Below are 41,795 nucleotides of genomic sequence, written 5' to 3' on the forward strand. Positions count from 1 at the left end.
CCTGCCGCAATTACAGCCGGGCTTATTTGCGGCACCTGCAGCGTAGCCATGAAATATTGGGGGCGCGCCTGAATACCCAACATAACCTCCATTACTATCAGGAGCTCATGGCGGGGCTGCGCGAGGCCATTATTCAGGGCCGCCTGGAGGCCTTCCGAAAGGAATTTTATCAACGTCGTACCGCGAGTTCCCTCATTGACGCCTAAAGGCTACAATGAGCGCCCTCAAACCTGATCAGGAGTGGATAATGAGTTTTTCACCAATTGCCAATGCCTATGCCGGAACTGCAGCCGGTGGTGGTTCAGACTCTGGACTGATCATGATTGTCTATATTCTGGTCTTCGGGGCCATTATCTATTTTATGATGATTCGTCCGCAGATGCGAAAATCCAAGGAACAGCGCCAGCTCATGGCTTCCATCTCCAAGGGGGATGAAGTGGTTACCGTTGGCGGCCTCGCCGGACGCGTCATGCAACTGGGCGATGAATACTTACATATTGAAGTCGCTGAAGGGGTTACCGTAAAAGTTCAAAAGGCGGCGGTCACCTTGTTGCTTCCCAAAGGGACTCTGAAAAAACTTTAAGGCCTGTTCATGACCCGTTATCCGTGGTGGAAGTACCTGATCATTCTCCTGGTTGTCATACCTGCGCTGCTTTATGCACTGCCCAATTTTTACGGTTGGCATGCTGCCGTGGAAGTCCGCGCCCCGATCGGAACGATCATTCCGCCCGTAACGACCCTGCAAGGCTGGCTCCAGGACGCCAAAATTCCGGTGCGCAGCGTCCGTAGTGATGCCCAGGGCAGCACATTCTTTTTCCCCGACGATAATGCTCAGGGACTGGCCGAAACTTTGTTGCAAAATAAGCTTCCTGCCAACGCCCAGGTGATTTTGTCGCAAATGTCCGCCGAACCCGACTGGCTGAAATCCTTGGGGGGTAAGCCCGTAAACCTCGGACTGGATTTGCGCGGCGGCGTCTATTTGCTCTTGCGCGTGGATACCGACGCGGTCATCAAGCACGCTTTGGAACAGGATAGTGGTAACCTGCGCACTTTTCTGCGCCATAAAGATCTGCAATATCTGGCCGTGAATACTACCGGGCCCGATGCTCTGGCCATCGAAATGGCCAGTCCGGCTTTGGCTGTGGAAGCGCAAAAAGTGATTGCCCGGCAATACCCCGATTATGCCGTCACCGTACAACCCAAGGGCATCATCGACGTCACCATCACGCCCGACGCCGCCAAAAAAATGAAAGACGATGCCTTGCAGCAGGCCATTGTGGTAATTCGTAACCGTATTGATGAACTGGGCGTCTCCGAGCCGGTGATTCAGCGCCAGGGCGTTGAGCATATTGCCGTGCAGCTTCCCGGTGTTCAGGATACTCAGCGCGCCAAATCCATCATTGGTTCTACGGCCCAGTTGGAATTCAAGATGGTGGATGATCAGGCCAACATGGCGGATGCCCTCAAGGGTCAACTACCGCCGGGGACCGCCCTGTATTATGGTCTGCATAATTCTCCCTATGTGTTGTATACCGATACGGTGCTGACCGGTCGTTACCTCAGCAATGCCAGTGCTGGCGTGGACAACAATAATGGCGAATCCATTATTAACGTCAGCTTCAATAATGCCGGTACCCGGATTTTTGGCGATCTGACCAGCAAAAATGTCGGCAAGCGCATGGCCATTCTGCTCGATAACAAGGTGGTCACGGCACCGGTGATTCGTGAAGCCATCACGGGCGGCAGAGCCCAGATTACCGGATTTGCCAATCTCAAAGCGGCCAGCAATGCCGCCATTGAACTGCGAGCCGGTGCCTTACCTGCGCCGGTTCACATTTCCGAAGAGCGCACGGTTGGCCCGACCCTGGGGCAGGATTCCATTCATGATGGCGTCATGGCGGTGCTGTTCGGCATGATATTCGTAGTGGCTTTCATGACCATTTACTATCGGGCGTTTGGTCTGATTGCGGATATGGCCATTCTGGTCAATATTCTCGCCATTCTGGCCGTGCTTTCCCTGATGGGCGGTACCCTGACCCTGCCGGGTATTGCGGGAATTGTTCTGAAAATTGGTCTTGCCGTCGATGCAAACGTGCTGGTGTTTGAACGAATCCGCGAAGAACTGCGTCACGGCATGAGTGTCCGTGCGGCCATTGATGCCGGGTTCAAAAAGGCCTTCGCCACCATTGTGGACTCCAATATTACGGTGTTGATTGCCGCGCTGGTGCTCTTCCAGTTTGGTACTGGTGCCATCAAGGGGTTTGCCCTGGTGCTGACTATCGGGGTCATTACCTCCATGTTTACTGCGACCATGATGAGTCGCGGTATTATCGAACGCGTCCTCGGTAAGCGGCGCATTCAAAAACTGTATATCTGAGGCCGCATCATGGAATTATTCAAAGCCCGTACCCATGTGGATTTCATGTCGAGGCGCTGGATATTCCTCGGAATATCCGCCTTGCTGATTGTTGCCTCAGTAGCCGTATTTTTCGTGCGTGGATTAAACTACAGCATTGATTTTACTGGCGGTACTTTGGTGGAGTTGGCCTTCAGCAAAACCCCGGATTTAGGCGCGGTACGCGGTACCCTGACCACCGCCGGTTTTCATAATGTGGTGGTGCAAACCTTTGGCGGAGACCGTGATCTGTTGATTCGTCTGCGTACCCAGCCGGGCGAAAGCAGCGCCGTCGGTACTAAAATTCTTCAGGTTTTCCAGAAAAATCAGGCGGCTTATCCTGACGTGCAATTACGTCGCACCGAATACGTGGGCCCGGAAGTCGGCAAGGAACTGCGCAATAAAGGCATCATGGCCCTGATTATTGTTACTCTGGGTATTTTGATTTATGTCGGGTTTCGTTTTGAATGGCGTTTTGCGGTGGGTGGCGTATTAGCCATGCTCCATGACCCCATTCTGGTCGTAGGATTTTTTGCCATCACCCAGGAAGAATTCTCGCTGACAGTCATTGCGGCTTTGTTGGTGATTATGGGCTACTCGCTGAATGATACCGTGGTGGTGTTTGACCGGATGCGTGAAGATCTTCGCGCCTCCCGAAGTGGTGACGTCGCGCAGATTTTTAACGTGGCTATTAATGAAACCCTGTCCAGAACCGTTATCACCAGCTTCATTACCTTCATGGTGGCCCTCTCCCTGTTTTTGTTCGGGGGACCGGTGATTCATGGTTTTGCCACCGCCCTGGTCATTGGCGTTGTGGTCGGTACTTATTCCTCCATTTTCGTGGCCAGTCCTATTGCCCTATGGCTGGGACTGAAGCGTGAGCATGTTCTCAAGCGTCAGTTCATCAGCTCCAAAGACCGTAATGATGGAGCGCGCCTGTAAGCCAGGCCGAACGTCCCGGCAAGCAGTGGCTGAAACCGTTTATACAAAGACTTGCCGAATACTGCACGAAAGCTTAATGTATGCCTCCACGGAGAGGTACCGAAGTGGCCATAACGGCGCCGACTCGAAATCGGATGGGGGTTAATAGCCCCACGTGGGTTCGAATCCCACCCTCTCCGCCAAAATAATAATATAACAATATGATTTATAATAAAATATATTTTTTAGAGTTAATTTATCTTACCTGTGATCTTACCCAGTCAAAACTCTTTTTCATACATTTCTCCTAACTTTAGTCAGCTTCCAGCCGGACAGGTGTTTGGTCCATACAGGCATTGAGAGGGCCAATAACAACTTAGACGCCCAAAAGCATCGGTTGAAGAGATAGGCGAACTCATCCAGGTGTTCCAGATGGTGTTTGTGTCAAACAGCGCTGGTGATTGACCGGTTTTCAGTAGAAATCAGCGTTTGGATGGTTCGGTCAAAATCTCATGAATGGATTCAGCAACTACCAACGTCGGACTCACCCCATCCAAAACGGAATAATTCATCCTTAACGGCACCACCTCTCTAAACCGATCTGAACCGCGACAAAGACGCAAGGACGTACCCCCATGGAAAACCAGATTTTTCAGTAGCCCCTCAGAATCGAGTGCGTTAAATAGCTCGTAATGCAGTAGCTCTTTTTCGACGACCGGACGCATGGCATCCAGCCCTCGTCCCGCCATGGCCATATCGACATATCGATTAAAATCCTTGTGTTTCATTCCGTATCATCCCGTTCTTCCGGGTCAATCATGTCGATATTTCTACCAACCCGGTACAGATCCTGAACAGCAGCCCGCTTTTTTGCGATTCGTAAAGGCCGATCTTCTACCACCATGGTGCGTTCCAGAACTTCCGGGATACTGCGTTTCGTGTGCGTAAATTCGATGGTTCCAAACGGCGTATCATGCAAACCGCTTGCGCCTGTCGTCATGACGGTCAGACGACTTACAGGGATCTGGGAAATAACCCCATATTCAGAGAGCATGCTTTCCAATGATACATAACTAAGTTTCCCTGGTCGTAAAGCCCGGGCAACCGACTCAATGATCCGTCCTCCGTTCCGCATTAACGCGGGCGCGTAAACATAGACCCCCCGTGCAGCCTTGATCAGCAACTGATCCTTGATCATGCGCTGCAAAGATTTTTCCATACCCTTGTCCGTTTCATTTGGAAACATTTTCTCCATGTCTCTCCGCGTAAACACAAAGAGATTGCGGCGTTCCATATCGGACAAAGTGCGCATTAAATCCATCCGGTTCATTGGTCAGTAAAAACCCCCTTATTATGTAGGGTTTAAGTTTACATAACCGAGGATGACACCACAACCAGGTTATGGGGTCTGAAGTCCAATGGAATGAAAACATACGCTAAGTCATATACGATTAAGCAGCATGAAAATAATGTAGACAATTCAAATTGATAGTTCGTTATTTTTCAGCGTGATCCCACTTGGATTATCTCCATGCAGGGCGCATTGGATCATTCACGACAACTAAAGCAGCCGTCGGGGCTAGACGAATGGCCTTGGCGTATGTTTTCGTTCCATTGGACTTCAGACCCCTAACACCGCTCAATCGTTGAGTCTCGGTCTTTGCTGAGTTGTCGCCCACCTCGGGCCGTTCACCTGGGCATTCCCAGATGAATCAAAATGGCCGTTTCGATGGCTGTCATATCCGCCTTGCTCAATCGCCCCACCAGATTTTTCAGACGACTTTTGTCTGCGGCCATGATCTGATCGGCCATCGCTTTGCCGGGCTTACCGGACAGCGTAATGAACGCTTCCCCCGGATATTGGCGGCCAGTATTGCTGGTGAGTGGCACCACGACCACGCGTGCCAGATGCCGGTTGGCCGCATCATTACTGACGATGACGGCGGGTCGAGTCTTACGGATCTCGCTTCCTACCGACGGATCAAACTCCACCCACCAGACTTCACCGCGCTTCATCGGTCATGTCCGCCAGCAGGGCGCTGCACCATGCCTGCGCTTCCGTCTCGCGCTCCTGGTCGGCGGCCATCGCTTGATAGCCGTCATCCAGGGCGGTATCGAGCACATGCGGCCGGAGCAGGTCTTCGATAAACTGACTCATGTGCCGCCTGCCAACCGTCCGATACAGGCCGTCGTACACGGCTTCATCCAGGGAGATAGTCATTTTCTTGTGCATGGGGGCCTCATTATACGTCAAACATAATACTACTATAGCACAGTCAGCGTTATCCGCCGTACAGGCAGCTTAGAAGGCCTGGCACCCATCCCGTGGACGTCATCAAGCAGGCCATCCATTGAATTATCTATTTTTATCTATACAGAAAATAAAACAGGATAAGTGTAACCATGGATCCTTGGCACTATCCCCGCACAGATTTGGCGGATCAATACCTGAAAACACTGGGTATCGGGCTCATCAAGAGCTTAGCAGCCAGTCGGTTTTAACTTCGGACCACTGCCAGATTTCGCCCCGAATTTTTTGAAATCGCTCATTTTGAGTCGGTTTTGGCCATTGTTGCCCTGTTTTTTGCGGTTTATCTGCATTTTTCTGCCCTACAGACGCAATACGGCCATGCGTTTTATGTTCCACGCCAGGCAGACCAGACTCCATTCTCCTTGCACCTGACGTAGGCCGCGCAAGGAGAACTGCCGGAATCCCATCACGGATTTGATAATACCTAAGACTGGTTCTACCGTTTGTTTGCGCAGACGGTAAACGCTTCGACCTGCCTAAGTCTTCAGGCGATGCATCATCGCCTGCATCTGGGTCGCATTTTCAGGGAGGGCTTCCGGTTCCGGGCGCCGCGCGTAGTCGTCCCAGTCGCCGCCCGCACCGCCTTGAAGTTGGCGTAATCCAGCGTGTTTTTGCTGACAAAACCAGTCCGAACTGGGGCCCTCCGCCGAGAAGCAGGAGCAGGACGGGTTTTGATCATACCCAGCCAGTCGAAGCCATGCCCCATCAAAAAAATGACTCAAGCTGCTGGAAGTCCCTGTTTGTTCGGTCCCCATGCGTCTGGTGTCGTTCACCGTATGATCTGGACAGGAAAATCCACATGGAGACTTCCCCACACTCGGTCAGCCGTCAGCACGGGAAGGTGTAGGCGTTGCCCCAGCGCCAGGCATGCCCGATCACCCAGGGATAATCCCAATGCCTTGGTGTCGATCCATAATCTGCCACTGACTTCCGCATCGTCGGCGTTGAACGGCAATACTTGCATCCCCAGGGACTCCAAATCACCGCGCAAACCCTCTACGCGCACATTGCGGGCCACACATTTCTGTACGACTTCCGCCCAGTTGACACTGGAAATCACCGCATCAGGCACATGAGGGCGCACAGACTCCCCGCCAGGCTCGTTATGAAGTAATGCGAGCAATGCAGAGGCGTCCAGTACACATTGATGGGATAAACCTTGCGATGGATCATTTTTCGATGCAGTCACACCTGACTTTCCTTCTTGGCCATCTCCCGACGTTCAGCGATGAGTTCATCTGCAAGGTGAACCGTGGATGGGACAGGAGAAAAACGCCCTTCAATGCGCGCCCAGATGGCATCCGGCTTTTCCAGTATCAGCCGGTTGTTCTCTATACGGGCTACCATGGTGGTTCCTGGAGTCAAACCCAGATCTTTTCGCAAGACGGCAGGAATAACGAGACGTCCTTGCAGGCCTAATATCACTTCGACATGTTCATGAGATGGTGTCATGGAAAAATTATGGCACAAGCACATTGAGTATGCCACACAATACAGGAGTGGCCATGTATCACATCTCATGGTGGTCCTGTGGGGCGGCGCAACCCTTCGGGCGCGGCTATGACGCTACTCCGCATCGCAGCCAAGCACCCGGACGTGATCAAAACCGGGCTGGCAGCAGAGAGCAAGTCACTGATGCCTGATTTATTACACCGCCTCCCATGGATTGATGACGTTCAGCCCGGCAGCCTCAAAAGGGGTGGTGTCACGGGTGGCGACGGCAAAGCTGTTGGCAAGGGCGACGGCTGCAATGAAGGCATCGGCCGTTTCGATGGCCAAGCTGGCAGCGCGGGACTTGGCCAGCAGCTCGGCATAGGCTTTCGTGCAAGCCATCTCGAACGACAGCACCCGATTGGCGAACATCGGCAGCAGGCGCTTTTCCAGGTTCTCATGCAGGCTGACCCGTCGCTTGCCAGCCGGCATCAGCGCGACACCCGCACGCAGCTCGGCTACCGTGATTGCGGACAGGTAGAGCGTTTCCACAGCGCTTGCGCGTCGAGCCAGTCAATGACACAAGCATTAGGCTCCTGGCGCTGCGTCTCCGAAATCACGTTCGTATCGAGCAGGATCAAGTGAGACCTTATCTGGGTGCTTTCACGTACGCGTTTTTTCCTTGTAGCGATAGACCCAGGCGCGGCTGCCACCATCGCTATGAAACCCTTCGGGCAGGATATCTACCTGCCGAACGATGAGTTTTCCAATGGTCGTCGTCATCGTGTTATCCTCCGATAAATTGATACTTCGCCAAACGCTTCTGTCTTACCGTTTTCTTACCCGATGACATGGCTAATGGCGAATTTCGTCGGACTTTAGTGGATAGATATTTTGATAACATGATGAATATTAATATTATTATGAATAATATTGAACGTTGGTGGACATAGGCTTGGACTTTGCCCTCTCCGTCAATTTTATATGGTTTCAGATGTTCCAGCATTGGAGCACTGATTGTTGTCTGTGCCAAAATTCCGCATGCATTATCCAGTCCTAAAACATCTTTCTCCTGCGTATTTTACGCTGGTGATGGGTACGGGCGTTATTTCCATTTCGGCAGGGCTGTTGCACTTAATGCTCCTCGCAAGCCTTTTACTCGGGCTTAATATCGCCTTCTACAGCATTTTATGGATCATGAATATTGGCCGTGTTTTACGCTATCCTTCGGAGATTTTCGCCGATTTTGTTAACGTCCAAAAAGGCTCCGGTTTTCTGACAATGGTGGCTGGCAGTGCGGTTCTCGGTAGTCAACTGGTTATTCTTAAAGACCAAACGATTCCTGCGGTTTTTTTGTTGGGATGGGCTGCAATTCTTTACTTGACGCTGAACTACGGCCTGCTCACCCGATTCATGATTCAAAAACATAAACCTGGACTGATAGATGGCATTTCGGGCGGCTGGCTCTTGCATATCATCGCTCCACAATCTATTGCCATTTTGATTTTACTGTTGGATATGCACTGCTCTTTCATGCCCAGGGCGGAATTTGATTTCATCGCACTCAGTCTCTGGCTATTGGGGGGAATGTTATATATCTGGGTTATGGTGCTGATATTTTATCGAATGATTTTTTTGGATTTTTTACCCGAGCATCTTCATTCTTCGTATTGGAGCAATATGGGCGCCATGGCTATTTCCACCTTGGCAGGATCGTTGCTGGTGGTTAATGGGGAGTCGGCGCCCTATCTGCATCCATTTTTGCCTTTTATAAAGGGATTCACCCTGTTTTACTGGGCAGGTGGAAGCTGGTGGATTCCGTTGCTGATCATTCTAGGGTTCTGGCGTTATGTCCTTAGAAAGTTTCCCCTCCGTTATGATGATTCCTACTGGGCCATGGTATTTCCGTTAGGAATGTACAGTCTTGCAACGCTCCACATGGCCCATAGCTTAGATCTGCCTTTTTTGTTTCCGCTGGCCCATGCTTCTTTTTTCCTGGCGCTGACCGCTTGGTGCCTCAGCTTTTTGGCGATGCTTTATGGTTTCGTGCCAATCAGTTACAAAAAAGTACTGCACCGTAATGGTGATTAAGCGGATTCAAATCCTGCCGATTTGAGTCGTCAATATTGATCGCAGATCGGGGTTCTGATACCTTCGCGACTTGTGAGTGCAAAAGTGGTATTGCACTTTTCGTCTGTTCTCGTCCTTGTGTGGACAATTTCAGGTTTTCTATGGCGACAACAATCGGTCCCCTCGCAGTGGTAGCTGGTGAACCCCGTCAGGCCCGGAAGGGAGCAGCGGCAGCCGGCGATCCAGGTGCCGGGGTGTGGCTGATTCGCGTCGCCTCCCAATTTTGTGTTTTCCCATGACGGGATATTTAGCGCTTGCCCGGCGTTGGCGGCCCCAGCATTTTGAAGATTTTGTTGGCCAGGAAGCCGTTGTGGCCGCTTTACGTCATGCCCTGGACTCTGGCCGAATCCACCATGCATTTTTGTTTACCGGAACACGAGGCGTAGGTAAAACCACTTTGGCGAGGTTGCTTGCCAAATGTTTGAACTGCGAAAAAGGTATCAGCAGCCAACCCTGCGGAGCCTGCAGCGCCTGTCTGAGTATCAGCGCCGGAAATTTTGTCGATTTGCTGGAAGTGGATGCTGCCAGCCGCACGCGCGTGGATGAAACCCGTGAACTTCTAGATAACGTCCAATATGCTCCGGTCGCTGGGCGCTATAAAATCTACCTCATTGATGAAGTGCACATGCTGTCCACCCATAGTTTCAATGCCCTGCTGAAAACCCTTGAAGAACCGCCTGAACACGTCAAGTTTTTGCTGGCAACTACCGATCCTCAGAAGCTTCCCGTCACCGTTTTATCCCGCTGTTTGCAGTTCAACTTACGCAGGCTGGAAATCGGTCAGATTCAGGGTCGTCTGCAGCAGATCATGCTCGCAGAGAAAATTTCCGCAGAAGATGCCGCACTGCACATATTGTCCAAAGCCGCCGATGGCAGTTTGCGCGACGCTCTCAGTCTTCTGGATCAGGCCATTGTCCATGGTGGTGGCGAAGTGCGTCGCGAGGGTGTGCTCAGCATGCTGGGACGCAGTGGCGACGATACCGTTATGCTGATGATTGCAGCGCTTATTGCCCAAGATGCGCAACGCGTATTTGCGCTGGTCAACGAACACCTTGCGCGGGGGCTCGATGCCGCCGGGTTACTGGACCTGATCATTGAGGGGGTTCATCGACTGAGTCTTGCTCAGTTTGTGCCAGGTGTTGCAGAAGGAGATGACGCAGAACGGATCAGCCAGCTACGAGATAAAATTAATCCACTGGTTTTGCAGTCCTGGTACGCCCTGTTGCTGTCAGCGCGCCGGGACTTTCAGCTGTATCCAGATCAACGCATGGCGCTGGAAATGGCGTTTTTGCGGGTGCTCAGTTTCTCTACGGGGAGTATTCCCCCAGCGGCGGTGTCGCCCGAACCCGAAAAAAAGCCCGGTTCAATCCCTCAAACCTCTACAGAAACTGCGATCACAGCCGTTGAAACTGTTCAATCCGTCCTGCCAGAACTGATTCCAGAATCAGGCACATTTTCGGATATGGTCCGTGAATCGGCTCCGGAAGTTCACAGCGAAAATGTCTTCATACCGCCGCAAGCGGGTAATATGAGCCTTTCCTGGCAGGAACTGATTGCCGCATTGTCAATTTCACCGCTGCTGCAAGAGCAGTTGCGTCACGGTCAGACCTTGCAGTGTGATGCGCAAAAGGTGGATCTGCTTATGGAACCTCGCTATCTGCCCTTTATTATCAAGGATAAATCACGAATTCTGAAAGCGCTCAGTGACCACTTTGGTCAGACGCCGCAACTTGGTATTGGTGAATTAACCGAGGCAAGCGGCGTACGCAGTGTATATGCTGAAGCAGAATCTCAGGCCTCTGCGCAACAGGAAGAAGCACAGGTCAGGGTGGCCAATGATCCTCTGATCAAACAATTTACGGAAATACTGGGTACTCAGGTAGAATCCATTACCTTGATGACTTTAACGAATCAACAGGGAGGTAGTCGATGATGAAAGGTGGTTTGGGAAATATCATGAAACAGGCGCAGCAACTCCAGGATCGCCTGCAAAAAACCCAGGAAGAACTGGCCCATATTGAAGTCCAGGGGCATGCCGGCGGTAATCTGGTAGAGGTCACCATGACCTGTCGCCACGATGTGCGCAAGGTGCGTATTGATCCCTCGTTGCTGGCAGATAATGATCAGGAAATGCTCGAAGACCTGGTGGCTGCAGCTATTAATGATGCCGTACGCAATGCCGAAAAAGTCAGCGCCGAGCGTATGTCCGAAGTGACGGGCGGGATGAGCATTCCGGGCATGAATCTGCCTTTCTGATATGGCCGATGTTCCGAGTATGGAGGCTTTGGAGGCGCTGTTAAGGCGCCTTCCCGGTATTGGGCCGCGTTCTGCGCAGCGCATCTGCTACGACCTGTTGGTGCGCAAACGTAGTCTACTCCCCCAATTGGCCGCTGCATTTGAACGCGCACATGGTGCCGTGCGTTTTTGTGAGCGCTGCAATAATCTCAGCGAAGCCCCTTTGTGTGGCGTTTGTCGGGGCGCGCATCGGGACCATTCACAACTGTGCATTGTGGAATCACCCGCCGATTTACGCGCCATTGAAGATACGGGCGTGTTCAGCGGGGATTTTTTTGTGTTGATGGGCCATTTGTCGCCTCTGGACGGCATTGGTCCGGAGGCTTTGCATCTTGATCGTCTCAGCGCGCGCTTGGCAGAAACGGGCCTGCAGGAAGTGATATTTGCCACCAACCCCACTTTGGAAGGTGAGGCCACCGCCCAGTTTTTGGCAGAACTGGTACCTGCAGGTGTTACCATCAGTCGTATTGCCCACGGTGTTCCGGTGGGCGGTGAGTTGGAATATGTAGATCGTGGCACACTCGGACGGGCGATGCATGGACGCCGCCTGCTGGATGAATAGTTAAAACAAAACATTTGAGAGAGGAAGAAGTCGAATGCTGGCTACGGGAGAGACGCCTCCGGGCGGTAATGTATTTTTTTTACTGATGGGTGCCATTCTGGTTTTTGCGATGCATGGCGGCTTTGCCTTTCTGGAGTTGGGAACCGTGCGTCGTCGCAGTCAGGTCAATGCGTTGGTCAAAATCCTCAGTGACTTTGGCATTTCGACCATTGTGTACTTTTTTATCGGTTATCATATTGCTTACGGCATCAGTTTTTTTGGAAATGTGCAAACCCTGACCGCCGGCGATCATGGTTTCGAAATGGTGCGCTTTTTCTTCCTGCTGACCTTTGCGGCAGCCGTACCCGCCATCATTTCCGGGGGTATTGCCGAGCGCGCCCGTTTTTACCCACAATTGCTGGCTACGGCTTTTCTGGTGGGTCTGGTTTATCCCTTTTATGAAGGCATCGTCTGGGATAACAATTATGGCATTCAGGCCTGGTTTACGCAGACATTTGGTGCGCCTTTTCATGATTTTGCCGGTTCGGTAGTAGTTCATGCCATGGGTGGCTGGATGGCCCTGATGGCAGTGTGGTTATTGGGACCGCGCCGGGGGCGTTATGGTAAGGATGGTACGGTGCATGCCATGCCGCCTTCCAATATTCCTTTTCTGGCCTTGGGCTCCTGGATTCTGATCATCGGCTGGTTTGGTTTTAATGTGATGAGCGCCCAGCAATTGGCTCAGGTTCAGGGTTTGGTGGCCCTGAATTCACTCATGGCCCTGGTGGGTGGAATGCTCGCCGCTCTGGCCGTTGGCAAGGGCGACCCGGGTTTTGTGCATAATGGGGCATTGGCAGGGCTGGTGGCTATTTGTGCCGGATCGGATGTGGTCCAGCCCATCGGGGCTCTGGCCATTGGTGCCATAGCCGGGATTATTTTTGTGTATTTATTTACCTTTGTACAACATCGACTGCGCCTGGACGACGTTCTCGGGGTCTGGCCTTTGCATGGCGTTTGCGGTGTCTGGGGCGGCTTGGCCGTGGGAATTTTCGGCCTGAAAATGCTGGGCGGTGCTGGGGGCGTCAGTTTCTGGTCGCAGCTCCTCGGCACTGGTTTGGGCGTTTTGATTGCGCTGGCAGGTAGTGGAGTGGTTTACGGCACCATCAAGGCTTTCATTGGGATTCGCCTGGATGCCGAGGCGGAATATGCCGGTCCCGATTTGAGTATTCACCATGTCAGCGCGTATCCTGAGGAGGATATTGAGAGGGCCTGAACGTGGATGATGACTTTGTTGCATTGACTCGGGAGAGTCTGCCGAAACTGACGAAAAGATCTCCTGATGCACATAAAGGTCGTTTTGGTCATGTTTTTGTACTGGGTGGCGCACCAGGAATGGGCGGAGCACTGGCTTTGGCTGCTGCGGCTGCCTACCGGGTTGGGGCAGGGCTGGTGACAGCCGTGGGTCATCCTTCCGCAGTTCCTTATCTGGCTTCCGCGCTTCCAGAAGCGACCTGGTGGGACTGGCCTCCAAGTTTTTCTGCTTTACCGGACAATGCGGTACTCGCCGTGGGGCCTGGTCTGGGGCAGGGGCTGGCAGCGCATGATATGCTGACTGAGGTTGGCAGTTTGCGCATTCCACAGGTTTGGGATGCGGATGCCCTCAATATTCTCGCGCGTTTTGGTGCGCCGTTGCTCAGTGCGAGGGCTGTGCGGCTGTTTACCCCGCATCCAGGTGAGGCGGCCCGACTGCTGGCAATGCAGCTTCCTGACGTTCAGCTGGACCGGATAGGGGTAATACGGGCCTTGCAATCCCGCTATGGCGGGCATTGGGTTTTGAAGGGGCAGCACAGTCTTATGCTGGGTGAAACAGCGCGCTGTTATTGTCCCTGGGGCAATCCGGGAATGGCCACTGGCGGCAGCGGCGATGTATTGACCGGGGTGCTGGCGGGATTATTGGCCCAAGGCCTGCCTGCTGCTGACGCCCTGATTTTAGGGGTTGCCATTCATGCCCTCGCCGGAGATCGTGCTGCCCGACGTTTGGGAGAAGAAAGTCTGCTGGCCAGCAATATTCTCGAAGAACTACCTTTTGTTATCCAGGAGTTGAATGCCACCCATGTCTGAAACCGAAATGCTGAAAGCCTGGGATCGCCGATATTTTTGGCATCCCTTCACCCAGATGCAATGTTATGGTGACGATGATCCCTGGATTATCGAGAGGGCGGAAGGCCATTATTTGTATGATGTGGATGGCGCGCGTTGCCTGGATGCGGTCGCGAGCCTCTGGTGTAATGTCCATGGTCATCGCCATCCGCGCCTTGATGCTGCCCTTCTGGAGCAGTTGGGAAAGGTTGCACATACCACAGCCCTGGGCGCCAGCAATCCACCGGCTATCCGTCTCGCCAAAAAGCTGGTTGAGTGCACCCCGGAATCCCTGCAACATTGTTTTTTCAGTGAAGATGGTTCCGAGGCGGTAGAAGTGGCTATTAAAATGGCTGCGCAGTACTGGGCCAACATCGGGTGTCCGGAAAAGCATCTTTTTTTGACCCTCGACAATGCTTATCACGGCGATACGGTGGGGGCTGTTTCAGTGGGTGGATTTCCGCTGTTTCACGAAGTCTATGGTAATTTGCTGTTCCCGACGCGCCGGCTGCCCAGCCCCTATGTGCTGCAATGGGAGCAATCCCAGGGCGATGCTGCACAGGCTACCGGGCTCTGGCTGAATACTCTGGAAGCCGTTTTACGGGCAGAAAAAGACCATATTGCTGCTCTGATTCTGGAAGGCGGCGTGCAGGGTGCAGCCGGGATATTGCCTTTTCCACCCGGGATCTTGTCGGGTGCACAAAAGCTCTGTAATACCCATGAGGTTCTGCTTATTGTTGACGAAGTGGCCACTGGCTTTGGTCGCAGCGGCCAATTATTCTCCTGCCAAAAAGAACAGGTCGAACCTGACTTGCTGGCGCTCGGCAAAGGACTGAGCGGCGGTTATTTACCCATTGCTGCAACGCTGACTTCAGAAGCAATCTATCAGGCTTTTCTGGCACCCTTTGGCGAAGCCAAACAGTTTTATTACGGGCACACTTTTACGGCTAACCCTTTGGCTTGTGCAGTGGCTCTGGAAAATCTGAACATTTTTTCTGAAGGCCATTTGTTGTCCGAAATCCCGAATAAAATCGAAAAACTGCGCGACGGTCTGGAAGTATTTCACCATCAACCCTGGGCAGGTAATCTCCGGCAATTTGGCTTGATGGCGGCCATACCCTTGCGTGACCCGGCTACCGGAACGGCTTACCCTTACGGCGAACGTGTCGAATACATGGTCTGCAAGCGTGCCCGGGAAATGGGTGTTTATAGTCGCCCCTTAGGTGATCTGCTCACTATTGTGCCCCCTCTGTCGGTGACAGAGCAGGAAATAGACACTATTCTCCAGACATTATTTGACGCCATGGCGGAAGGAAGAACCCAATGACAACGGCCCAGGAAATCATGACGCGTGCTGCCAGCACGGTACAGGAAGATGATTCAGTCAAAAATGTCGGCAAAATCTTGCTGCAGACAGGGCATCACAGCATTCCCGTGGTCAATGCCTCCGGGCATCTGGTTGGCATGATCGGCGAGCGCGACCTGATTGATGCCAACCGCGAGGTGCATTTGCCCACCATGTTGACCATTCTTGATGGATTGATTCCGTTGGGCGGTATGCATGAATACGAAGAAGAATTGCGTAAGGTTACGGCGGTTACTGCCGGCCAGTTGGCCAGTACCAAGGTTGTGACCGCAAGACCCGATGAAAATGCCGATGCGGTCGCCGAAAAACTCTTACGTAAGGAAGTCCATGCCTTGCCTGTTGTGGATGCCGATGGAAAGCTGTTGGGTATTATCACCCGCTCCGATATTCTCCAGCATCTGTTAAAACCCTGAGTTTGCGGATGGATTGGCACTTTCCCAGTGCAGATGTTTGCCAGTCTTGGGGGGCGGCCTTGGCGCAAACATTACCCGCATCGGCGGTCATTTATCTGGAAGGCGACCTGGGAGTCGGCAAAACGACGCTGGCCCAGGGTATTTTGCGGGCACTGGGCGTGACCCAATCCATCAAAAGTCCTACCTATACGTTGCTCGAAACCTATGAAACAAAATCCGGACTGGCACATCATCTGGATTTATATCGTTTGAATGATCCAGAAGAGCTGGAATACATCGGTATACGTGATTATCTGGGGACACCTGCCCTATGGCTGGTCGAATGGCCCGAAAAAGGCAAGGGGCATCTGCCAAATGCTGATCTCACGCTGCTTTTGCATATTCTCCCTGATGCCCGCCATCATTTGTCAGCAACGCCACAGCATGCGCGTGCCGAAGCCTGGGTTCAGGCTTTACCTGTTGCTCTGGCGCGCATGACATGAACAAGCCAGTGACCGGTCCCGCACGCGTGCGCCGCCTGGACGCTACCCTCGCCAATCAAATTGCAGCGGGGGAGGTGGTGGAAAGACCCGCCTCGATCCTCAAAGAATTGCTGGAAAATAGTCTGGATGCACAGGCTACCCGGATTACCATTCAATTACAGGGTGGTGGTATGGATTTGCTGAGTGTGGAAGACAATGGCACCGGCATGTTACCCGAAGATCTACCACTGGCGCTGGAGCGTCATGCCACCAGTAAGGTGTCATGCTGGGAGGATTTGCAGGCTATCCAGACCATGGGCTTTCGGGGTGAAGCACTGCCAGCTATTGCCTCGGTGGCGCGGATGGAAATTCTGAGCAGAACCCACGACGCGGGGCAGGGTGCCCGGCTCCAGGTGCATGGTGGTGATGTCCTGGCCTCGGAACCTGCTGCCCGCGCTCCAGGAACGACGGTGCAGGTTGCCGACCTGTTTTATAATGTTCCGGCGCGCCGGAAATTTCTGCGTTCGGCCGCCGCCGAGTTGACCCGTATTCAGAAGGTACTCCGGCAGATAGCCCTGGCCAATTTTCCGATAGCTTTCGAACTGCTGCAAAATCGTCGCAGCCTGGTGCAGTACCCTGCGGCCGCCGATGCTGAAGCCCGTTCTGCAAGAGTCGCAAGCATCTTGGGCGAAGGTTTTTTGGCGAATGCGCTGTACCTCGAGCAAAGTGATCAGATTATGTCGCTGCGGGGCTGGCTGGGCTTGCCTACCTATAATCGTGCCCGGGGCGACGAGCAATACTTTTTCGTCAATGGTCGTCCGGTGCGTGATCCGGTGCTGACCCATGCCTTGCGCGCTGCCTATCAGGATGTATTGTTTCAGGATCGCCACCCGTTGTTTGTTTTATATCTGGATATACCTGCCGGGCAAGTGGATGTAAATGTGCATCCAGCCAAGGCTGAAGTCCGTTTTCGGGATAGTCGCGCGGTACATGATTTCCTTTTTCATACCCTGCGTCGGATTATTGCCGAGCAGGGCGGAGATAAACCGCAAATATCCGTTCCGGTACAGCCAGCAATGCGCCCCCTCGGCCTTACTGCGGATCATTCCGGTGCTGCTGGTGGTATTCGTCCGACTTCTGGTCCGTCTTCTGGCTATGTACCCTCCTTCCAACAGGACTTGAGTGGTGTCGCCGAGGCCCGGACAGCGGCTTATTGGGAGCAGATGGTTGCGGCCGGTACGTCACGTTCAGTAGAAAATGATGTCGGGCAATCTCCACAGGAGCAATCTCTGGCGCCGGAATATCCACTGGGGCAAGCCGTAGCGCAAATTCATGCCCGCTTTATTGTGGCGCAAAATCAGGAAGGCATGATTCTGGTGGATCAACATGCGGCGCATGAGCGCATCCTTTACGAAAAGATGAAAAAAGACTGCCAACTGGATGATAAACAACAATTTGTGATTCCAGAATACGTGCATGTTACCGCTGCACAAATGGCCTGCTTTGAAGATCAGCAGGAGGCATTGCGCGCCGCAGGACTGGATATCAGCGTAGCCGGGCCGGGCACGTTGGCTATTCATGGTGCTTTGCGTTCATTGGATGCGCGCAATTTTGCGCAACTGGTTGCGGAGCTTCTGGATATGGAAAAACCGTGGGGGCAGGGCGACGTGGAAGGTCATCCGGTATTGGCTGAAATGGCCTGTCGGGCGGCCATCAAGACCAGTCGGCGTCTGAACCTCGATGAAATGAACAGTCTCCTGCGCCAGCTGGAGGCGACGCCACGGTTTGGACAGTGTAATCACGGTCGGCCTACGGTTGTGCAATTTTCTCTGGCGGATCTTGACCGCCTGTTTTTGCGTGGCCGATGATTCCCGCCCTGTTCCTGATGGGGCCTACGGCGAGTGGCAAAACAGAACTGGCCATGCATATTGCCAACCAGTTGCCGGTAGATATTATCAGCGTCGATTCTCTGCTGGTTTATCGTCATTTTGATATTGGCAGCGCCAAGCCAGATTGCGCACTAAGGCAGCAATATCCCCATGCTCTGGTGGATATTCGTGAACCGGATGAACCCTATTCCGCCGGACTTTTTCGGGAAGATGCCCTGGCTTGCATCACCCGGGCACGCGCCCGGGAACGCATCCCCCTGCTGGTAGGGGGTACTGGCCTGTACTTTCGGGCGCTGGAACGTGGTATTGACGAGCTGCCCCCTGCCGATCCGCAGATACGCGGAAAACTACTGGAAGAAGCCGCGCAAGAAGGCTGGCCTGCATTACATTTGCGTCTGACTGCTCTTGATCCGCACACGGCTGCAGGCATTCAGCCCCATGACCAGCAACGTATTCAGCGTGCGCTGGAAATTATTCAGCAAACCGGGGCACCGTTAAGTCAATCGCGGCAGTGGCAGGGCGCTTTCCCCGGACCACTGCTGAAAATTCTGTTACGTCCGGCTCGCGCCTGGTTGCATAACCGTATTCAGCAACGACTGGATTTGATGCTCCAGGAGGGCTTCCTGGAAGAAGTGGCGGCTTTACAGCAACGCCACTACGCCCCCGATCTTCCCGCCATGCGGGCAGTGGGTTACCGCCAATATTTTGCCTGCCTGAATGGCGAGTTTACCGTGGCAGAGGCTTATGCGGCAGCTCTGGCGGCAACGCGTCAGCTGGCCAAGCGCCAGGACACCTGGTTTAAAAGAGAATCTGCGAATCTGGTGCTGGATCCGGCAGAGGATCAAGCACGGAAGTCTTTGCCGGACTGGATCAGACAGCAAATGCTGTAATACACTTTCACTTTGGTCTATCGGCTCTGCCGACAATTACCGGTTCCTGGCCAAGCTCCAAAATCTTCTACGGGAGAACATGATTGAAATCCTGGCATTTACTGGGTTGCTTGCTGCCAGCGCTCATGCTGGCTGGCTGTGCACCGCCCATGCCTCATCTGGCAAAGCCTACCCAATTGCAGGATTTACAGCTTGGCAGTGACTTGACACATAAAAAATCAGTTGGATCCGCTGTTGCGGACTGGTGGCGTCCTTTACTCAACCAGCCAGAGCAAAACATCATGCAACTGGCTCTTGAAAAAAATCCAGACATGCTTGCCGCGAAAGCCAGAATAGCCTTGGCTCTATCTGCGTTACGCGAAGCAGGAGCACAGCGCGAACCACAGCTCCAGGGCACCGGCCAGATTGGAGTAAGTCGTTGGACCAAAAATCAATTTTATTTGCCCCCCTATGCCGGAGAAACTTCCTGGAACAATTCTTTAAAGCTGGATTTTTCTTTTCATCTTGATCTTTGGGGCAAGGAGCAAGAGCAGGTTAAGGAAGCGCGCTTGCGCTTGCAAGCAGCCGAACAACAACAGCGTGCCGCCAGGTTAATTCTGGAGAATGCCGTGTTGCAACAGCTTCTCGCAATAAACGCCAGTGCAGTCATTCTGCAGCGTTTAGAGGCCGAGCATCACCTCTTGCAGCGGCTTGAAAAAATTGAAAAGGAAAGACAGCAGCATGGCCTCAGTGATTCCTTGCTCAGCCTGGCAAGTGTCGCACGTCTTACGGGTTTGGAGCAGGAAATAGCCGCACAAAAGGCCAAATACGACAGCAATCGTCAGGCATTGGCAACACTGTGCGGTGTGGGTGTCCAACTCCCCTTGGTGCTGCGTCATTACCAGCCCAATCTGTTGCAGACCCATTGGCAGCAACCCGGTACGGTTCCGGCTGAATGGATTGCCGAACGGCCAGATATTGCTGCTCAGTTGATAACCATCAAGGCGGCCGCTGCAGCGGTGCATATTGCCCGCGATGCCTACTATCCCAATATCAATCTGGTGGCTTTTGCGGGTGGTTTGGCAGCGGCCGGCGGCTTGTTCACTTTTTTGCACCCGGGCTCCTTACAAGCGGGTGTGGGGCCAGCCATCAGTTTACCATTGTTTACCGGAGGGCGACTGCGGGGCCACTTTGACGCCAGTCAGGCGAAATATCAGCTCGCCCGCGCGGCATACCAAAAAAGCTTGTTAGATGCCTTGCAGCAAGTCGCCTTCAGTCTGAGGCAATTGCGGTCTGCGAGTCAGGAGCGATCCATATTACAGCAGCGCGCAGCGGCCTTGTCGCGCAGCGCGGCGTTACAACAACAAAGATATCAGGCGGGTCTCAGTAATGCCCTGCCGGTCATAGCGGCGCAACTGCCGATCATCGACAATCAGATGCAGCAAATTCGCCTCGATACTTATGCCCGGCAAAATCTCATCAAGCTCTATGCCGCTCTGGGGGGAAGGGTGATTCCAAAAACCTGGACGGGACCCTATTCACCATCATGAGTACCCTGAATCTTGCCAGTCGCCAATATTGGCAGAGTTTCTACCAGCATGATCTGCAAACCTGGATTTTTTGGGTCAAAACAGCCGCTGCAGCGCTGATTGGTCTTTGGTTGGCTTATAGATTCCAGCTGGACTCTCCCGATACGGTCGTTATCACCGTGTTTATTGTGATGCAGTCGCGTAACGGGATGGTTCTGGCCAAGAGCTTTTACCGGGCGATTGGTACGATTGCAGGCAGTATTGTCGCCTTGCTGCTGGTAGCGACATTTCCGGATGAACGACTGGGATTTCTTGCCGGTTTGGCCCTTTGGGTTGGATTTTGCACTGCTGGAGCGCGTTATTTTCGTAATTTTCAGGCCTATGCTTTTGTACTAGCTGGCTATACGGCTGCTCTGGTCGGGCTGCCTGCGGCATTGGATCCTGAACATGCCTTTTATATCGGCGTTGCGCGCCTGAGTGATGTGATGCTTGGGATTATTGTGGCCTCGGTCATGAGCGCCATTGTATTTCCTCAAGCGCTCGAAGATCTGCTGCAGCAGACGGCGCAAGCGCGCCTGCAGCATTTTTTGCGCAATACCTTGCGCGTACTGCAGGGAGGTGTCCCTAGAGCTGACTGGATTGCGCTGCATCTTGAAGCTATTCAGGAGATTTTGCAGTTGGATAGTTATCGTTCCGGGGCGCTGTTTGAGAGTAGTCGTGGACGCCGTAAAAATATGCGCGTTCGGCAAATGATTGCCGATATGATGTTTGCTTCGGGTTCGCTGCATTTGCTCAATAGTCATATTCGCAGATTGCAACGCGATACCCTCGCGCCGGTGCGTATCAAAACCGAAAATTTGCTAGATTCAGTGCGTCAGGATTTTCAGGAGATACAACAACAAATCCAGAATAGTGAGCTTGCCAGAGCAGAAAACCAGCTACAGATTCTACAAAACAGAATTCAGCGGCAATTGGGCGAACTGCGAGTCGCCTTGGAGGATGATCTGAATGCAGATCAACGCCTTGCGCTCGATAGTCTGATTCTGTTACTGACCCGCTTTCTGGCCGAACTCCGGCGCTATATGGTCAGTTATGGGCAATTGATTTGTCCCGAGGCAATCAAAGCGGTCCCTCCCTTACCGCTGGCGATTGCCCGGGTACAAGAGAAACATTGGCATGCCTCTTTTGATCGTCCGCCTACAGAAATAGCTCAGCCCTTGAGCGCGGCCTTGCGCAGCATGGTTGTTGTTGCGGTGGTTTCGCTTTTCTGGCTAAACACGGCGTGGCCTTCTGGTCCGGAAGCCGTCATTATTGCCGTAGTCCTCAGCGCGTTATTTTCCACCTTTCCAAATCCACTGGCTTCGGTGCGCCAAATGGGATTCGGCGTACTCACAGCTTTCCTCGCAGCTCTCCTGTTCAGTTTGGAGCTTTTACCCCGAATATCCGGTTTTCCCATGCTTGCCCTTGCGCTGTTGCCGTTTTTGTTAATCTCTCCATGGTTATTGACGCGTACCCGGTGGTCAGGAACAGCGGCTGGCTTTGGTATATTTTTTCCCCTGTTTGCCATTCCAGGAGAGGGGCAGGAAATATCCTATGCCGCATTGCTGAATAATGGGACCGCACAATTACTGGCAGTATTTATCGTGGGTATTGCTTTTTATCTCATTTTTCCGGTGGGTAATAACTGGGAACGACGGCGACTTCTGCAGCGCTTTCGAGAACTTGTGCGGGTTGCGGCGCAGGCTCCACTACCCAATTTACGCAACCAGTTTGAAGCAGAAAGTCGTGAATATTTGCGTTTATTGGCCGCAGATTTGTCCCCTCAGCAGGCTGGTGACCTGAAAATTCTGCGTGAGGTAATGCGTCTTAATGAGCTCGCTGAAGGCATCCTGCAGTTGCGCATTTTGCTGCATGCACAAGCAGAAATGGAAGGCGAGCAACCTTTGCAACGCTATGAAGCGCAATATGTTACTCCCCTACTTGAAGCGTTTCCCGAAAAATATGAGGTACCCATGTCGGCAAATTATGAAAAAAGTCTATGCGCGGTGATGGACGCTGCGGCTCACTTACCAATAGAAACCGTCGATATGGCTTTACATCCTATTTTGCCGCCTGATGCCCTGTTTCGTGTTTATGTTCATGTCATTGCCAGCGTTTCCCGGCGTTTCTCGGTAGCCAGCGAGGCTGAGCATGCCCGTTGAAATAGTCCTTTTTGGTGCTGTGCTGCCTACGCTTTTGCCCATTTTTGGGCTGAGCGTCATTTTGTATCTGATCGTGGACAAATGGACCGGACGTTGGGATCTGGATCAATGGGTATGGCATCCGGCACTGTTTCGTCTGGCCCTGTTTATTTGCGTTTTTGCACTGCTGGGTCTTGAGGTTTATCAATGATTGCACGTGTATTGCGGGTTTTGGTTACCATCCTGGTCGTGCTCCTCGCGGCCTGGCTGGGTTGGCGGCTTTGGCAGGCCTACATGGATCAGCCCTGGACAAGAGATGCGGTGGTGCAGGCGCAAATTGCCCAAATCAACGCCGACGTCGGCGGTCGAGTGATTGATGTGTATGTCAAGGATAATCAAAAAGTAGCAGCCGGAATGGTATTATTCCGTATTGATCCGCAGCGCTATCGTCTGGCTCTCGTCAATGCGCGGGCCGCACTGGCGAATGCCACTGCGCAATTGGCGTTGCGGCAGGAGCAGGCTGCACGCCGGGCGCATTTGCCTGACGACGTGGTCTCGGCTGAGGCTCGCTCCGATGCTCTGCTGCAAGTGCGGGTAGCCCGGGCGCAAGCGGATGCTGCTCGTGCACGCGTTGGTCTTGCGCAGTATGATCTTGCCCATACCCAGGTGCGGGCTCCAGTGGCGGGTATTGTTTCTCATCTACGTCTGCGTGTGGGCGATTACGCAGCAACCGGTAAGCCCCTTCTGGCTTTGGTGGAGACGGGCAGCTATTGGATTGACGGTTATTTTGAACAAACCCGGCTTCAGGGGGTGCATGTGGGAGATCATGCCCATCTGCGCCTGCTGGGTTCTGCCCATACTTTTCCGGGCTTGGTGGAGAGTATCGCGCCGGCTATTACTGATCGCGAAAGCCACACCGGGGCACGTCTCGTGGCCAATGTCCGGGCAAGCTTTAACTGGGTGCGACTACCTGCCCGCATTCCTGTGCACATCAAGATTTTAAGAAAACCCAAGGACTTCCCGCTTGCTGCCGGGATGCTTTGTTCCGTAGTCATTGAGCGAAAGCACTCATAACGCCAGGCTTTTACGGGAACCGAACGTCATGGGTAAGAATATCTGAAACCGGACTTTCGATTGCCAGTAAACCGGTGTAATGCTAGCCTATGGCGACTTTTAATCTATCCCTATTGAGGAACTTATGGCTGTTGAGCGCACTTTGTCCATTATTAAACCCGATGCCGTCCAGAAAAATGCAGTAGGTGCCATTCTGGGCCGTTTTGAAGCAGCGGGTCTTCGGGTGGTAGCCAGTAAAATGTTGCATCTCAGCCAGGAAGATGCGGGTGGTTTTTATGCAGTTCACAAGGCCCGCCCCTTTTACGGTGAACTCTGTGCTTTCATGAGCAGCGGCCCGGTGCTGGTCAGTGCACTTGAAGGCGAGGGCGCGATCCTGAAAAACCGTGATCTCATGGGTGCGACCAACCCCAAAGATGCTGCGCCTGGAACTATTCGTGCGGATTTCGCTGACAGCATTGATGCCAACGCCGTCCATGGTTCGGACAGTGCCGAAACGGCTGCCTGGGAAATCAGTTATTTCTTTAGTCAACGGGAGATTTTTTCGCGCTAAATGAGTGCCGAGGCTTGTGCTGTGATGCCGGCTCAAAAGCCGCACCTTCTGGGGCTGAATCGCCAGTCCCTTGAGCTTTTATTGGCTGATTGGGGAGAATCTCCCTTTCGGGCCAAGCAGATTCTGCAATGGATTCATGGCCGGCAGATCACAGACTTTGCGGAAATGAGTAACATCAGCAAGGCCTTACGTGCGCGTCTGAGTGAAGAAACCCAATATGCGGAGCCCGAAATTCTTGCCGACCAACTGGCTGCTGACGGTACCCGAAAGTGGTTGTTGGGTTTGCCTGACGGAAACGCGATTGAAACGGTTTTTATTCCTGAGGAAGATCGGGGAACCCTCTGTGTCTCCTCGCAGGTAGGCTGTTCGCTGGCTTGCAGCTTTTGTGCGACGGGCGCTCAGGGGCTCAACCGTAACCTCGATACCCACGAAATTATTGCCCAGATCAGGACGGCCCGGCAACTGCAGGGCCTGGATGCCATTACCAATATTGTCTTTATGGGTATGGGCGAACCGCTGCTGAATTTACGCCAGGTCTTGCCGGCACTGGATTTGTTGCGCGACGATTTCGCCTATGGTTTTGGGCCCAAGCGCATCACGGTCAGCACCGCTGGTGTGGTTCCGGGGCTTGATCGGCTGGGTGCGGAGAGTCCAGTCAATCTGGCAATCAGTTTACATGCCAGCCGGGACGAAGTCCGTGATGTGTTGGTACCGGTCAATCGTCATTACCCTCTGGCTGAATTGCTTGATGCCTGTCGTCGCTATCCGCTGCTCCCGCGTCGCCGCATTACTTTTGAATATGTTATGCTGGATGGTGTCAATGATAGCGATGCCGATGCCCGGGCCTTGTTGCGCATATTGTCGGGTATTCCAGCCATGGTGAATCTCATACCGTTTAACAGTTTTCCGGGTTCTGATTATAAGCGTTCGTCGCAAAAACGCATTGATGCCTTTCGGGATATTATCCTGCGCGGCGATGTGATGACCGTCACCCGTCGCCCGCGTGGCGATGACATAGCCGCTGCCTGTGGACAGTTGGCGGGACAGGTGCGCGATGGTCGACGCAGTATTCCTTTGAGGGTTCAGGCATGAAAACGGATGGAATGCGCTTCCATAAAATAATCTGGATTCCTGGCTTGCTTGTCGTGTCGGCATTGAGTGGTTGCGGGCTATTTGGCAGTAAAAGTACGCCCATGACTTCAGATCAACAAATGGCTGCCTTTATTGCTCATGAACACAAAACCCGTGCTGCTGACCAGAGTCTTCAGGCTCCTGCCGATGATGGTAAAGCCAAGGCAGGTATTTATACCTCACTGGGCACGGCTTATTTGCAGGATGGACATCCCCGACAAGCTATTCGTGAACTGCAAATGGCCAATCAGGCGGATGACAGCTATGCAGATGCCTATAATGTGATGGGTCTGGCCTATGAGCAGCTAGGTCAGAAAACTTTGGCGCGCCAGGCTTTTGAACAGGCCCTGTCACTGGACGCCAAAAATCCACAATACCGTAATAATTATGGTGCATTTTTGGTTAACACGGGTGACTACCAGCAGGCCATTGTGCAACTCAAACAAGCGACTGCCGATCCTTTATACAGCACGCCACAATTTGCCTGGACCAATTTGGCTCAGGCCTATGCCGGCCTCAAAGATCCGGTGGCCGCGCGTAATGCCCTAAATCGTGCTCTCTATCTTCTTCCCAACTACCCACCAGCCTTGCAAATACTGGCCGAAATGGATTTTAAAGAAGGTAATGTCCAAGCTGCTTATGGACATTTACAGGTGGTTCTTGCTCAGGAGCCAGACAACGCCAGCGCATTACTTTTAGCTGGACAGATTGCGGCCCAGCAAGGACGCCCGGCACAAGCGGCGGCACTGTGGCAGCGCTGCGTCAATGCAGCACCGTATTCCGATGCGGGAAAAAAAGCGCAACAATTGTTGCTGCAACATGGCTGATTAAGAGATGGACTCCATGGATGAAAACTCCAGCAATCCGGATTTGCGAAATGCCCGTGAAGCACGTGGCTGGACTCTACAGCAGGTAGCGGAGCGCTTACATATTACCGAAATTCAGGTGCAAGGACTCGAAGAAGGGAATTATGCCGTGCTTCCCGGAGCCACTTTTGCGCGTGGATTCCTCAAGAATTATGCACGCATTCTGGATCTCGATCCGGAACCTTTACTGCGTAATTATGACGCCGCCAACGCGGGGTCGGGAGTTTCTCCGACGCGCCAATTGCTTCCTGATGGCGAAAGTCCCTTGCTGGACTACAGCAAACGCACCCTGCTGATTTCTTTCGTGATATTAGTTGCCGTGATAGTGGCTGTCTGGTGGTTCTGGGGACGGAGCGAGAACACTTCTACGGTACCACCTGAAAATAACAGCCACAGCGTTTCCTCCACGCCAGCGACCCTGGCTGAACCGGCAATTTCCAATACGGCGCCCACAGCTGCTGTTCAAAGTGTGGTCGTAGCTACGCGCAGTCAGGCGGTGGGCAGCTCCAGTTCGGTGACGGCCACAACGCAATCGGTCCCGACCAACTCTGCGGTGAGCAGCAACAAGACTGCGGGAATCGCTTTCCAGTTTCATGCCAACTGCTGGGTGCAGGTCAGGGACGCTGCCGGTAAAACCTTGTTGTCGGTCCTTGGTCGTCCGGGTGATCTGCTTAAAGTGAACTCAGGAACTCCTCCTTATCAGGTTCTGGTTGGCAATGCCCAGGGCGTGACCATTCATTATCATGGTAAAGCCATTGCGCTTCCTGTGAACACCATGGGCGTGGCCCGTCTGCAACTGGGAACCGCCCCCACCGCAAGCACGCAATCTGCAGCAGTTTCAGCGATTACCGTGCCAGTACACAGTTCGACAGATATTCACAGACCTGTTAACCGCCAGCGTGCTGTGCTAAACCATAGTGCACAACCCGACGTTGTTGCCCCAATCACTTCCGCAGCGCTGTCCGTAAGCGCACCTGTTACTAGCGAGGCATCCCATGCACCATGAATCTCCTATTCAGCGTCGTAAAACCCGGCAAATTCACGTTGGAAAAGTCGCCATCGGTGGAGATGCACCGATCAGCGTGCAAAGCATGACCAATACCGAAACCCGGGACGTAGCAGCCACTGTGGCGCAAATTCGCCGTCTGGAAGCGGTGGGAGCAGACATTGTTCGGGTTTCTGTACCCAGTATGGATGCTGCTGAGGCTTTCAAGGCCATTCGCGCGCAGGTGGAAACACCTCTGGTCGCCGATATTCATTTTGATCATCGCATCGCTCTGCAGGTCATGGCTGATGGTGTTGATGGTCTGCGTATTAATCCCGGTAATATCGGTTCACTGGACAAAACCCGTTTGGTCGTGGAAATGGCCAAGGATAAAGGCATTCCGATTCGTATCGGGGTGAATGCCGGCTCCCTGGAAAAAGATATTCAGGAAAAATATGGCGAACCCACGCCCGAAGCCTTGGTAGAGTCTGCCTTGCGGCATGTGAGTATTCTCGATGAGCTGAATTTCCACGACGTTAAAATCAGTGTGAAAGCCTCCGACGTTTTTCTCGCAGTAGGGGCATACCGACTGCTTTCGGAAAAAGTGGATTATCCCCTGCATCTCGGCATTACCGAGGCGGGTGGTCTGCGTTCGGGTACGGTCAAATCTGCCATTGGTCTGGGTTTGCTGCTGCGCGATGGGATTGGCGATACCATCCGTATTTCCCTGGCCGCTGATCCCGTCGAAGAAATTCGGGTTGGCTTTGATATTCTCAAGAGCCTGCACCTGCGGCAGAAGGGTATTAACCTGATTGCCTGTCCTTCCTGCTCCCGGCAGGAGTTTGATGTCATCAACACCATCAATGCCCTGGAAGCGCGGCTTGAAGATATTCTTGAGCCCATGGATGTGTCGGTGATTGGCTGCGTGGTTAATGGTATTGGCGAAGCCAAGGAAGCAGACATTGGTCTGGCGGGCGGAGACAAGCGCAGCATTCTCTATTATCGCGGCAAGCAGGTAGACCGGGTAGAAAATGTGAATATAGTCGATGTGCTGGAAAAACGGATTCGTGCCGAAATTGCGGAGCGTCAGGCAGCCCGTAATGATGCCTGAGCGTTTGGTAATGGTTCGTTTGGGGAAAGTGAGTTATTCGTATGGCTGTTAAGGGATTACAGGCAGTGCGGGGAATGAACGATATTTTCCCTGCTGAAGCAGCAGCCTGGCAGGCCCTGGAAAGAGATTTGCGTGGGTTGCTCCAACTGTATGATTACGGCGAAGTCCGTCTCCCGCTGCTGGAATCGACCGAACTGTTCGCCCGCGCTATTGGTGACGTCACCGATATTGTCCAGAAAGAAATGTACACCTTTGCCGATCGTAATGGTGATAGCCTTACTCTGCGTCCGGAAGGGACCGCCGGTTGTGTGCGTGCAGCGATCCAGAATCAGACCATGCGTGGGCAGACTCCACGTTATTACTACATGGGCCCCATGTTTCGCCATGAACGTCCCCAGAAAGGCCGCTATCGGCAATTTCACCAACTGGGCGTTGAGGTTTTCGGGCAGGCCGGAGCCGGTACAGATGCCGAAATTATCGCCCTGTCTGCGCGTATTCTGAAGCAGGCCGGAGTGCAGGCTTCTTTACAAATCAACTCATTGGGCAGTCCGGAGGCGCGAGCGGCTTATCGTGAGCGACTTCTGGACTATTTGCGACCGCAACAGGAAGTCTTATGTGCTGATTGTCAGACCCGTATGGAGCACAATCCATTACGGATTCTGGACTGTAAAGTGCCGGGCTGTCAGCAGATTGCCAGCAGCGCGCCCCATCTGGTAGATCATCTCGATACCGAATCGGCCCAGCATTTTGCCAGTCTGCAAAAACTGCTGACGGCTCTTGATATTCCCTATCAATTAAATCACAGCCTGGTACGCGGGCTGGATTACTATAACCGGACGGTTTTCGAGTGGGTCACGGATGCCTTGGGTGCTCAGGGAACCGTGCTGGCCGGAGGTCGTTATGATGGACTGGTTGCCCAGCTGGGTGGTCAGGATACTCCCGCCATTGGCTTCGCTGTAGGGTTAGAACGCTTACTTGCCTTGCAGGAAATTCAGGGGAACCAGGCCAGCGCTAGCAAACCCGTTCTTTTCATTGGAGCTATGGAGGAAGATAGTCTTGCCTCTGCCTGGCAACTTGCTGAAGCGCTCCGCGATCTGGGTGTTAGTGTGGTCAGTGGTGGTCCTGCAGGTTTCAAGGCTCTGCTGAAGCAGGCAGAACGTTCCCAGGCGCAGTTCCAGCTAATCATCGGGTTGGGGCAATTGCAAGGTGAACCGGCATTCATCAAGGAACAGGGCGGGGAAAGGCGTTGGGAAGGTAGTCTGGAGGCCGTGCTTACTGGTCTGCAAAGCCTCGGCGTTGATTTCCCCAAGCATGCACCCCATACTGGGCAAAATTTTGCCACTGCCAGAAGATCAAAGTGACCGGTCAAGAACTTTCCGCATTTCTCTCCCGCCATCGTATTACCCTGATTGTGGGTATTCTCGTGATTCTATTTGCCGCCATGGGGTTTTTTGGCTACGAGAAATATCAACGTCATCAAACCGAAAAAGCGGCTGTACTATATAGTGAGCTGGTAGATACCATGGTTCAGGGGCAGACCAGCACTGCTCGTGCTAGCGCCGACACGCTGATTCATCAGTACGCGCATACCCCTTATGCAACCATGGCGCAATTTTTTCTGGCACGTATGGATATGGAGAGCAAACAGGTTCCTGCCGCAGAAAAATCGCTCAAGGCCGTGATAGGCAATCCCAACGCACCGCGTGGCATGCACAGCCTGGCTCGCTTGAATCTGGCCCGCTTGTATGTGGATCAACATCAGGCACATAAGGCTCTGGATATACTGCAAAACCCACAGCCTGCTTATGTTACTGTAGCCGATGAAATCAAAGGGGATGCTTATGCTTCTTTGAATCAGATCAGCCAGGCAGAAAAAGCCTACCAATCGGCCATGGCAGCCTTACCAGCGGCTGATCCTTATCGCACTTATCTGCAAATGAAAATCGCCAATATTGGAGTTGCGCCGTGATGCGGAATGATTTTTTCAAAAGCATATGGCGTTTAGCCGCTCTGGGAATAGTTGCTGCCCTGCTGAATGGCTGCGGCATCATGTCCTGGTTTAAGTCTTCACCCAGTCCCAAAACGCCTCCACCTATCAGTAAAGGTCAGAATAAAGTTTCTTTTTCGACGCAATGGCAGGCTCGGCTTTATGGACTATGGCCTGTCAACCCCTACCAGGGAACAGAAATTGCTCACTCTGCGCATCAGATTGTGGTGGCTAATGCTTCCGGGCATCTGGTTAGCATGAATGAATCGGGCAGTCAGCAATGGATGCGCAGTCTGGATGACAAAAGTGCGCGCGGTGCCACCATCGCCCATGGTGTCGTCTATGCGGGCACCAATGCCGGCAAGGTATTTGCCTTTGATGCTAAAAATGGTCATAAACTCTGGTCGGTACAACTCAGCTCCGAAGTGCTGACGCCGGTGGTCTATGCCGACGATCATCTACTGATGCAAACCGTAAATGGTCATCTTTGGGCGCTAAATCCCAAGGACGGCAAAATTCAGTGGACATTCTCCATGAACCAGCCCTCCCTCATTTTGCGCGCGGTTTCTACCCCGACTGTACATAATGGTGTGGTCTATGCCGGCTTTGCCGATGGAACTCTGACGGCATTAAGCCTTTCCACCGGTGCTGAGTTGTGGCATGCCCGTGTAGCTATTGCCCATGGCAGCAACGAGCTTGCGCGGATGGTGGATGTGGCAGCGCGTCCGATAGTTGCTGACGATCAGGTTTTTGCGGCCGCCTATCAGGGTAATCTGGCTGCCTATACCGAGCAGGGCGGCACCCAGAACTGGAGTGTCCCCATGTCGGTGTATTTGACTCCAGTCTGGTTCAAGGGACATTTATATGTGGCCGATTCAGACGGAGTAATTTCGGAGATAGATCCTGGTTCTGGCAGTATCCTGTGGAAAAATGCCAAACTTAAAGGTCATGCCATGACCGGTCTGAGTAGTTGTGGAAATGATTTGCTGGCAACGGATAATGGTGGCTATCTCTACGCCTTCAATCCCGAATCCGGGCATCGGATTGGTCAGACACGCCTTTCCTCCAGCGGTATTCAAAGTAGTCCCGTATGTCTGGATAATAACCAGATTCTTGCTCTCAGTGATGCGGGCACTTTGTATCGGATCAAGCTCGAAAAGCGCTAAGGCTGTATCATGACTGCAGTTATTGCCCTGGTGGGGCGACCTAATGTCGGTAAATCCACTTTTTTTAATCGCCTCACCCGTACGCGTGAGGCCCTGGTTGCCGATTTTCCTGGGCTGACGCGTGATCGTCACTATGGAACCGCTCAATTTGAAGGGCGTCAGTATCTGGTCATTGATACGGGCGGCTTTGAACCCGAAGAACGCGAGGGTTTGGTTGCGGCTATGGCCATTCAGACCAGGCTGGCTATTCAGGAAGCCGATGCCATCTGTTTTCTGGTGGATGCCAAAGAAGGTCTGTCTGCCCAGGATGAAGAAATTGCCATGGAATTGCGCCGTGGTGGCAAACCGATTTACCTGGTGGTAAACAAGATGGATGCCAAAGGAGCCGTCAGCGAACTCCCGGAATTCCATCGCCTGGGTCTGGGTATGCCCTACACGATTTCTGCCGCCCATGGACATGGGGTTGAAACCCTGCTGGAAGCCGTTTTCTCGGATCTGCCCAGTGAGGAAATTGCGCAGCAGGATGTCGGAAAAGGCCCCCGCATAGCCATGCTCGGCCGTCCCAATGTAGGAAAATCGACCCTGGTAAACGCCATGCTTGGCGAAAAAAGAGTGTTGGTATTTGATGAGCCTGGGACTACCCGGGACAGCATCCGCATTCCCTATGAACGCGATGGCAAGCCCTATGTCATGATTGATACTGCTGGCATGCGGCGGCGTGCCAGAGTCGGCGAGGGCCTTGAAAAGCTCAGTGTTCTGAAAACATTGGGCGCCTTACGGGAAGCCGATGTCGTGTTGCTGGTGCTCGATGCAAGGGTCGGTATTGCCGAACAGGATTCTCATCTGGTGGGGGTCGCTGTCGAGTTGGGGCGCCCGATTGTCGTCGTGATTAACAAATGGGACGGGATGAGTCCTCACGAGCGTAAGGCGGTCAAACAAGAGCTTGAGCGCCGTTTGAGTTTTATTCAGTATGCGCCGGTTTACACCATTTCCGCCTTGCATGGCACTGGGGTTGGCGATTTATACAAAAGTATTGATCGCCTCTGGCAGGATTCCCGCAAACATTTTTCAACGGGAGAGCTGAACCGGGCTTTGGGCGAGATTATTGAAACCCATCAGCCACCCATGGTCGGCGGACGCCGGATCAAGTTACGTTATTGTCATCAGGGTGGTGAAAATCCCGTTACTCTGGTTTTTCACGGAAATCAATTAACGCGCTTGCCTGGAAGCTACAAGCGTTATCTGGAAAGCGCCTTCCGGAAAGCTTTACGCCTGGATTCCATTCCCTTACGTCTGTTATTTCGCCAGGGTGAAAATCCCTATGATCCACAAAGAGGCAAACATTAGATGAAAGGCAGTCTGTCCGGGTGGTGGCGCTGGGCCATTATCGCTCTCCTGATTTATCTCGGTATTTTGTGGAGTGGGGCGATGCTCCCTGTCAGTCCCCAGGGTTTATGGATTCGTGCCGGGGAGTATGCACTCTGGGCCATTGTAACATTGGGTGCCTTGGCGCGTTTTTATCCGGTACTTGGTCCATATGGCTGGCGTCCGGTGACCATTTTTTTGGGGGCTGTTTTATCTGGGCTGGAGATTTTCATCGGTTCGGGTCCCGATACTAAAACCCGCGTGGACGAATGGATGACCGCTTTGATCGGGATCGCCGTGATCACGATTCTTGCCCGGGTGTTACCCCGTGCAATCACCGTCATCTGGTTTGGGCAGGAGGTGCAAAAACGTGAACCTTTTACTCGTACGCCACGCTGAAGCAGAAGACGAAACGGTTTCCGGCTCTGATTTTGAGCGGCAACTCACCCGCTATGGACATGAAACAGCCGCCGCTGTCGCCCGGGGCTTACGCCATTGTATTCAAGGTTCGGTTCTAGTGTGGAGTAGCCCCTTACTCCGTACCCGTGAGACAGCCGCTTATATTTCCCAAGCCTTTGATGTAGAAGTAGAACGCTATCACGAATCTATTCCAGCCGGAGACCTGAACACGCTCAGTCGGGATTGGCAGAGCCTGACCAGTCAGCCTGAAACGCTGATTGTGGTGGGTCATCAACCTCATCTTGGAATTTGGACGACGCGACTCACCCGAGTCAGTGTCCCCGTCAAAAAAGCCAGCGTGATGGGTATTCGTCTGAAAGCTGTTGATGAGTTGGAAGGTGAACTTCAGTGGTATGCACTGCCGGAAATGATGCGCGCTGTTGCTGCTGATCCCAAGGTACAATATTGACCGTTTTAGTCGGCAGCCCAAATTGGTGTATAATTGATATGTCACTTCACACGTTCAATCAGGAGGTGTTAGATGTCCGAAGCAGCGGATCTTGTTATCATTCTTATTACTGGCGCTGAAAATCCCAAGCGTCTTCCTTCCGCTTTTTTCCTGGCTGCCACTGCCGCTGCCGCCGAGCAAAAAGTGGTCATGTATTTCACCGGACCGGCCACGGAGTTGCTTGCCAAAGGTAAGGCAGAAAGTATATTTCCGATGGAAGGCGGCAAAAGTGTCGCCGACTTCATGAAGCTGGCCGAAGATAACGAAGTTCAGATTATTGGCTGCCTGCAGTCTCTGGAATTGAATGGTATGACCAAAGATGATCTGGCCAAACCCATTCCCATGATGAATCCCAGTGCAGCGCTGCCTTCATTGGCTGCGGCAGGCCGGATTCTGACCTGGTAATCGACGATAAAAACCTTTATCACTTTGAAGAGCCCGACCTTCTGGTCGGGCTCTATTTGCAACAGAAGGTTTGTCATCAAACTGTCATATAACTGTGCTAGATTGCTACCTACGTCGCGCCATGACTGCTCGCTAGGCATTGATGGCGTACGGTGTGTGTTTGGGAATAAGCCGTAAATCAACGTATTCGCCATCTTTGGAGGTGTTATGCTGTATCGTTTGAAGAAAGAGCTTTCTCGCAGTGTAAAGGGTGCCGTCATGGTTTCTGCATTGGGTCTTGCTGGTATGTATGCCATGCCTGCCAGTGCCGCCACGATTTCCTTGTTGGAAACCGGTTCGACTCTGTTGTATCCGCTTTTCAATTTGTGGGTACCTGTGTACACCAAAATGAATCCCGGCGTGCAGATAACCACTCAGGGTACGGGAAGTGGTACGGGTATTGCTGAAGCCATTTCCGGTGTTGCCCAGATTGGTGCTTCCGACGCCTACATGAGTGATGCCCAGATCAAAATGCATCAGAACATCCTCAACATTCCTTTGGCCATCTCCATCCAGATGATCAATTACAACCTGCCTGGCCTGAACAACAAGCATCTGAAGTTGTCTGGTCCTGTGCTTGCAGGTATTTATTCCGGCAAAATTACCAATTGGGACGATGCGGCCATTGCCAAGTTGAATCCTGGCGTGAAACTGCCCAACCACAAGATTGTCCCTATCCATCGTACTGACGGATCCGGCGACACTTTTATTTTTACCACTTATCTGTCTGACACCACTCCAGAATGGAGCAAAAGCGTTGGCTACAGTACGACGGTGAGCTGGCCCGCAGTTCCGGGTGGTATTGGCGCTGAAGGCAATCCGGGTATGGTCCAGGCACTGAAAACCACCCCTTATGGTGTGGCATATATCGGCATCAGCTGGAAGAAACCGGTTGAAGAAGCCAAATTGGGTCTGGCCATGCTGAAAAACCGTGCAGGTAATTTCGTATTGCCTACAGTGGAAAATGCCAAGGCCGCAGCTGGTGAAATGGTCAGCAAGACCCCTGCTGATGAACGCATCAGTCTGGTATTCGCACCTGGCGCCAAGTCCTACCCCATTATCAATTATGAATATGCCATCGTCAGTAAGACTCAGGCCAAGCCGGAAGTGGCTGCAGCCATGAAGAAATTCTTGAACTGGGCCATTGATCCTAAGGGTGGTAATGCGCCACACTTCATCACTGCGGTAAACTTTGTACCGCTACCCGACAGCGCAGCTGAACTGTCACGTAAACAGATCGCAGAAATCCACTAAGATCTGAATGGTGCCGGGTTAATAACCTGGCACCAGTATTATTTATTTATTACTGTTTACGAAACTTTAACTTACATTGGGAAGTGGAATCATTGTAATGAAAATTCCTGTATTCAGAACGGCATTGGTGGCTACTGCAAGTTTTTTGCCGATTTCATTACTTCTTCTGATAATTTTTTTGGCCGTTTATTCATGGCCGGCTATTCAGTATAATCAATTTCATTTTTTATGGACAAATGACTGGAATCTTGGGAATCTTTATGGTAATCCGGTTTCAGTAAACGGGCATCAAGTTATGCCTGGTGCCAAGTATGGCATCTGGTTTCTGGTCGTCGGGACGATTGTCAGTTCGGTACTGGCGATGCTTATTGCCATGCCTATTGCCATTGGTGCAGCCTATTTTCTCAGTGAAGGCATTCGTAAAACCTGGGCAGGGCCCTTATCCTTATTTGTCGATCTGCTCGCAGCCATTCCCAGTGTGGTGTATGGACTGTGGGGATATGCTTTACTGGTTCCGCTGTTTGGACACACCATTTTCCCTTTTTTGGTAAACACTTTTTCTTTTGTTCCTTTCCTGAATGGCGAGGCGGGAAGCGGTTATGGGCTATTAACCTCTGCTTTTGTCTTGGCAGTAATGATTATTCCCCTGATTTCAGCGACGTTACGCGAATCAATTCAGATGACTGAGCCAGCCTTGAAAGAGGCTGGTTTGAGCCTTGGCTTGAATCGCCTTGAAGTTTTTTGGCATATTGTTTTGCCCAAGCTAAGAACCGTCTTGATCGGCGTAGGGATTTTGGCATTGGGGCGGGCATTGGGTGAAACCATGGCGGTATTGATGGTCAGTGGTAATGCCTTGAACTACTTACCCAGCAATATTTATGCGCCCATTTCGACTATGGCGGCATTTATTGCCTCGCAGCTGGATAGTGCACTGCAAGACCCGACCAATATGGCTGTTGAGGCATTATCTGAAATAGCCCTGGTGTTATTGCTGATTACGGTGGTTGTCAATATAGCTGCCAGAATGATGTTGTGGATGGCAAAGGTACGCTAATGGCTATCAATGTGTTGGAAGAACAGGTAATACCGAAAATGAGTACACCCAAAAAATTTAAAGTTTCCTTATGGCGCAGACTCATGACTGTTTTTGCGACAGTCATGGTCATAGGGTCCTTTATCTTTCTGGCAGCCATGTTTCTTTCCATCATTGTTGATGTGCTCATACATGCCTGGCCAGCACTCAATATTAAATTGCTGACAGATATTACCAATGGTATTGGTGGTGGTCTAAAAAATGCCATTGAAGGTTCTATTATCATTTCTCTTGGCAGTTTGCTGTTAGCTGCGCCCATCGGTATATCTGCAGGCATTTATTTGAGCGAACATGGTCATGGGAATGCCGGCAAGTTATTGCGCTTTCTCTCGGATGTTTTGGTCGGTGTACCCTCCATAGTGTTGGGTTATGTCGGTTATATTACGATGGTTATTTATTTGGGCTGGCAATTTTCAGTGGCTGCAGGAATCATCACCCTAACTGTCATGCTCCTTCCCTACATTGCCCGTTCCACAGAATTGGCGTTGAGTAACATCCCGTTATCTGTTCGTGAAGCAGGATATGGATTAGGGGCAGGGGAGGGGCGGATTGTTTTCAAAATATTGCTACCCGGTGCCGCACCGGCGATTATGACCGGACTTTTTTACGCGGTGGCCTTATCCATGGGCGAAACTGCACCCCTTTTATACACGGCTGGCTGGTCTAACTATATGTGGACCGGAAATCTAACCAAAGAGCCAATCGGCTATTTGACTTATGTCATCTGGACATTCATCAACGAGCCCTTTGCAGAATCACATATGCTGGCATTTGCCGCAGCTTTCCTGATTACCGCCGGAGTATTGATGCTCATTATTCTTGGGCGCTGGTATATGGTGCGTGCCCAACGCCGGATGGGAGCATACCGCTAGTTCTCCAGGTTGTTCAGGAAAAAACCTTCAGTACCTGGCTATCTTCTGAACCCGATAGGAGTTCTTTTGCTCTGGCAAGATGTTCAGTGGCACGGCCACGATCACTATTATCTGCAGTCTGCCAAATAGGAAACAAAGTATTTTCTTCGCGATTTTCGTGCTTCGCGAGTGAACCGGAAAGCATGGCGCATATGGCCGGCAACATCCCATAGTCTTTTTCGTCAAAGGTTTCTTCGACCAGACGCGATTGAACGATAATACTGTCATGTTCAAAAAGCATATCTGCCAAGGGTCCTTGCTCTTCGCCCCCCCCAAGAACCGGACCCAGCAGATTGTTTTCCAGATGAACATGACGACGGAGACCAATCCAGTAATCCTTGAAAATACTCTCAGCCTCAGCAATTCTGTTTTCGTTGGCTGCAGCAAGAACCTGAGCAAACTTATGATCCAGGCGATAATGGTCCCAAGTTAACAGATCAACCACATCTTTGGCTTCTGCCTCGGCTCGGGGTTGAATTTCGACTTGCCATAGTTTGCCATCGCTTTCCATGTGCCAGGAGATGGCATCCCGTAGTTGAAAAGCTACGGCACGCATCATGGCGGCAGGATCTGAATCTGTGAGCACCTGTATTTTTTGCCCGACGGACAGACGAATGCTGGCTGCATAAACAACGGGTTGTGCTTCAGTATATGTCATTCCGCGCACATCAATCACGTTACTCAAAGGGGCCGCAGCGGAAGGGTTTATGGAGTCAATCGACATGAAGGGTATCCTTAATGTTACAGAATGGTGCCCAGGGCCGGACTCGAACCGGCACGGTATAAACCGAGGGATTTTAAGTCCCTTGCGTCTACCGATTTCGCCACCTGGGCAAGCTGCAGGCTGATCATCTCATAGTACGCTGTTTACAGCGGCGACAGTCTGATCAACAGTGTTTGCATGATAACAAGATCAACCGTCACAAACCAGATGATCAAGTTATTCGAATGAACGTGGCAGGTTGTAGGGAGGCTTTGCAGCAATTTTTGGCCTCGCAGTTGTTGTTTTTGTCGACATCTTTCCCCGAGCCATCATTCTTGAACAGAGGATTGGTAGCTAATTGATCCACAACTTGTTTAGCCAGCGATTGCTTTGAAGTTATGTGAGTATGGTGTATCTGGCAAAAATATGGATGCTTGTAAACAGACCAACTAGTCGGTATTATTGTGGTGTTTAAGACTCTAAGCAGATACTGACAAGGAGAATCCATGGTCGACTTGTTCTCACCATTGCAACTGGGCAGCATCGACACCGCTAATCGCATTTTTATGGCACCTTTGACGCGCTGCCGCGCAGAGGGAGCGCATGTACCAACGCCGCTTATGGCAGAATACTACGCACAAAGAGCCAGTGCGGGGTTGATCATTGCTGAGGCAACTATGATTTTGCCTGGTAATTCCGCCTTTTGGCATGAGCCGGGTATTTATTCAGCCGCACAGATTGAGGGTTGGCGCTTAGTGACTGATGCCGTGCATTCGGCTGGAGGTAAAATTGCCTTGCAAATTTGGCATGGTGGTAGGGCGTGTCATCCAGGTTTGAATGATGGGGCTGTTCCTGTAGCTCCCAGCGCTATTGCCATTAAAGGTGAAGAGGTTCATACCCCTAATGGAAAGCAAAATTATACTGAACCGAGAGCCTTAAATGATGATGAAATACCCTCTATTGTCCAAGGGTTTGCACAGGCTGCCCTGAATGCCCGTACCGCCGGATTTGATATGGTGGAAGTACATGCGGCAAACGGATATTTACTGGATGAATTTCTGCGCGACGGAAGCAATATTCGGTCTGGTATATATGGTGGTAGTATGGAAAACCGTGCGCGACTGCTCTTCGAAACATTGACGGCTGTTTCTCATGCCATTGGTGCCGACCGCGTGGGTGTGCGTTTATCTCCCCTCAATAGCTTCAACGATATGCGCGATAGTCATCCTATGGCCTTGCTGACCTGGCTCGCTGATCGCTTGAATGATTTCGGGTTGGCTTATCTACATTTAATGCGCGGAGACTTTTACGGCCAACAATCAGGCGATATTTTGTCTCCGGCACGGAAACATTACCGTGGAGCTCTGATTGCCAACATGGGTTACTCGCCTGAAGAAGCCAAAGAAGCTTTAGCTTCTGGTATGGTTGACGCCATTGCTTTTGGCACGGCTTTCCTGGCAAATCCAGATTTGCCAGGTAGGATTAGTGCAGGCTATTCCCTGAATGCTCCGGACCAATCCACTTTTTATTCTTCTGGGCCAAAAGGATATACCGACTATCCTTCGCATAACAAAAGCTAGTTTTAGTCAATAATACAGGACGAGATGAATACCTATGATTCCGTTAGTTATTCTCTCAGTTTCCACGATATTTCCTCTCCGGCCCGGAGAGGAATTAATGTGTCCACGCCACAGGGATAGCTTTCGGGAACCGTCCAACTCCGTTTTTCCAGAGTAATGTGCTCCTGATTACGAGGAAGCTGGTAGAAATCCGGTCCATGAAAACTGGCAAAGGCTTCCAGCCGATCCAGAGCATCTGCGGTTTCAAAAATTTCTGCATACAGTTCAATGGCTGCATGAGCGGTGTAAATGCCGGCACAGCCGCAGGCCGACTCTTTGTCCTGACGTGGGTGGGGGGCGCTGTCCGTGCCGAGAAAATATTTGGGATTACCACTGGTAGCAGCTTGAATCAGTGCCTGGCGATGAGTTTCCCGTTTGAGAATCGGCAGACAGTAATGGTGAGGACGCACCCCACCGACAAACAGGGCATTGCGGTTGAGGAGCAGGTGATGAGCGGTGATGGTGGCCGCTATCTGCTTTCCTGCATCGGCCACAAATTGGGTGGCGCTGCGGGTGGTGATGTGTTCGAGAACCATGCGCAGACCCGGAAAATTGCGAGTCAAGGGTAGCAGATGACGTTCTATGAATACTGCTTCCCGATCAAAAATATCAATATCCGGATCGGTCACTTCTCCATGCAGGAGCAGGGGAATATCCATTTTTTCCATGGCTTCCAGCACATTGTATACGCGTTTGAGATCCGTGACACCGTTTTCCGAGTGGGTGGTCGCTCCCGCCGGATAGTATTTCACTGCCTGTACAAAGCCGCTACTTTTGGCTTTTTCGATTTCACTCACTGTAGTGTTATCGGTGAGATAAAGGGTCATGAGGGGTTGAAATTCCGATGTTGGCTTTTGTGCAGCAACAATCCTGTCACGATAAGCGGCGGCAAGGTCCACAGTCGTTACGGGTGGTTTCAGGTTGGGCATGACAATGGCCCGACCAAAACGTCGGGCGCTATCAGGAACTACTGAGGCCATATTGGCCCCGTCACGCAGATGCAGATGCCAGTCGTCGGGACGAATCAGGGTGAGTTCTTGCACAGCTACATCCTCAGCTTGTTGAGATCAGACTGGATGATATGTTGCTGGCGCGATGTTTTTCAATCGGGCATTACGGACGACTCAGATTTTTGCTGGACGGCTGCTCTGGCTTTTTTGGTTGCCGCAGCGCTGTGAACCTGCAGGCTATGGTCAATGGCGGTAGCTTCCTGTGGATTCAGGGAGCCTATCAGCAGCAAAAGACTATGGGCCTCTGCAAAGCGCTGCATCCGAATTGTCGTTCCATGTGGTTGCTCGCAAATCACTACCGGTAGCCTCCGGATAGGCCACCCATAAAAAATGATGGGATAGACTGAGTCATCTAACAAGCAATGCTGTATTACGGAAAGCCTATAGCAGCTCTTTCAGTTGATATAAAACGGCCAATGCTTCCCTGGGGCTGATGTTGTTGGGGTCCATTTGCTCCAGGAGTTCCAGCGCGGGGTGGGGTGAGGCTGCAAATAGCGGAATTTGCGCCGGTGGATTTGGTGCGGATGCCTGATTAGGTAAAATGCTTGGTCGTGCAGAGCTCGTACTTTCAAGTAATTGCAGCCGTTCCTTGGCGGTGCTGACTACTTTTTCTGGAATACCGGCGTAAGCGTCTAAGCAACCCACCTTCCCAAACTTTCTGACCTGACCGATCCTGCCCCGCATACAGCGAGAAGGGGTGGGTATGACGAAGGAAGAGAAGGCCACATATTGGCGGCAGCAAGTAGACG

49 protein-coding genes, 2 tRNA genes, 1 other RNA gene and 1 pseudogene are annotated in these 41,795 nt (G+C 52.2%); 38 read left to right on the forward strand and 15 right to left on the reverse strand.

The features are described 5' to 3' along the window. The 5 genes from HJG40_RS03490 to HJG40_RS03510 form a co-directional block, all read left to right on the forward strand. Nucleotides 1-206 (forward strand): tRNA-guanine transglycosylase (locus HJG40_RS03490; RefSeq protein WP_215862913.1); only part of this gene is annotated, 206 nt, incomplete at its 5' end. Nucleotides 207-247: 41 nt separating this feature from the next. Further along, nucleotides 248-583, forward strand: coding sequence for a preprotein translocase subunit YajC (gene yajC / locus HJG40_RS03495; RefSeq protein ID WP_010642072.1), 336 nt, complete (start codon nucleotides 248-250; stop codon nucleotides 581-583). A 9-nt stretch (nucleotides 584-592) separates the two neighbouring features. After that, nucleotides 593-2,377: a protein translocase subunit SecD gene (gene secD / locus HJG40_RS03500; RefSeq protein ID WP_215862914.1), complete on the forward strand. Its 1,785-nt coding sequence runs from the start codon at nucleotides 593-595 to the stop codon at nucleotides 2,375-2,377. Between the two features lie 9 nt (nucleotides 2,378-2,386). Next, entirely contained in the window at nucleotides 2,387-3,337 is a 951-nt protein-coding gene (gene secF, locus HJG40_RS03505; RefSeq protein WP_215862915.1) for a protein translocase subunit SecF, read from the forward strand. A 90-nt stretch (nucleotides 3,338-3,427) separates the two neighbouring features. Beyond that, nucleotides 3,428-3,519, forward strand: a tRNA-Ser gene (locus HJG40_RS03510). A gap of 279 nt (nucleotides 3,520-3,798) precedes the next feature. Here the strand turns inward: HJG40_RS03510 and HJG40_RS03515 are convergent. From HJG40_RS03515 to HJG40_RS03555, 9 genes and pseudogenes are all read right to left on the reverse strand, one after another. Further along, the gene (locus tag HJG40_RS03515) at nucleotides 3,799-4,104 is read right to left on the reverse strand and encodes a hypothetical protein (RefSeq protein ID WP_215862916.1); all 306 of its coding nucleotides are present in this window, start codon (nucleotides 4,102-4,104) and stop codon (nucleotides 3,799-3,801) included. Next, nucleotides 4,101-4,646, reverse strand: a complete 546-nt coding sequence (abiEi, locus tag HJG40_RS03520; RefSeq protein WP_438263555.1) for a type IV toxin-antitoxin system AbiEi family antitoxin — start codon at nucleotides 4,644-4,646, stop codon at nucleotides 4,101-4,103. Before abiEi ends, HJG40_RS03515 begins: the two co-directional genes overlap by 4 nt. Before the next feature lie 359 nt (nucleotides 4,647-5,005). After that, nucleotides 5,006-5,332 carry a type II toxin-antitoxin system PemK/MazF family toxin gene (locus tag HJG40_RS03525; protein ID WP_215862918.1) on the reverse strand — a complete coding sequence of 109 codons (327 nt, stop codon included), beginning with the start codon at nucleotides 5,330-5,332 and terminating at the stop codon, nucleotides 5,006-5,008. Further along, nucleotides 5,319-5,549 carry a DUF8778 family protein gene (locus HJG40_RS03530; RefSeq protein ID WP_215862919.1) on the reverse strand — a complete coding sequence of 77 codons (231 nt, stop codon included), beginning with the start codon at nucleotides 5,547-5,549 and terminating at the stop codon, nucleotides 5,319-5,321. The genes HJG40_RS03525 and HJG40_RS03530 overlap by 14 nt, the downstream gene beginning before the upstream one ends. Before the next feature lie 240 nt (nucleotides 5,550-5,789). After that, nucleotides 5,790-5,984: a hypothetical protein gene (locus tag HJG40_RS03535; protein WP_215862956.1), complete on the reverse strand. Its 195-nt coding sequence runs from the start codon at nucleotides 5,982-5,984 to the stop codon at nucleotides 5,790-5,792. Continuing rightward, nucleotides 5,927-6,103, reverse strand: a pseudogene (locus tag HJG40_RS03540) (transposase); the annotation flags it as partial. The pseudogene HJG40_RS03540 and the gene HJG40_RS03535, both read right to left, overlap by 58 nt. Further along, nucleotides 6,104-6,400, reverse strand: a complete 297-nt coding sequence (locus HJG40_RS03545) for a hypothetical protein (protein WP_215862957.1) — start codon at nucleotides 6,398-6,400, stop codon at nucleotides 6,104-6,106. Next, nucleotides 6,397-6,816 (reverse strand): type II toxin-antitoxin system VapC family toxin, encoded by a 420-nt coding sequence (locus HJG40_RS03550; RefSeq protein ID WP_215862920.1) that lies wholly within the window; start codon nucleotides 6,814-6,816, stop codon nucleotides 6,397-6,399. The genes HJG40_RS03545 and HJG40_RS03550 overlap by 4 nt, the downstream gene beginning before the upstream one ends. Beyond that, entirely contained in the window at nucleotides 6,813-7,079 is a 267-nt protein-coding gene (locus HJG40_RS03555; RefSeq protein WP_215862921.1) for an AbrB/MazE/SpoVT family DNA-binding domain-containing protein, read from the reverse strand. Before HJG40_RS03555 ends, HJG40_RS03550 begins: the two co-directional genes overlap by 4 nt. Nucleotides 7,080-7,132: 53 nt before the next feature. Between HJG40_RS03555 and HJG40_RS03560 the strand changes: the two genes are divergently transcribed. Beyond that, nucleotides 7,133-7,270 carry a hypothetical protein gene (locus tag HJG40_RS03560; protein WP_215862922.1) on the forward strand — a complete coding sequence of 46 codons (138 nt, stop codon included), beginning with the start codon at nucleotides 7,133-7,135 and terminating at the stop codon, nucleotides 7,268-7,270. 4 nt (nucleotides 7,271-7,274) lie between these two features. Here the strand turns inward: HJG40_RS03560 and HJG40_RS03565 are convergent, their stop codons facing one another. Beyond that, nucleotides 7,275-7,610: a PIN domain-containing protein gene (locus HJG40_RS03565; RefSeq protein WP_368355870.1), complete on the reverse strand. Its 336-nt coding sequence runs from the start codon at nucleotides 7,608-7,610 to the stop codon at nucleotides 7,275-7,277. Nucleotides 7,611-8,084: 474 nt separating this feature from the next. Here HJG40_RS03565 and HJG40_RS03570 point away from each other — a divergent pair, with 474 nt between their 5' ends. The 31 genes from HJG40_RS03570 to pstA all read left to right on the forward strand — a co-directional run bounded on the left by HJG40_RS03570 (nucleotide 8,085) and on the right by pstA (nucleotide 37,675). Next, the gene (locus HJG40_RS03570; RefSeq protein WP_368355871.1) at nucleotides 8,085-9,149 is read left to right on the forward strand and encodes a tellurite resistance/C4-dicarboxylate transporter family protein; all 1,065 of its coding nucleotides are present in this window, start codon (nucleotides 8,085-8,087) and stop codon (nucleotides 9,147-9,149) included. Nucleotides 9,150-9,300: 151 nt separating this feature from the next. After that, nucleotides 9,301-9,397: signal recognition particle sRNA small type (gene ffs, locus HJG40_RS03575), an RNA gene on the forward strand. Between the two features lie 26 nt (nucleotides 9,398-9,423). Continuing rightward, entirely contained in the window at nucleotides 9,424-11,121 is a 1,698-nt protein-coding gene (gene dnaX / locus HJG40_RS03580) for a DNA polymerase III subunit gamma/tau (protein WP_215862924.1), read from the forward strand. Beyond that, on the forward strand, nucleotides 11,118-11,444 hold the full coding sequence (locus HJG40_RS03585; protein ID WP_215862925.1) for a YbaB/EbfC family nucleoid-associated protein: 327 nt from the start codon (nucleotides 11,118-11,120) through the stop codon (nucleotides 11,442-11,444). The genes dnaX and HJG40_RS03585 overlap by 4 nt, the downstream gene beginning before the upstream one ends. A gap of 1 nt (nucleotide 11,445) precedes the next feature. After that, a complete protein-coding gene (gene recR, locus HJG40_RS03590) occupies nucleotides 11,446-12,045 on the forward strand; it encodes a recombination mediator RecR (protein WP_215862926.1) in 600 nt (199 codons plus the stop codon). A 34-nt stretch (nucleotides 12,046-12,079) separates the two neighbouring features. Then, nucleotides 12,080-13,297 (forward strand): ammonium transporter, encoded by a 1,218-nt coding sequence (locus HJG40_RS03595; RefSeq protein ID WP_215862927.1) that lies wholly within the window; start codon nucleotides 12,080-12,082, stop codon nucleotides 13,295-13,297. A gap of 2 nt (nucleotides 13,298-13,299) precedes the next feature. After that, a complete protein-coding gene (locus HJG40_RS03600; protein WP_215862928.1) occupies nucleotides 13,300-14,145 on the forward strand; it encodes an NAD(P)H-hydrate dehydratase in 846 nt (281 codons plus the stop codon). Further along, a complete protein-coding gene (gene bioA / locus HJG40_RS03605; protein WP_215862929.1) occupies nucleotides 14,138-15,490 on the forward strand; it encodes an adenosylmethionine--8-amino-7-oxononanoate transaminase in 1,353 nt (450 codons plus the stop codon). Before HJG40_RS03600 ends, bioA begins: the two co-directional genes overlap by 8 nt. Further along, on the forward strand, nucleotides 15,487-15,942 hold the full coding sequence (locus HJG40_RS03610) for a CBS domain-containing protein (RefSeq protein ID WP_215862930.1): 456 nt from the start codon (nucleotides 15,487-15,489) through the stop codon (nucleotides 15,940-15,942). The genes bioA and HJG40_RS03610 overlap by 4 nt, the downstream gene beginning before the upstream one ends. An 8-nt stretch (nucleotides 15,943-15,950) precedes the next feature. Next, nucleotides 15,951-16,424: a tRNA (adenosine(37)-N6)-threonylcarbamoyltransferase complex ATPase subunit type 1 TsaE gene (tsaE, locus tag HJG40_RS03615; protein WP_215862931.1), complete on the forward strand. Its 474-nt coding sequence runs from the start codon at nucleotides 15,951-15,953 to the stop codon at nucleotides 16,422-16,424. Further along, complete coding sequence (gene mutL / locus HJG40_RS03620; RefSeq protein ID WP_215862932.1) at nucleotides 16,421-18,271, forward strand: DNA mismatch repair endonuclease MutL; 1,851 nt, start codon at nucleotides 16,421-16,423, stop codon at nucleotides 18,269-18,271. The genes tsaE and mutL overlap by 4 nt, the downstream gene beginning before the upstream one ends. After that, nucleotides 18,268-19,182 (forward strand): tRNA (adenosine(37)-N6)-dimethylallyltransferase MiaA, encoded by a 915-nt coding sequence (gene miaA, locus HJG40_RS03625; RefSeq protein WP_215862933.1) that lies wholly within the window; start codon nucleotides 18,268-18,270, stop codon nucleotides 19,180-19,182. Before mutL ends, miaA begins: the two co-directional genes overlap by 4 nt. Before the next feature lie 83 nt (nucleotides 19,183-19,265). Further along, complete coding sequence (locus tag HJG40_RS03630) at nucleotides 19,266-20,711, forward strand: efflux transporter outer membrane subunit (RefSeq protein ID WP_215862934.1); 1,446 nt, start codon at nucleotides 19,266-19,268, stop codon at nucleotides 20,709-20,711. Beyond that, nucleotides 20,708-22,891, forward strand: coding sequence for an FUSC family protein (locus HJG40_RS03635; protein WP_215862935.1), 2,184 nt, complete (start codon nucleotides 20,708-20,710; stop codon nucleotides 22,889-22,891). Before HJG40_RS03630 ends, HJG40_RS03635 begins: the two co-directional genes overlap by 4 nt. After that, entirely contained in the window at nucleotides 22,881-23,081 is a 201-nt protein-coding gene (locus HJG40_RS03640) for a DUF1656 domain-containing protein (protein ID WP_215862936.1), read from the forward strand. The genes HJG40_RS03635 and HJG40_RS03640 overlap by 11 nt, the downstream gene beginning before the upstream one ends. Beyond that, the gene (locus HJG40_RS03645; RefSeq protein ID WP_215862937.1) at nucleotides 23,078-23,944 is read left to right on the forward strand and encodes an efflux RND transporter periplasmic adaptor subunit; all 867 of its coding nucleotides are present in this window, start codon (nucleotides 23,078-23,080) and stop codon (nucleotides 23,942-23,944) included. Before HJG40_RS03640 ends, HJG40_RS03645 begins: the two co-directional genes overlap by 4 nt. Before the next feature lie 124 nt (nucleotides 23,945-24,068). Then, entirely contained in the window at nucleotides 24,069-24,494 is a 426-nt protein-coding gene (gene ndk / locus HJG40_RS03650; RefSeq protein ID WP_215862938.1) for a nucleoside-diphosphate kinase, read from the forward strand. A gap of 24 nt (nucleotides 24,495-24,518) precedes the next feature. Then, the gene (gene rlmN / locus HJG40_RS03655; protein WP_226857020.1) at nucleotides 24,519-25,586 is read left to right on the forward strand and encodes a dual-specificity RNA methyltransferase RlmN; all 1,068 of its coding nucleotides are present in this window, start codon (nucleotides 24,519-24,521) and stop codon (nucleotides 25,584-25,586) included. Continuing rightward, nucleotides 25,583-26,452 (forward strand): type IV pilus biogenesis/stability protein PilW, encoded by an 870-nt coding sequence (gene pilW, locus HJG40_RS03660; protein WP_215862940.1) that lies wholly within the window; start codon nucleotides 25,583-25,585, stop codon nucleotides 26,450-26,452. The genes rlmN and pilW overlap by 4 nt, the downstream gene beginning before the upstream one ends. Before the next feature lie 16 nt (nucleotides 26,453-26,468). Further along, nucleotides 26,469-27,497: a RodZ domain-containing protein gene (locus tag HJG40_RS03665; protein WP_215862941.1), complete on the forward strand. Its 1,029-nt coding sequence runs from the start codon at nucleotides 26,469-26,471 to the stop codon at nucleotides 27,495-27,497. Beyond that, nucleotides 27,487-28,587 (forward strand): flavodoxin-dependent (E)-4-hydroxy-3-methylbut-2-enyl-diphosphate synthase, encoded by a 1,101-nt coding sequence (gene ispG, locus HJG40_RS03670; protein ID WP_024892626.1) that lies wholly within the window; start codon nucleotides 27,487-27,489, stop codon nucleotides 28,585-28,587. The genes HJG40_RS03665 and ispG overlap by 11 nt, the downstream gene beginning before the upstream one ends. Nucleotides 28,588-28,628: 41 nt before the next feature. Then, entirely contained in the window at nucleotides 28,629-29,948 is a 1,320-nt protein-coding gene (gene hisS / locus HJG40_RS03675) for a histidine--tRNA ligase (RefSeq protein WP_215862942.1), read from the forward strand. Further along, entirely contained in the window at nucleotides 29,945-30,556 is a 612-nt protein-coding gene (locus HJG40_RS03680) for a YfgM family protein (RefSeq protein ID WP_215862943.1), read from the forward strand. Before hisS ends, HJG40_RS03680 begins: the two co-directional genes overlap by 4 nt. After that, a complete protein-coding gene (gene bamB / locus HJG40_RS03685; protein WP_215862955.1) occupies nucleotides 30,556-31,740 on the forward strand; it encodes an outer membrane protein assembly factor BamB in 1,185 nt (394 codons plus the stop codon). The genes HJG40_RS03680 and bamB overlap by 1 nt, the downstream gene beginning before the upstream one ends. A gap of 9 nt (nucleotides 31,741-31,749) precedes the next feature. Further along, nucleotides 31,750-33,087 (forward strand): ribosome biogenesis GTPase Der, encoded by a 1,338-nt coding sequence (gene der, locus HJG40_RS03690; RefSeq protein ID WP_215862944.1) that lies wholly within the window; start codon nucleotides 31,750-31,752, stop codon nucleotides 33,085-33,087. Next, nucleotides 33,088-33,504, forward strand: a complete 417-nt coding sequence (locus HJG40_RS03695) for a hypothetical protein (protein WP_215862945.1) — start codon at nucleotides 33,088-33,090, stop codon at nucleotides 33,502-33,504. It begins immediately after the preceding gene. After that, nucleotides 33,476-33,973 carry a SixA phosphatase family protein gene (locus tag HJG40_RS03700; protein ID WP_215862946.1) on the forward strand — a complete coding sequence of 166 codons (498 nt, stop codon included), beginning with the start codon at nucleotides 33,476-33,478 and terminating at the stop codon, nucleotides 33,971-33,973. The genes HJG40_RS03695 and HJG40_RS03700 overlap by 29 nt, the downstream gene beginning before the upstream one ends. 72 nt (nucleotides 33,974-34,045) lie before the next feature. After that, on the forward strand, nucleotides 34,046-34,417 hold the full coding sequence (locus HJG40_RS03705; RefSeq protein ID WP_010640087.1) for a DsrE family protein: 372 nt from the start codon (nucleotides 34,046-34,048) through the stop codon (nucleotides 34,415-34,417). Between the two features lie 207 nt (nucleotides 34,418-34,624). Beyond that, nucleotides 34,625-35,710 carry a phosphate ABC transporter substrate-binding protein PstS gene (gene pstS / locus HJG40_RS03710; protein WP_215862947.1) on the forward strand — a complete coding sequence of 362 codons (1,086 nt, stop codon included), beginning with the start codon at nucleotides 34,625-34,627 and terminating at the stop codon, nucleotides 35,708-35,710. Nucleotides 35,711-35,807: 97 nt separating this feature from the next. Then, on the forward strand, nucleotides 35,808-36,764 hold the full coding sequence (pstC, locus tag HJG40_RS03715) for a phosphate ABC transporter permease subunit PstC (protein WP_215862948.1): 957 nt from the start codon (nucleotides 35,808-35,810) through the stop codon (nucleotides 36,762-36,764). Nucleotides 36,765-36,847: 83 nt separating this feature from the next. Continuing rightward, the gene (gene pstA / locus HJG40_RS03720) at nucleotides 36,848-37,675 is read left to right on the forward strand and encodes a phosphate ABC transporter permease PstA (protein WP_226857022.1); all 828 of its coding nucleotides are present in this window, start codon (nucleotides 36,848-36,850) and stop codon (nucleotides 37,673-37,675) included. Between the two features lie 13 nt (nucleotides 37,676-37,688). Here the strand turns inward: pstA and HJG40_RS03725 are convergent, their stop codons facing one another. After that, nucleotides 37,689-38,438 carry a hemerythrin domain-containing protein gene (locus HJG40_RS03725; protein WP_215862950.1) on the reverse strand — a complete coding sequence of 250 codons (750 nt, stop codon included), beginning with the start codon at nucleotides 38,436-38,438 and terminating at the stop codon, nucleotides 37,689-37,691. Nucleotides 38,439-38,463: 25 nt separating this feature from the next. Beyond that, nucleotides 38,464-38,548 (reverse strand) — tRNA-Leu (locus HJG40_RS03730). A 375-nt stretch (nucleotides 38,549-38,923) separates the two neighbouring features. Here HJG40_RS03730 and HJG40_RS03735 point away from each other — a divergent pair. Then, complete coding sequence (locus HJG40_RS03735) at nucleotides 38,924-39,997, forward strand: alkene reductase (protein WP_215862951.1); 1,074 nt, start codon at nucleotides 38,924-38,926, stop codon at nucleotides 39,995-39,997. A 47-nt stretch (nucleotides 39,998-40,044) separates the two neighbouring features. Here HJG40_RS03735 and pyrC read toward each other — a convergent pair whose 3' ends face one another. The 3 genes from pyrC to HJG40_RS03750 form a co-directional block, all read right to left on the reverse strand. Continuing rightward, nucleotides 40,045-41,079 (reverse strand): dihydroorotase, encoded by a 1,035-nt coding sequence (gene pyrC / locus HJG40_RS03740; protein WP_215862952.1) that lies wholly within the window; start codon nucleotides 41,077-41,079, stop codon nucleotides 40,045-40,047. Between the two features lie 59 nt (nucleotides 41,080-41,138). Further along, complete coding sequence (locus HJG40_RS03745; RefSeq protein WP_215862953.1) at nucleotides 41,139-41,306, reverse strand: hypothetical protein; 168 nt, start codon at nucleotides 41,304-41,306, stop codon at nucleotides 41,139-41,141. 121 nt (nucleotides 41,307-41,427) lie between these two features. Beyond that, nucleotides 41,428-41,795 (reverse strand): hypothetical protein (locus HJG40_RS03750; RefSeq protein ID WP_215862954.1); only part of this gene is annotated, 368 nt, incomplete at its 5' end.

Source organism: Acidithiobacillus concretivorus (assembly GCF_018853445.1).
In the GTDB taxonomy this organism is placed as follows: Bacteria; Pseudomonadota; Gammaproteobacteria; order Acidithiobacillales; family Acidithiobacillaceae; genus Acidithiobacillus; species Acidithiobacillus concretivorus.

Coding starts and splice junctions, on each gene's coding strand:
- HJG40_RS03515 (WP_215862916.1), bottom strand. CDS start 4,104: ATGAAACACAAGGATTTTAATCGATATGTCGATATGGCCATGGCGGGA.
- hisS (WP_215862942.1), top strand. CDS start 28,629: ATGGCTGTTAAGGGATTACAGGCAGTGCGGGGAATGAACGATATTTTC.
- tsaE (WP_215862931.1), top strand. CDS start 15,951: ATGGATTGGCACTTTCCCAGTGCAGATGTTTGCCAGTCTTGGGGGGCG.
- HJG40_RS03725 (WP_215862950.1), bottom strand. CDS start 38,438: ATGTCGATTGACTCCATAAACCCTTCCGCTGCGGCCCCTTTGAGTAAC.
- HJG40_RS03695 (WP_215862945.1), top strand. CDS start 33,088: ATGAAAGGCAGTCTGTCCGGGTGGTGGCGCTGGGCCATTATCGCTCTC.
- der (WP_215862944.1), top strand. CDS start 31,750: ATGACTGCAGTTATTGCCCTGGTGGGGCGACCTAATGTCGGTAAATCC.
- pilW (WP_215862940.1), top strand. CDS start 25,583: ATGAAAACGGATGGAATGCGCTTCCATAAAATAATCTGGATTCCTGGC.
- HJG40_RS03530 (WP_215862919.1), bottom strand. CDS start 5,549: ATGCACAAGAAAATGACTATCTCCCTGGATGAAGCCGTGTACGACGGC.
- HJG40_RS03585 (WP_215862925.1), top strand. CDS start 11,118: ATGATGAAAGGTGGTTTGGGAAATATCATGAAACAGGCGCAGCAACTC.
- ispG (WP_024892626.1), top strand. CDS start 27,487: ATGCACCATGAATCTCCTATTCAGCGTCGTAAAACCCGGCAAATTCAC.
- HJG40_RS03535 (WP_215862956.1), bottom strand. CDS start 5,984: ATGGAGTCTGGTCTGCCTGGCGTGGAACATAAAACGCATGGCCGTATT.
- abiEi (WP_438263555.1), bottom strand. CDS start 4,646: ATGAACCGGATGGATTTAATGCGCACTTTGTCCGATATGGAACGCCGC.
- bioA (WP_215862929.1), top strand. CDS start 14,138: ATGTCTGAAACCGAAATGCTGAAAGCCTGGGATCGCCGATATTTTTGG.
- HJG40_RS03595 (WP_215862927.1), top strand. CDS start 12,080: ATGCTGGCTACGGGAGAGACGCCTCCGGGCGGTAATGTATTTTTTTTA.
- bamB (WP_215862955.1), top strand. CDS start 30,556: ATGCGGAATGATTTTTTCAAAAGCATATGGCGTTTAGCCGCTCTGGGA.
- HJG40_RS03610 (WP_215862930.1), top strand. CDS start 15,487: ATGACAACGGCCCAGGAAATCATGACGCGTGCTGCCAGCACGGTACAG.
- dnaX (WP_215862924.1), top strand. CDS start 9,424: ATGACGGGATATTTAGCGCTTGCCCGGCGTTGGCGGCCCCAGCATTTT.
- pstA (WP_226857022.1), top strand. CDS start 36,848: ATGACTGTTTTTGCGACAGTCATGGTCATAGGGTCCTTTATCTTTCTG.
- HJG40_RS03640 (WP_215862936.1), top strand. CDS start 22,881: ATGCCCGTTGAAATAGTCCTTTTTGGTGCTGTGCTGCCTACGCTTTTG.
- pstC (WP_215862948.1), top strand. CDS start 35,808: ATGAAAATTCCTGTATTCAGAACGGCATTGGTGGCTACTGCAAGTTTT.
- recR (WP_215862926.1), top strand. CDS start 11,446: ATGGCCGATGTTCCGAGTATGGAGGCTTTGGAGGCGCTGTTAAGGCGC.
- HJG40_RS03560 (WP_215862922.1), top strand. CDS start 7,133: ATGTATCACATCTCATGGTGGTCCTGTGGGGCGGCGCAACCCTTCGGG.
- HJG40_RS03735 (WP_215862951.1), top strand. CDS start 38,924: ATGGTCGACTTGTTCTCACCATTGCAACTGGGCAGCATCGACACCGCT.
- pstS (WP_215862947.1), top strand. CDS start 34,625: ATGCTGTATCGTTTGAAGAAAGAGCTTTCTCGCAGTGTAAAGGGTGCC.
- secF (WP_215862915.1), top strand. CDS start 2,387: ATGGAATTATTCAAAGCCCGTACCCATGTGGATTTCATGTCGAGGCGC.
- miaA (WP_215862933.1), top strand. CDS start 18,268: ATGATTCCCGCCCTGTTCCTGATGGGGCCTACGGCGAGTGGCAAAACA.
- HJG40_RS03745 (WP_215862953.1), bottom strand. CDS start 41,306: ATGCAGCGCTTTGCAGAGGCCCATAGTCTTTTGCTGCTGATAGGCTCC.
- secD (WP_215862914.1), top strand. CDS start 593: ATGACCCGTTATCCGTGGTGGAAGTACCTGATCATTCTCCTGGTTGTC.
- HJG40_RS03525 (WP_215862918.1), bottom strand. CDS start 5,332: ATGAAGCGCGGTGAAGTCTGGTGGGTGGAGTTTGATCCGTCGGTAGGA.
- HJG40_RS03665 (WP_215862941.1), top strand. CDS start 26,469: ATGGATGAAAACTCCAGCAATCCGGATTTGCGAAATGCCCGTGAAGCA.
- rlmN (WP_226857020.1), top strand. CDS start 24,519: ATGCCGGCTCAAAAGCCGCACCTTCTGGGGCTGAATCGCCAGTCCCTT.
- yajC (WP_010642072.1), top strand. CDS start 248: ATGAGTTTTTCACCAATTGCCAATGCCTATGCCGGAACTGCAGCCGGT.
- ndk (WP_215862938.1), top strand. CDS start 24,069: ATGGCTGTTGAGCGCACTTTGTCCATTATTAAACCCGATGCCGTCCAG.
- HJG40_RS03555 (WP_215862921.1), bottom strand. CDS start 7,079: ATGACACCATCTCATGAACATGTCGAAGTGATATTAGGCCTGCAAGGA.
- mutL (WP_215862932.1), top strand. CDS start 16,421: ATGAACAAGCCAGTGACCGGTCCCGCACGCGTGCGCCGCCTGGACGCT.
- HJG40_RS03635 (WP_215862935.1), top strand. CDS start 20,708: ATGAGTACCCTGAATCTTGCCAGTCGCCAATATTGGCAGAGTTTCTAC.
- HJG40_RS03645 (WP_215862937.1), top strand. CDS start 23,078: ATGATTGCACGTGTATTGCGGGTTTTGGTTACCATCCTGGTCGTGCTC.
- HJG40_RS03705 (WP_010640087.1), top strand. CDS start 34,046: ATGTCCGAAGCAGCGGATCTTGTTATCATTCTTATTACTGGCGCTGAA.